We start from the raw sequence: 42,805 nt of genomic DNA, 5'->3' as shown, positions 1-42,805 counted from the left end.
AGTTTACAAAGATTACTTCTTTACAAACTCTCTTCTTTTAAAGATCGTAATTTGATTTTGAACTTCGTCTTGTCAAATTGGACGGGAATTATAATACCTTTTTCTTCTCTTGTCAAGAGTACTTTCCTAAAATGTAGCTTAAATTTCCAAATTCGCGTTTTTTACTCTATAAATGTAGTTTTGGGATAAATTTTTATCTCTTTTATTTCTTTTTTTATTGAAGTTAATTGTACGGAACAAGGCGTGTTTATCTCATATTCATAAGCTTCATCTGGTTTATGTGATAATTTTGAATAAACTTTTCCATCATTTCCAAAAGATATTTGTCCTAATGAATCTGTATTATTGCAACTAATATTTACTTTTTCAATATCAAAATTTTTACTTAAGAGTGCATATTTACTATTTTCATTATTCTCTTTACAAAAATTATTACTATGAATATATTTATTTGTTAGAGGATCTTTTAAACTTTCCTTTTGATTTGGATGTCCTGTATCATTTTTTTCACTATAAATAGAAAAGTAAATTCCTCCACCTTCATTTTCCCTACATCTAAAAAATTTCATAGTCCATCTTTTTTTATGCCATAAATCTTCATTTGAATATTTATCATCAATAAATGCTTGATATCTTGCATAAGATAAATACATAGATATTCTATTTGTTGCTTCTTCAAGTTTATTTATTTGCTTTTTAGGAATGAATAAAACATACAATAAGCCAATTAAAACTACAACTAATACCATTTCTAATAAAGAAAAAGCCTTTTTCATTTTAGATTTTTCAAATCTTTTATATAAACATCAAAAAGGTCTTTATTATAATATTTTATGCTAATTTTTTCATCATAATTAAAAAACTCTTTTGTTGACAAATAATAGTCCTCGCCTTTATTTATATTATAAAATTTTAATCGAAGTTGTAACTCTTCATCATCACAAAGAATTTCATCTATATTTTGTTCTTTTAAAGTAAAAGCTAACTCTTTTGCAAAATGGTATTGATAAACAAAATGTCTTTTTGGTTCTGAAATAATCAAATACAAAGGTTTATTTACAAATGTAAAAATAACATTTAAAGCTAACATCCCAATAATTAATATAGCAATAATATTATGCACTTTTCGAAATTGTTTTAATCTAATTCTATATGAGTGTAAAAAAGTTTTTAACATCAATGGAATAGCAATTACAACATAAGGAGCAAAATCTTCAATATAAATTTTCTGCCTAAAAGAGAACACAATAGATATAAGTAAAGCTGTAATAGATATATACCAACTTAAACTTCTCTCTTTTCTTATTGTTCCTCTATAAATTGTATATATAAAATATATAAAAAGTACAGGAGAAAATATAGCTGCATATATTGCAACTGTATCAATTAAAAATCCCTTTGGTTTTCCATCTGTAGGGAAACCATAAATGTATAAAGACAATACAAAAAGTATTGCTGAAATATATAGTAAAGTTTTATCTTTATTTCTAAAAGAAAAGAAAAAAAGTGCTAAAAAAAGAATTGCGAAAGAGTTATCAATAAATAAACAAATAAACAATAATATATAAAGATGTTTATTATATTTTTGATAATAATAAATATAAAAAAGAGTAAGAAAAGTTACAATAATTGCACTATTTACTAAAAGTGAAGCACTCAATACTCCAGGAAGAATCATAAAAATAAGGATTGATATAAATCTATCACTTTCGTATTTAAAATAATCTTCAGTTATTTTATACATTAAAATAACACTAAAAAAATAAAAAAGGATAAAAGGCAATCTTAAAGCAATATCGTTTTGTCCAAAAAGATATAAAGAAATTTTTGTGATAAAAGTTAAAATGGAATTATTTACAAAAACATTTAAGGCTTCTTTATAAGAAATACTTAAAGACAACTCTACTTTTAAAATTAAAATAGAGACAATTATCAATAAAAAAGTATAAAAAAATAGATTATATTTATTTTTAGAAGCCATCATAAATTAACTACAATTTTAAAAAATTTCCAATTATTTTGTAACCATGTTCACTCATAATTGATTCGGGGTGAAACTGTACTCCATAGATTTGTTTATTTCTTATTTCCAAAGACATAATCTCATCATCATCTGTACTATACGAAGTAACTATTATATCTTCAGGTAAATCATTTTTATCTACAATTAAAGAGTGATATCGTGTTTGAATAAACTCTTTTGGTAAACCTTCAAATATCTTAGTATTTCTTGTTACTTTTATTAAAGAAGTTTTTCCATGCATCATATTTTTTGCTCTTACAACTTTTCCTCCAAAAACTTGTCCTATTGCTTGATGTCCTAAACAAATTCCAAATATTGGTTTTTTATCAGCAAAATATTTTATAACATCTAAACAAACACCAGCTTCATTAGGAGTTGCTGGACCTGGAGAGATTATGATTTTAGAAGGATTCAACTTTTCAATTTCTTCTAAAGTTAATTCATCATTTCTAACTACTTTTAAATCAGCACCCAATTCTAAACAATATTGAACTATATTATATGTAAAACTATCATAGTTATCAATCATTAAAATCATTTATCTATATCCTTATTTGATCCCATTTTTATAGGGATTCTAGAAATATCTTTAAAGTTTATTTGAATTTTTGCTACCCTATAGCTACCCATTTTTATATTTATATATAATTTTGGTACTTTTAAAGTATAAAAAAAACTTCTTATTATACCTAATTCTAGAATATTGTTTAATTATTCAATATCCATATTATATATAAAACAAACTCTTATAACCACATTCATCTATAAATTTTTGCATCATAGATATTTTACTTCTCAGTGATCTTTCGGTAATGTAATATCCAAAATTAGCTTCTTCATTTTTATAGTTACTATAATTTTTAGAAAAATCTTCATATGTTATTATAGAAGAACAACCTTTTTTAGATATACCATGGTACTTTGTAAGGGCACATTTAATATTTTTAGTTATATATGTTTTATCTGCTATATCATCTTGATTTATCTTATAACTATGATAATCATAAATAAAAAATAAATCTGCTAATAAGATTTTATCTTTATATAATTTTTTAAAATCTTCCAAATAACCACATATAAGATCTGAATAACCATATGGGACTAGTTCTTTCTTTTCAATCAATTCATAAATATCATCACAATTACTATCACTTTTATATCCACAAGGGTATATTAAAAAGTTATTTCTTAATATATTAAAAAGATTTTTAATAATTGCACATAAATTTTCAAAATATAAATTGTTTGTTTCATTTTCATTAGTTAAAGATTCTAAATCTTTTTTAAATTCATCAAATGGTTTTAATCCAGTTGAAATATATTTTTGTTTTAATTCTCTTTGCTTTTCACTTGTTTTTTCTTCAAACTCCATATCAAGAATCATAAAAGAAAAATAATCGTATTCTAATTTTTCTTCTATGTAATTTATCTCTACATTATTTTCTTTCATATGTTTGTTATTTACTAAAACATTATCATTAGCAATATAATCAAAAATATATTTTACTTTTAAAACAATTTCTTTAACTTTTTTATTTCTAATAGCCATTAAAAAAATTATATACGAAGTCAAATTATAATTATCCATCTCTTCAAAAGTTTTATAAGCAACATCACTTCTTTTCGGTGTTTCTACAATTTCAAAAACAGTATTAAGAGTCTCATCTTCAATATCCTCATAACTTCCAAAATCTTGAAAGAATTTAAACATAACATCGAATGAAACATATTTTAGTTCTTCATCTTGATTATATCTCATAATTATATCTTTTCCTTTTTTATTAATATTTATAAAAACTCCACAATTTTATTTTAACAAAAAAAACAATAATCCAAGTAAATCAAATTTACTTAGATTATTTATGTAATTATATTTTAATTTACCATATCACTTAGACAAATATTTTCAATTTGCTTAGCAATATTATAAGCCTCTTTAATAAGAGATTGTCTATCTTGACTAAAGCTTTTAAAATCAATATCTACATCTTGTTTTAAAGTTTCAAAAATAGATATTAAACTAGAATTTAACTTATATAAAAAATCAGTTGCTTTATCTATTTTTAGTTGGTTTTGATTATCTTCATAAACTAATATTGGAGTTGATATTCCTATTGTAGAAAAATCCTCTACATTTTTAATATCAAATTTTTCTAGTTCATTTTGATGTAAACTATTGAAATATTTAGTAAAAGATATAAAGATTCCATTATAGACACTTTGTTTTAAAGAATCTAATTTAGAAAAATCCATACTATCTATCAAATTTTCAGTATCTTTTTCAATTCTTTCAAAAATATCAGATGGATTTTCATCAGAATATTTTTTTAAAGAAAAACCTACAATAACTCCTAAAGCTCCACTAACCAATAAAGGTAATACTGGCAACATTTAAACACCTCACAACTTTTTATTTACAAGAATAATTATCTTGCATAAAGTTGTAATATATGTTTATTATTATTTAATTTTAATATTCAAATTTGATAATTATTATAACTTTAGAATATATTAAATTCTCTAAGTAATAAAACTTCCCCTTGCGGTATAACACGAGTACCATATTTAGATTCGTATGAATATGAACCATTACCTTTTATAATCCCTAATTTAGTTTTATTCTCTAACCATTCTCCATTAAATTTTTCTACATAAAAGGCTCTATTTCCATTACCTTCAACAATTCCTTTTTGAGTTACTTTACCAAAAATATTTTTATCGTCTAATCTTTGAAACATTGTTCCTAAAAATACAAAACATCTATTTTTATTTTGACTCATATCGATTTCAACAAAATATTGCATATCAACTATTTCTTCACATACTCCTTTTAAAGTTTCATATGAAGAAATAAATGTTTCTTTATCTTTAAAATAAAATTCATTTTTTAAAACTTTATTTGTCTTAGACATAGATTTTATAAGCTTATTAGGTTTAATAATACCCCATTCTTTAAGTTTTATTGCATGTTCATAATTTATATTTTTATATGGTAAGTATTCCTCTGGTTCTTTAAAACCCCCTTTTTCTAAAGCAACTATCATATAAATTGGATAATTATCATACTCTCTCCATTTTCTTATCTTTTCTATAGTTAAATTTCCTTCTTTTACAAGACTTATTTCAAGATATGTAACATTATCATTCTTCCAAATTTTAACTTCTTCTGGATTATTGACACCTGCTTTTAACCAACGATTTATATTTGATATATCTTCAACTTTTTTCCACTCATTTGCTTCATGGGCAATATTTATTCCTAAATTTTTCCATTCTTTAATTTCACTTGAAGAAATTCCTAAGTCAAACCATTTTTTAAGCTCTTCTGGATTATTTATATTTAATTCTTCTATAGAATATTTTATTGTATCAGCAGAATATATTTTATTATTTGTCCAAATTTGAGCTTCGTTAGGAGTTTTTATTCCAATTGAAATAAATTTTTCTATCTCTTTTGGGTTAATTCCTAATTCAATCCAAGGACTAATAGTTTCATACGAATAACCTTTATTTGTATAGTATTTTACATTTTCAGGATAAAAATTTATACTCTTCCATTTTTTTATTTCTTCAAAATTATTTAATCCAACTTGTTGCCAATCTTTAATTTCTTTTATATTTTTAAGTGTAATACCAAGATTTATCCATTTTTCTACATCATTAGGATTATTTACATTATAATATTTCCATTTATTAATATCAGAAAGTGATAAACCTAAATTTGCCCATTTCTCCATTTCAGACAAAGAGTTTATATTATTTCTAAATAGATTTTCAAAATCTTGATCATTTTTAATGTTAAAAGTTTTCCACTTTTTTGCATCTTCTAAGTTGTTAATTCTTCTAGTATAGTAAACTATTGTTTCTTCAAATAAAATACCTTCTTTATACCACATATCTAATATTTCTGCTGTTAATTTCACTTTTAAAGCTTTTTGAATATCTTTAAAGTTAAGTTTTGTTTTTTTCCATTTAATAGCATCATCTGGATTAGTTATATTTATATTTTTCCATTGAGAAATACTCACCCTAGTTTCTCCTGCATCTAACCATTTTTTAGCATCATTAGGTGTTTTAACTCCTTGCGATCTCCAGTTTTCAATAAACATTTTATCTACACCTATTAAACCCCACTCAGAAATTTCTTTTTCTGTTAACTTACTAGCCAACAAAGATGTATTTAAAATTAATATTAGAATTAAAATTCCAAACTTTTTCATTCTATATATTCCCCTATAATCATTTGTATATATTGTATTTAAAATAAGATTAAATACATAATTTAAGGGTATAAAAAACATAAGTTTTCTATAATAATTTTAATATATTAAAATAAATTAGGGGAAATCATGAAAAAAATGTCTTTTATTGCTTTATCGCTATTATTGTGTAAATCACTTTTAGCAAATTCTTTACCAAATATTTGGACAACAGGATATGGTCAAGGTTGGCTAGAGTATAAAATATCAAATAAATCTGGCCAAGAACTATTAATTAGCTGTAATGAGGGTTATGATGACGAAACTGATCACTCAATAACATTCTATAATGGTACTGATAATACGGAATATAATTCAGAGAATATCGCTTTTATTATTGATGGTAATGCCTATTATCCTTTAGCTTTACCTACTTTTACAAGAGGTGGTGGAAATAATTGGTATGAATTTTCATCTAATATTTCAAAAGGTCAAATTATCGAGATTTATTACAATAATTCTAAAATTGGAGAATTTACTCCAACAAAAGGTAGTAGAGATAAAATACTAAAAGATGGGCTATGTGATTCAATGTTTAGTAAATAGATTATAAAACATATGCTATTTTGAGCATATGTTTTATAATTAGAAAATCTATATAAATTTTACTACAATCCTAAAATACAGTTACATAATCACTAAAAGTTTTAAGTGCTTCAAGATATTTTTCGTGTATTTTCATTATTCAGATTTATAATTCATCAATATTTTCAAAACCGTTTTCTTTATAAAATTCTTTAATTTTATTCAATGATCTTTTATTCATTTCAATATCAAAATCTTTTTTAGGTTCACATCTCTTAATAGTTCTAATACTATTTTCTATCACTAATAATATTGACATAATTGAACGAGTAAATCTAACCTTTGTCCTATTATGACCATCTATACCATGTAATATTAATGAATGAGTTTGTGATTTAATAGGTTCATCTTCAAAAGAAATTGGTTTTGATATATGCGCAAATGTATTTCTAATTCTTCTAATTTTATTACAATCAGTATATACATTTTTAGGTATTAAGCCTATTCCATAAGCAAGTTTTAATTTAGATGAAAAAGTACCCAGAGGACCTGTTGCATCAAATAATGTTTGTATAATACTTTTATCATCAACAAAATATTTTTCGAGTAATACAGATAATCTTTCATCAATGTAAGCAACAGACATTAGTACTAATCCTCTATCTGTTTCAAGTGTAATATTTTTTCTAAATTCTATAACATTTTTATATGATTCAAGATGAGTTTCATCTCCAAATTCTTTAATTATATTTTCTGTCATGCTTACTAAAAGATGTTCAAATTCTTCTAATTTTTTTATTTTATCCATTATTATAATCCTTAAAACAAACTTTTACTTGCAGATTTTTTTATTGTTGCATCAACTACAATAATTTGAGGTAATTTTTTATCTAAAGTTTCATTCTTCAATCTATAATCAAATACTTTTTTTACACTTTTCATATGCGATTCATCTAATAAAACAATAAAAAAAATACTATTATTTGTTTTCTCAGCTTTATCATAAATTGGTAGTTGATTTTCATAACCATGTAATATTTTAGGATTTTTTGATAATTTCATTTCTACATTTACTTTTGTAAGTCCTTTACTTACTTTAAAATCTACAGGACCTCTACCTGCATCACTTTCTGGACTTATATCAAGATTATTGGCTGTACAATAAGAATCTGCAATTGCAAAAAACAGCATCTGAGCAAAAGATTCAGGTCTATATGTTCCATCTGGATTATGAAACATCTTAAATAATCCATTATTCTCAACAAGATTTTTATAATGTTCACAAATATTATTTACTATTTCTATTGGTTTCTTATTTTTATCAATAGAAATAGGATATTCACTACTATATTCTTTAGCAATTGTTTGCCAAACAAAATCTCCTGATGGATCATAATCAAAATCATAACTACTATTTATCTTATTTTGATATGTTTGAATTAATTTATTTGCAATCTTTGGATTTTTTAATAATAAATTTTTTAATAAATCTTTTTTTAAACTTCCACTTTCAAAAGCTTCACTTATAATTTGATTAACATTAGCTCTTAATGTTTCATTGTGCATACAAACATCACTTATATCATGTCTATCAAAAGCTACAGGCAATTTTATTAAAACTTCACGAGGAACAAATACTATAAAAATATTGTTATAAAATGGTAACTTAAATATCGTGTCATTTAAGATATAATTTGCAGTATTTAATTCTAATTTAGAAGCTATATTTTGTGTATAGTTTAAAAAATCTTCAGTTAATATGGAAATAAATATATCTGAAATTCTATCAGCTCCTATACCTTCTTCAAGTAATCCGACTAATTCAAAAATTTCAGGGTCATCAATACCAGCTTTTACAATATCAAATGCTGATAAAGCTAATTGTTCAGCAAATACTTTACCTACTCCTGAACCTCTTTTATTAGATTTTGAATATCCTAAACCAACATGAGCTAATTCATGAAATTGAAATCTTTTTAAAGCTTCTTTAAAAAATTTATCTTTTTTATCAGCTTCTTTTGCAAATTTCAAAATTTTAACTATACTAGAAAAATAAGATTGGTATTTAGTATATGAATCTTTAAATTCTTCAATTTGAATATTTTTAAATAATTTAGGAAAAACATAAAATTTAGAATCTTTATCTATATAGCCATCATACACACCTAATTTCTTAAGTTCTGTAGCATTTATTCCAAAAGCTTCGTGGTATCTTATGTTTTTTCTCATCTATTTAACCCTAACTTGCCCATTCATAAGCATTGGAAGAAGCCAATCTCTAAGTTTTGCTAGTTCTTGATTTTGTTTCCTATTTTGTATCATTTGATCAAAAATTGGCTTTACAATTTTTTGAAATTTTAAACAAAATTCTTCTTTAAATACTATTTTTAAATGCTCAATAGAACTACTTGCATGAAGTAATATTGAACCTGTTGCATATCTATGAATTGTTTTTATTATTTCAATATCACAAAATATAAAATATATCAGACTATTATCAAATTTTCCAGATTTATCATATATTTTTCTTAGTCCTCCAGAGATTACACCTTTTAAACCAAAACCTAATTTTCCAACAGAACCATCAAAGGTAACAATAACATCTCTCTCATTTACTATTTTATAATTTTTATTTGTAGAATCTATATATACTGAACTTTCACTCTGTATGTCACCAACTCTGAAAAATTTTACACAATTTTCATTCATTTTTAAATTTAAATATTCAGAAGCCCCAGGTTCTATACCTTTTTCAAATTCTAAAAATTCTTGCAACTTTTTAACTTCCCATCTCTCAGGAATCTCTCTTTTCAAATCTTGATTATAAACCATTTTTCCACCTGATGATTTATAAGGTTTTCCATTCTCATCTGGAAAATCAAATTGTACAAACCAATAATCATAAAGAGTTTTTCCCATGGCTTCTAGTTCTTTATTGATTTTATTGTTTAATTCTATTTTTGAGTCAAGAGAAGATAAAATATTCGCTATTTTTTTTTGAATATCTAATGTTTTATTGTCAAAAGATAAATTACCCAATAAATCTAAATTTAGATTTGGTTGAGATGATTGAGAAGATAATTTATTGATATATTCATTTACTTGTTTTTGAGAAAAATAGTAATATAGATAATCAACATTAACTTTTGTTGTATCAGCACGAACTATTCCTACTGCTTGGTTTGTATTAGCTTTTAAATCAACCTTTCTTACTATTGCTATTTTACCAAGATATGCACCAGCAATAGAAAATAATAGGTCATTTTCTTTTAATTGAGATCTTTTTAATTTTGAATTTGTTTCTTCACTAATAAATGCAAATGAATTTTTATCAAGATATTTTGAACCAGTTATAGATTCTGATTTTACATAATTAATACCTTCATTAATAAAAGATTCCCCAATTGTTGATGGTGTAGTTCCTTTTGTTATTAGAATTGATACATCTTTTAATTTACTCATAAACTAACCTTGCCAACTGTTTCTTAATCCCATCTTCTAACTCTTTAGATTCACTAAACATAGAAACTAAATTATCACTAAAATTTTTCATCTTAGCATCAAACTCATCTTTTGTAATATCCACATATTCAATCTTCACATCAAAATATTGCCCTGCACTAAATGAGTAGTTTTTAGCTTTTATATCATCATAAGATACAACTACTGAGAAATCATCAACTTGAACTTTATTATTAAAAGTATCTATGATTTGTTGTTCTTCTTCTGGTTGTAAAACTGTCTTTTGATTTTTACCATCTTTTACAGTTTTTCCTAAATTTGAAGCATCTATTAAAACTACATCTTCTTTATTTGAAGCATCTATAAATAGAATTGAAACATTTGTTCCTGTTGTTGCAAAAATATTACTTGGCATTGATACTACACCACCTAACATTTTCTTTTCAATTAGATATTCTCTTATTGATTTATCTATTCCACTTTGAGCTGTAATAAATCCTGTTGGAACAACAACTGCTGCTTTTCCATTTGGTTTTAATGAGTAAATAATATGTTGTAAAAATAAACTATAAATAGCCATAGATTCGAGTTTTTTAGCTGGTATTTTTGGAATACCTGCAAAAAATCTATCTTTGTTTTCTTTTGTGTCTAAATCATCTCTAAAGTCTGAAAAATCCATTTTAAACGGTGGATTTGAAACTATATAATCAAACTTTTTTAGATTATTCCCATCTTTAAAATATGGGTGCAACATAGTGTTACCCTGAATGATATTTGAAATAGAGTGCACTAGGTTATTTAAAATTAAATTTAATCTTAAAAGATTTGATGATTTTTGAGAAATATCTTGAGAATAAATTGTACAGTTATCTTCACCTATTGCATGTGCTATATTCATTAAAAGTGTTCCAGAACCAGCACTTGGATCATAGCAAGATACGTTCTTTACATTACCTTTTACCATAATAGCAGCCATGATTTTTGCAACGGCATGAGGTGTGTAATATTCTGCATATTTTCCACCACTATCTTTGTTATAATCTTTGATTAAATATTCAAATATTGTTGCAAAAAAATCAAATTTCTCTTTAAATATTTGCTCAAAACTAAAATCAGCTAATTTATTTATAATTGCTCTACAAAAACTATCTCTTTTTGATTCATCAGATATAAAATTACTTAATCCATTTTGTTCAAATAGTGTTATCTTTGTTCCACCATCTGTTTTTACTGCAAATATATCATTGTTTTGTTTTGCTATATCTCTTAATGTGTCATCAAAAAGTTTTGCAAAATCTGATTCATGTTGTCTATTAAATAGTGTTGTTATAAGATGGTCAGAGTTTAAGAATGCTGTTTTTGCACCTAATTCAAATCTTAACATCTCTTTGTCATTATCACTTAGAGAAATATATACTTCTTCCCATTTTTTCCCAGCATTTGCTATATCTTTATTTATTTTTTTTAACTCAAATGCAAACTTATCATTTAGAAATTTATATAAAAAAACTTGAGTTATAATCTTAAATTCATTTCCATCATTTCCAAGTCCATAACTTGCACAAATACCTTTAAGACTATCTATTAACTGTTTTGTCTTTATTTCAAAATCTACCACTCATATACTCCATTAAATTCATTTATATATTCTTTTACAACAAGGCTATTTATAAATTTTGTACTATCAAAATTTAAATCGAATTTTTGTTCATTTTTAAATCTATTAATTACAAATCTAGCATTTTCTCTTTCAAAATAGCTATCATTGTTTAGCATTTCTGTATTTGATAATACCTTTTCATCAGCATCATTCTTAACACCACTTAATGCTTCAAAAATTTTTCTCTCATTTTTATTAAACTCTTCTTTTTCCATTAATCTTTTGTGAACTCTTACATATTTTGGATCATTATTGTATTTTGTTTTTAAAAGTTCATTTTCTCTATTAAGCTCTTTTATTTTCTCATAAATCTTATTTAATGTTCCTATATTTGCATTCATCTCATCTTGAGTAACTTCACTTAGATTTTTATTTTTAAATAATCTTTCAAGTTCTTCTTTTAAAGATATAAATACTGCATCTTTTTTATCAAAATTACCAGCTAATGCTTCTCTAGTTTTTCTTAATGTATCTTTTAGCTTATCTGCAAGAATAAGTTCTTCTTCACCTATTTTCTTAAACATAAATACTATATCTTCAAGTGCTAAATTTAAAATGTTTGAAGTATCAGCTCCAGTTTCCAACTTATTTTTTAAATTTAAAATATTAAGATGATTTTGAGCTTCATTGTATAGCCAAGATATATTTCCAATATCAAGTTTATCTAAAATATCATAGTGTCCAAATAGTCTAATTAGATTATATAAACTCTTTGCATCTTGAAGTGCTTTTACAATAGCTTGTACTTGTTTTACATCTTGTATTTCTGATATTTGCCTTGAAAAGATTTCAGCATTCTTAGTTTCAAATTTAAATAAAATATCTTTTATGTCTTCTATTTCAAACTCTATTTCTTCTTTAGATTTAAACATATTTGAGTAATGTTCAATCTCATCTCCTAACTCACTTTGAAGCTCATCAAAATAGGCTTTATTTGTAGCGTCAAACTCTTTGCTTATATCTGCAAAATCAACTACAAATCCATATTTAAAATCTTTATAAGTTCGATTTACCCTTGTTAATGCTTGAAGTAAATTATGTTTTTTAATAACTCTACCTAGATATAGTTTTTTAAGTCTTTTTGCATCAAATCCAGTTAAAAGCATATTGTAAACAAACAAGATATCTATTTTTCCATCTTTAAAATCATCTACCCAATCTTTTCTCTCTTGTTTTGTACCAATATCATGTAGTATTAAAGCTGCTTTTTTAATTAGTTTTTCATCATCTTCATTTCTATTTGCATATTTTTTATTAAATATTTCAAACATCATTTTTGCTTGTTCGCTACTTTCACAAATAACCATAGCTCCAATAGAGTTATCATTTAGCATCACTCTACTATTTTCAAAGTCATTAACTATATAATCAAACATAGGTTCCACAAAGCTTTTGTGTGAATAAATATCTTTTTTAACTATTGATCCCTGCTCTATTTCAATACTGCTTAAAATCTTCTCTAATTCTATTTTATAATTTGTTTCTATCTCTTCTCTAATAAGTCTAAGAGTGTATCCATCAGCAATTGATGAATTATAATAGTATTTGTGTATATAATTTCCAAATAGAGATTTTGAGTTATAGTCATCCCCTAAAAGAGGAGTTCCTGTAAGCCCTATTTTTATAGCATTTTTATCAGATTCATTTAGATTTGCTAAAAAGCTTCCTTTTGGATTATAGCTTCTGTGTACTTCATCTAAAAAATATACTCTTTGCACTTCAAGATTATAGTCATTAGCTCTTGCTACATCTGGGTCATCTTGAAACTTTTGAATATTAACAACTGTAATTTCAAGTTCACCTCTATCATTATTTATAGCTGTAGTTTTTTTAATATCTTTTTTAAAATCTTCTCTTGAACTTATTGTATGTACTTTTAAACCTCTACTTGAAAACTCTCTTTTTGATTGATCTAATAAATCAATTCTATCAACAATAAAATAGAATTTTGCAATAACACCTTTTTGTTGGAAATAATCTGTTAAATGCTTTACATTGTAAAATGTTAAAGCAGTTTTACCACTTCCTTGTGTGTGCCATATAATACCTTTTTTAACTCCATCATCTAGTTTTGCTTTAATAGCTTTTGTAGCAAAAACTTGAGGATATCTCATTATATGTTTTTCTATACCTTTGCTTTCGTGAACATAAGCTATTGAATATTTTAAAATAAATGCTAATCTATCAAAGCTTAACATTGAAGTTGATAATCTATTTGTAGGAGTATTTGGGTCTTTATTTGTTGCAAACTCTGGACTTGATTTTATTACATTTAAATTGTTATCTTTTAAAATAAAGTTTTCAACATCATCATCAAGTGGATTTAGTAATGATTCTAAATCTAAGCTCTCTTCTTCTCTAAAGTAGTTAAATATTGGTTTAGAGTAAGATGTAGTTGCATAAAATGCACCTTGTAGAGCTTGGCTTGATTCATTATCATATTCCATATTGTTAGAAAAAATCATAAGTTGTGTAAGATTTATAAACTTTTTAAAAGCTTTATTTTTAAATCTTGTTTCAATTCTTTTTCTCTCTGCCAATATACCTTCTTGATTATTTGGTTTCTTAACTTCGATAAATACTAAAGGTATACCATTTATAAGCAATGTAATATCTGGTCTAAACTCATCTTCACCATTTTTGTAAGGTAATTCAGTTACTACATTAAAAGTATTATTTGTGAAGTTTTCAAAATCAACAAGTTTAATACCTGACTTTTGAGTAAGCCTTTCGTAAAAAGCTTTTCCTAAATCATCGTTTTCTAAAGATAAAGAGATAGAGTCGTAAAGCCTTAATATATCATCATCTTGTAAATCTTTATCACTATTTATATTTTTTATGGAAGTAATGAAAATATCTTTAAATATATTTGTATTTTCATCCCAACCACAATCTCTTAAAGATAAATATTTGTAGCCTAATCTTGTAAGATGTAGTATTGCTGGGAGTTTTACTCTTGAGTCCTCATTGTGTTTCATATTACCCCTAAAAAATTACTGTGTATTCGCTCTATTTCTTTTTCTAAATGATTAATTTTATTATACATTTCTATTTCATTATTAAAGTTTAGAAATATTGTTTTTTCACTTTCTTCTGTTAATTTAGGAATACCTAAATTCTTTACTTCTACAGTAGATATTTGTGGCATCACTGTACCAGATGTGATGGAAGATAATATTGTTTGTCCAATATTTGATTTTAAAAACATATATAAGATTATAGCTTTCTCTTCTTTATCTTCTTTTAATCGAATAACTTGAATTGCTTGAGAAGCTATCATTGGTTTATCTATTTTACCAATTATAGCTACTTTACCAATAGTACCTTTTGTGCTAAGTAATAGATCATATGGTTGAAGCTTATATGTATCTAATCTATTTTTTTGTGATTCAATTTTTTTTATCTTTCCACACTCTAAAGTGAACCCTGCTTTACTAAAATCAGATGGTGATATTTCAAATATTTCAAGACCTTTTTCTTCATCTTTAAATAATTGTGATTTTCTAATATCAGCTATATCTTCAAGTCTTATAAGTTCAAATTTTTCTAACTCTTTTTGCACTTCTTTTGTTTTTTCAGTAACAACATATTTATCAATAGCAAATGAGTAATTATTCTCAGCAATCTCTTCTCTTGATATTAATGCTGAAATATTTTTTATCTCTTCCTTATTGATATAAATATCTCTAATCTTATCAACAGATTTAAATACTAATTGTCTGCCTTCTCTTTTAATAAAACTTTCATCTTTTAAATTAATAAACATTACATCATTTGGTATTGTACTAGATTCATTTCTATATTTATTTATTATAAAAAATGTAGTTTCAATAGATGTTGCACTATGCAAATTTGGTGGTAATTGTACTATTCCATCCAGATAATTTTTTTCTATTAAATACTTTCTAAATAACTCTTCATTACCACTTCTATAAGTAAATCCTACTGGCATTAAAACAACTGCTTTACATTTTGTTTGTGCTAATATATGCTCAAAATATGCGATATCTAAAACTGAACCTTTTTGAAATATAAACCTATTATATTTATCATTTGTATAATCAAAATTTTGCTTTACACTATAAGGAGGGAAAGATAATACATGTTCAAATTTTCTCAGCTTATCTTTATTGCTATTATCTAAATAATTTGGATTTTCCAATGCATTAGATAATTTAAATTCAATACCTGCAAATCCAAATACTGATATTAATTCAGCAACTAAGAGGTATTTAGCTATTTGTCCATCTGCATAAATTTGCCCTGACATAAATTTTGCATAAGCAAATCCTTGTGTGAAAGGTACATATAATTCTCGAATATAATATGGTACAAATGGTCTTTCATCATCATATTCAATTTTAGATTTTTTGTCTACTACTAGTAGCTTTAAACCCATTTCAGCTATTTGATTTGAGACTATTAGATTATCAATTTTAAATTTTGATAAAAAGAAAGCATCATTTATATCTGGAAGTTTCGGTATATGCTTAAGCTCCTCAATAATTAAATTCAAATCTCGATCTTCAAATTTATCTATATCTAGTTTATAAGTTTTAAATAATTTTATCTCTTTTGACAAGTAGTAAAAAATTTTGGCTAATTCTTCTATTTCTATTTTAGATTTTATAAATTTATAATATTTAAGATTTTCATCTTTTATTTCATATCCCTTTGAAATAAGTTCCCAAGCCTTTAATACATAAATTAATTCTAACAATTCATTTTTATACACATTTGGTATGTAATCAATCATTTTTTCTAATTCACTAAGGCTCATTTTTTGATCTTCAAATTTATCTTTGAACATTTTATTTATTCCTATTCTTTTTATATAAATTATATGTTGTAATAAGTGTTTCATCTTCAACTACAACTGTAACTCCACCCTTATCCATTACTTTTAATAAAGTATTTCGAAGATTATCTATTTGATAAATTATTCTTTGTGTCTCTTTTTTATCTAAAAATAATTTATCACCTTCATCTTTACCAAAAGCTAAAACCAAATCTATTACCTTTTTTGAGATACCTCTTTGAGACATTCTAGCTTTGAAGTGATTAGTGGAAAACATTTTAACTCCTTTAAGTTTGCTCTTTACTTAATTAACATTGAAACTTTATCAAATTTTCATTTCTTTGTCAAGTAGTAAAGACCAAACTTATAAGATAAATAATTTTAATTTCTTTTAATATTAATATACGAAGGTGGTAGATTTGCAATTTATTCCATTATAATCAATTCTAGATTGAGCTACTATAAGATTACTCTAAAGCTCTATATTAAAACATAATACTATACTTAATTTGTTCTTCTAGGTCTTCCAGCTTTACTTTTAAGCTTTGGCATAGTTCCTCTTACTATTGCTCTATCTTTCAGATTTGTTTTAATTTCATCTATAGATTGTTCATCTGTTTTACAGAGATATGCTGCTGCATATTCTTTTAAATTATTAATTTTTTCTTTATCTGTATAGTTTGTCATTCCAATACCATTGTTTTGATATTTTCTTCTATTACAATTTTCATAACATCCTTTTCCTTTTGTGATATTATCACTCCAGTAATTTCCTATTTGATCTGCTTTATAAGCTGCTTTTTGAAGCTTATTCCCATCATCAAAAAATAAAGCGTGTATATGCCCATTTTTATTTTTACTTATTTCTTTTTTCATAATATACCCAATGTTTGTACCAAATACAGTTTCATTATTTCTTCTGTTATCTAACATTCTCTTTACATCAGCACTCATATCTTCTAAAGTCATATCTTTTGAAAACTCTTGCTTGTACTTTAAATCAAGCCTAATAACACATAGTTTTGAGTTGTTCTCAAATAGAGCATCTATGTAATTATTGATACTCTCTCGTCTTCTTTTTAATTTATTATTACTCATAATTCATCCTTTATATTTTATATTTTCATATAAGTATAAAGTTTGTATACGATTATTATTTATCTACTCTTTCTATAACACTAAATCCTAGTATATATAGAAAATAGGTATTATATTAATCTCTAATATTAATTATTATTTATATATTATTAATTAATATTACTAATTAACCTATATTTTTATTCTAAAAAAATGAACAAATGTTGTATACAAAGTTAATGTTTGCTTGAAATTTCTATATATTAAAAATATACGAAGTTATGTTAAAAATAAAAAATTGATTCATAATTTTTAATGATAAAACATTTTGAAAAAAATAAAACATAACCCAAACCATTTAAGGCTTGAGTTAATCTCTTTTGTTCAAGTCGTCTAAAATCTTCTTGATTCTTTTTTTCTCTTTTTCATCTTGGAGTTTTTTATATTGTTTTCTGAAATGCTCAAGTCCTGCTTTTGTCCAACTCTTAAAGTTCTTTTTACTCTCTTTGATTATGTAGTAGTCAAATGCTAACATTTTTATTTTCCTTTAACTTTTGATAATTTTGTTGGTTTAAAGCCTAAATCTCTTTCAACTTTAAGTCCAAATAATCCTCTTACACTTTCAAGTTCATCTAATGAAAAATATCCAAGTTCTCTTTCTAAACCATCTACAAATCCATAACAAGTATTTAAATCAGCTCTATCAAGTTCAATTATGTACCATGTAAAACTTGAATCAGCTAAAAATAGTTTTATTTGACAAATTGGGTCTTTTAAATCTTGTGTATCATAAAGTTCTGGAATAGTATTTATTAAATTTTTGGGAATTAAATTACTCATTATGAAGCCCTTTGTTCAAGTTGTTTATACCAACTCTTTGATTTACTATCAAATCTAAATCCACAAGCTTTAATTGAATCTTTCTTTGAGTATATATCATCACCTGTTACAATTAAAAATCCATTTTGTTCAACAACATTTAATCCAAGATTATAAAGTGATTGATACTCATATTGGTTAAATGAAGTTGATTGATTTTGTTTTATATTTGGATGAGAGTATTGATTATTTCTTTGTTGGTTTTGATTATGGTTTGATTCTTGTTGATAAGTAGATGATGTATCACTTTGATTTAAATTTCTACTTTTATCGTACAAAGAGTTTCCAAACTGATTACCAAAGCTTCTAAAAGCTCTTTTAATTGCATCTGTTACAGCTTCTTTTGAGGCTGATTCATTTGCATCTGCTAAAGTTTTTGAAATTCCTGTACCAAACCCTACATCCTCTTTTTCTATAAAAGTTGTATGAGTTTGGTTATAAATTTTTAGATTTACTATTGCTTTATAGCACAAGACTACATTTTCATTTTGATTATACTCTTGGCTTACTTGTTCTAATTTAGTAATTGTATAACTCCAATTACCAAATCCAAATATAGAGTTTGCAGTTTCAAATATATCAAATCCTTCTAAATATGAAAGGTTGATATTTCCTTTACTTCTATTTTTAACTCTTTTACTATCAAGTTCTTTATTTAAAAACTCTATTTGTTCTTTTGTGAACATTTTATTCTCCTTTATATATTTTTTATATTGATTTTTGTTTATGTGTTTTATATGCTTATGTGTTTTTGGGAATAGTTAAGGTTTTTAGTTATTGCTTATTTGAGGGAATATTAATTAAGCAACATCTTTTAAAGAGTCATCATCTATGTCATTACTTAGAAGTTCAATAGTTATAGCTTCATTAGATGAACTCTTCTTTTTAGCATTTACTTTAACTTTTGCTTTATTTGTTGAAGTTTCTGTAATTGTTGTTACAATATCTTTTAACTCTTTTTTACCTTTTGTGGTTTCTAGTGCTACTTTTATTGCTTCAATATCTGGTTCAAACTTTACATATCCCAAAGTCATAACAGCATTTTCATCAAGAACTACAATCTCTTGTTTAGTAGTTATTGATTCACTTTGTAAGGTTATTGAAGATATTACATTTCCATCAACTCTATCAACACCATTTTGAATTAAAACATCTGCAACTAACTCTTTTGCTAGAGTTAGTGCAGTTTGAAGTCTCTTTTTATAAGCTTGTAGCTCTTTTATATCATTAGCTATATACTCTACTTTTGAGTTTATCTCTTGTAAGCACAATCCAATATAATCAGCTTTTTGAAAGTAAGGTGTATTTGGATCTTCTAAAATAGATTTTAAATACTCTTTAAAGTATTTATTATCACTATTTTCATTTAGATTTTCCATTTGTGTTTGAAGTTTATAATTTACTAATCTCATACACTATCCTTTAAGCTACTAAATAACCATCACATTTAAGTTGTGCAACTTGTTCAACTGCACTAAAAAGTTCCTTATTAAACTTAATAGTTGCATCAATTCCATTTATTGCTTTTGAGGTGAAGTTTTTATTAGTTACTAGATTTTTCATTTTAACACCACCTCTAATCATTGACTCTTGGATTCTATTATAAGCACTCCAAAGAGTATTTACTTCATCTTCTTCATAGTTTACTTTTAAAAGTTCATCAGCTTTAATATAGTGTGTATTTGTATCAAATCTAATATCTATTGCAGCATTAGCTAACATTTGCATCTCTGCATTTGTTAAATATATTGATTTAAAGATTGACACTTGCTCTTTTATTTTTGGAATATAGCTTGTTACTTCATCAATTGCATTTTTTACTTTTTCTTGAGTAAAGCCTACATGCACTATTGAAGTGTGTACAAAGCTCTTACTTGGAACAACAAGCATATTAGAGCAAACTATTCTAAAGATTGCCAAATCAACAATAAAGCTAGATGTTCTATTATGAGAGTTTGTTAAAACAATATCTTCATATTCATCTTTTGCATTTGGTCTAAGAAGATTTTCTAAACTTCTAAACTGGATTATATGTTTTTGATAACCTTGATTCTCTTCATTTCTTACTTTACTTTCACTTGCCATTATTGGATAGTATCCAGCATCTCTAAAAGTATCAAGAAGTTTATATGTTGGAACGAAAGCATATTTATCACTAACTCCTTCAATTGGATTTTCACTAAAAATTGATGGAGCAACATTAAGTAACTCTTCATTTGTTAGGGGTTTTATATTTTTTGACATGGGTTTTTCCTTATTTATTTTTTGATTTTTAAATTGTTAGGTTTATATTTTAATTACTCTTTTTAACTAAATTAACCAACTTAAATACATAACATTCTAAACTTATTTTTTATCTTCATCTTTTAAGACCTCTTTTATTGCAGTTGCAATAGCAATTACAACAGATAGTATTGTCATAGGAGACATTTTAAGCTCCTAAGATTGGAGTATAAAAACTATTATTTATGGATAGTTTTTTTATATCAATCGCCCTCTTTTCTTCTAACCATTCTTGAAACTGAACTTGCTCTTGTTCTAAAGCAGATTTCTCTCTTTGAAAACTATCTTTAATTTTTGAAAAGAGTTTAACTCTATAACCATCAATTAGTTTTTGGTTTAAATTTGAAGGAATATTTAATACCAAACTATTTTTCTCTTTACTCTTTTTTAGATTTTTTCCTATTTGCATTTCATCTCCTAAGATTTTTATTTACAAGTTAGAATTTATTTATCCTTTGCTTGTCTATAGGAATGATATGTGGTTCAAATTTTTTAGTTTTAATATCAAGGGGAATAGTTTACTTCTTATAATAATTTAAAATTAAAGTAGTATAGTCTTGAGATATTATTCTCAAGACTAATTTCAATATTTATTCAAGATGAACTTGTGTATATAATTTATCTATATCCTTAAATGGTAATTCTACGATTTTTGATATTCTTTCAACTGTTAAATTTTTAGAAGCGAACTTAATAAGTTCTTTTGCTATTTTTAATTTTATATCATATTCGATTTGATTAAAATTTAAGTCATATACCTTAATATTATTATTTTTAACATATAGTCTTAGACTTATAGAAATATTTATAATATGAATACTTTTACTTCTAACACCACAAATAAGGGATATTCTATCACCTATAGCTCTTGCTGAACTCTCAAAATCTAAATTTGTAATTTGATACAACTTATGAATAAGATTTGCAGAAATAATGTTTTTTTTCAAATAATGTTCTAAAACTAACCTATAATAATCCGTCTGTTTATCTAAAATATGAATGTCTATTTTTTCTAATATTTCAACTCTATCAAAAAAAAATTTTATCAAGTTGGTCTTATCTTGTAAAATCGTTAAAAAATCAATCTTTTCTATTGATTCATATTTAATATCCTTACACAAATCTATATTATTGCTTTCAAGAGAATAGATAAAATTATTAATACTATCATTGTCTTCAATATAGATGCATCCTCTTTTGATTTGTTCCTGGATTTCGTTTATGAAAATATAAGGATTCTTTTTAACAATCAATATTTGATTTATTAGTGAAAATTTATTTTCTTGTTGCATACAATCAATTTTATTCACAAAAAAATGTCTTTTTCTATTATTCAGTTTTTTTATAGAATTGAAAATATTTTCAATATCTTCATCATTTACTTTTAATATAAGTAATGGATAAGCCTTATTTTCATTTCCATCGTTAATCCATTTTTCAATTTTATTTTCTTTCATATTTTTCCTTTTATCACCAAATAACTGGTTATAACTAGTTATTTGGTGATTTATTTACAACAATTTTTATCTTATAAGCATTTGCTCAAGATTAAAAAAATATTTCTGTTCATTATTTACGGTGTAAATTTGAATATTATTCAATCCAAATAAAGAAATATTATACTTTTGTAATTCTCTTAATAATTCTGAGTTTGTACTAAAACTTCTATTACCATAGAGAGTTTTAAATGCAGGAAATAGATTCTCAACTCTAAAAATATTATGTTGTAAATCCGAAAATATTTCAGATTTTAGTTGGAATTTATTTTCATCTACAATAGTGTTAAAAAGATTGAAATCTCTACATCTTATTGCTTCTGCAAACTCAATTACATTTTTTTGTAATTTTGTAATTTTTATTGGCTTATAGTTTGCCATTTGATACTGCTGTATCAAATTATCTTTTTCAGTAGTATTTAAAGCTGTATTCGCCATTTGTACATCTATTTGAATACTTTTCAAATATACAGCAAACTGTTCTAAATCATTTTTTATAGCATTTGATAAAGACTCATAATTTCCAAAACCTAAAAAATTACAATGAGCTAAATTTTCACCAGTATTAAATACGGTAAATCTTCTATCGCTAGGCTCAATTTCTAAAGCATATAATTCATTTGAAGTTATTAATACTTGTCCAAAAATAGGTATCTCTTTATCCATATTTTTATACTTCTTCTCTGCTGTAATAGTTCCATTAGTTACTAAAGCTTTTAAAAAGTTTTTGATACTATTTTTTTGGCTTTTATTTGCTGATATTTCATCAAGATTAAAAAACATCGTATTTTCTACTAAAGAGCCTAGGAATCTTGTATCTAAACTCTTATCATTAATAGTTTTTACAAATCCTTCACCAAAAAGTGGCTTTATCACTTCATTAAAAAAAATACCTTTTCCAGCACCTTGTACTCCTAAAAGTACAAGGGCTACTTGAGATTTTTTAAGTTCTTGGAAAAAATATGCCAACCAATTTATTATCCACTTTATTCTTTCTAAATTATAATTTGACAAATGAGATATTAATCTAAATATAACACTATTATTAATATTATAATTTTGTAGAATTTGAGAACTATTTAGTAATATATATAAAGTTGGTCTAAACATATTTAACGTATAAGTACCATTTTCTTTTAAAATAAACTCTTCTTTAGAAAAAGGATCAAATATCTCATCTGTTACAAGTTTTAAATCTTCTAAGATAATTTTTGCTTTTTCTTCTAAATCATCTACATTTTTTAACTTCTTTTTACTATAAAAATCTGATAAATCAATATCTATTCCAGAAATATTCTTAAAAATATTTTCTAGTGTTTTATAGTCTTTTGTACTTATAAATGATTCATTTGAAGATAATCTATAATTTATGTCTCCTTTTTTACCAAGATACATAGATATACATTTTTTATCTAAAACATTTAAAACTATATTATCACTATTTTTTAACCAATTGTTATGATTAAAAGATGTATTTTCATCATAGAATGTAATCATTAAAATTCCTTAAAATATATTTTTTAAGCTATATGCTCAACATTTTTTTAATACCAATATAAAATGAAAGTATTTATTTAATTTTTACCCCCCTATATTAAGAAATTTTAAATTTATCATTTTTCAACTCCTATATAATATTTTTTATTATGAGATCACTCTCTAATAATTTTGAATTTTAACAATATATAAAATTTGGATATGGAAAAAAAATTTTCCGCTCCCCCTTTTTTTTAAATAATAAACTTCGATTAATGAAAAATTTTAAAAGGAAATATAAATGTTATTTAATAAAGAAAATCAAAATATTAATAAGAAATATTATTCAGATTATCTATTGAATAAATACGGTAAATTAGGATTAACAAGGCAAGAGACAGCAGTCGAGCTTGGAATTAGCCTATCATTTCTTGATAAGCTTTTAAGAGAAGGTGTTGGGCTTCCAACTTATAAAAAAATTGGTAGGTCTAAAAAACCAAGAATTGTTTTTCCAATAGATGCAATAGCAGAGTTTATGATATTAAATTTGTAATATATAAAATTGCGAGAGTATAAAAAATATAACAATAGAAAGAGAATTGGACAATCAAATTCTTTTTTTGGAAGTGTTAGAAATTTTGTGTCAGTCTGATAGAATTTATTCTAAAGGATTGAACAATGAATCAAACACTTGATTTAACAGATGCACTTGAACAAATTAAAGCTGGTGCAAAAATAGATGGTAAGGACGGAGTTTTAGCTCCCCTTATTAAACAACTTACAGAAGCTACATTACAAGCAGAACTTGAATCTCATCTTACTACTGAGATAAATAAAAACCGTAAGAATGGTAAATCTACTAAAATTATGAAAAGTAGTGTTGGAGAATTTGAACTTGAAATTCCAAGAGATAGGAACGGTTCTTATGAACCACAAATAGTTAAAAAACATCAAACCCATATATCAGACCATATTGAGGAAAAGATTTTATCTTTATATGCTCTTGGTAATAGCTACTCTCAAATATCTGAACATATTCAAGAGTTATATGGTATTGAGTTTTCTAAAGCAACAATAAGTGCTGTTACAGACAAAATTATACCATTACTAAAAGAGTGGCAACAAAGACCGTTAGAATCAATCTATCCATTTGTATGGCTTGATGCAATACATTATAAAATAAAAGAGAATGGCAAATATATTTCAAAAGCTGTCTACACTATTTTAGGAGTAGGACTAAACGGTAAAAAAGAGATACTTGGACTTTATCTATCTGAAAATGAAGGAGCAAATTTTTGGCTACAAGTTTTAACTGATTTAAATAATCGAGGTGTACAAGATATACTTATTGCTTCAGTTGATGGTTTAAAAGGCTTTCCTGAAGCTATAAATGCAATATTTCCAAATACTGAAGTTCAATTGTGTATCGTACATCAAATTAGAAATTCAATACGCTATGTAGCTTCTAAAAACCAAAAAGAGTTTATGAAAGATTTGAAGCTTATCTATCAAGCTATCTCCAAAGAAGCTGCTGAAATGGAACTTGACAACCTTGAGTCTAAGTGGGGTAAAAAATATCCTATTGTAATTAAGTCGTGGAGGAACAAATGGGAACATCTATCTGCATATTTTAAATATCCTGAAGAGATAAGACGCATCATCTACACTACTAATATTATTGAATCAGTTCACAGACAGTTTAGAAAACTTACTAAAACTAAAGGTGCTTTCCCAAATGAAAATAGTCTTCTCAAACTTTTGTATATGGGTATTCAGAATGCTTCTAAAAAATGGACAATGCCTATTTGGAATTGGTCTTTAACTATTTCACAGTTGGCAATATTATTTGAGGGCAGACTAGATGAATCTTTAAACTTATGACTTCAAAAGTGATTTTTGTTGTTCAAAAAGTCCTAAGGGTTTGAGAGAATCTCTAAATTCTACTTCTTGAACACTTTTTGGAACAAATTATATCTCTAAACAAAGGTTATAAAGCTAATAAGTTAGATTTTTTAATTTTGTTCCAAATATAAGAGGTTAAGGAAGAAACTGTACAGAATGTTATGTTCTATTTTTAGTGGACGGTTCAATCTTTTTCTATCTTTCAATGTTTGAAAAGTTATACCTATTTTTAAGAATATATACTTTCAAATATCTGTTAAATTTAATGTACTAACAATTACATCTTTTTTTTAATTTTAAATTATTATCATAATATTTCAAGTATTTATATCTTAATTTCGTAGGTTAGCTTGCCGTTTAGTTTATTAAGAAGACTGTCTATTTAATGTCTAATCTTTAATAGCTAACTTTATTTCTACCTTCATTTTTAGATTTATAAAGTAGCTCATCAACTTTTTTAATACCTTCTTCTAGCGTTGTAATATTCTCTAATGAAATAACTCCAAAACTACAAGTAAAATGAGGAATATTAATGTTGTTATTTGTTTCAGTATCAATCATATTTCGAAGATATTCAGTCATCACAATGGTTTTTTCCAATGATTTTTGTGAAAGTATTATAAATTCTTCTCCACCCCATCTACAAAAAATATCATTTACTCTAATATTGTTTTTTACAAGATTTGATAAAAATACCAATGATTCATCACCAATGTTATGTCCATAATTATCATTAATCAATTTAAAATGATCAATATCAAACATAATAAGAGACAATTCACTTTTTAGGGATTTATTATTAATTACTTCATTTTTAATTTTCTTTGTAAAATAATGTCTATTATATATATTAGTTAACTGATCATGCATTGCTAATTCTTTATTTAATTCTTTTTCTTCCTCTTTTTTATAAATTATATAACCAATCAAAATTGATAATAGAATTATTATTAGTATAATCATATACAAATCTAAAATATATTTAAAATAATCTGATTCTGTAAACATAATCTTATATCCAACTTTTTCTGATGTAAAATCATTGATTAATGGAACAAAATTTATTGAAAATACTTTGAAATTATGGAAATAAAGAGTATTAAATTTTTCCAAATTATTTATTCTTTTAGCATTTTTCTTATCTTTTGCAAGTTCTTTTAAAATATATTCTTTGCTTTCCTTATGTTTACAATTAATATCATAATCGGCGATTATTCTTTGAATTAAAAAGTTATCTAATAAGGGATAGTTCTTATAGTTATTTAATTGTTCTTTAAAAACTTTTTTTTCTACAATATCTTTTTTTAATATATAATCAAGATCGCTACTGTCGTTTTTTTCGAATATTATTTTAAAATTTAATAAAGAAGAAGATAATTCAACACTTCCAATATATGTATTATTTTCGTCAAATAATGGGTATACAAATCTATAACCATTAAAAATTCGTCCCTCTTCAAAACCTACAATTCGTAATTGATTTTCATTTACATACTTTACACTTGCTCTTACATCTGTTAAGTTATCTCCGAATTTTGAAGGATGATGAAATCTTAAAAAACTTTCATTGTTTGGTAAATGAAAATGAAATTGTTGTATTCCATAATTCGTAAATTTTTCATAATCTTTGATTAATAAATCATATAATTCTTTTCTAACTTTTACTTTTTCTTCTTCATTAGAAGTATTTGCTTTTTTAAATATATCAATAACTCTTTTTTTATTAATTAAAGTATCAAATAAAGAATTTGATACTAAATGTGCATTATTTACAATATTGGCTAGTTGTTCTTCTTTTTTTAAATTATTAGTGTTTTCGTAATTAGTTAAATTATTATAGACTTGAATGGAAGTTATTGTTATCAATAGAATAAATGATATAAGAGAGTAAATAATTATTTTTTTCAAGTTAACCTATTTTTTTATATTTATTATACCAGTTTGGCACTTTAATTATAAATAATTATTTACTGCTCATTATAAGAATCTTGTGAAATAACTAATTCCATATATTTTAAAGTCATATTTATTTCTTTATGATTCATTAGTTTTTGTATCTAAAAAAGAGATACCATTATTGCTATTTGTGAAGCAAAGGTATGTCTTAGAATATGATTATAAACTTTAATTCTCCTTTAATAGATTAAATTCATACTTAGAATTTAAAAGTATTTAAATTAAAAATATAAGTTCAACAACGTGTTCTTTTAGGAAAACAATCTATACTTTACATTCTTTCAAATATATGAGATAAATAGTAAGTTCAATACAAAGGATTTATTATGAATGTAGGTTATGCAAGAGTTTCAACTTCAAGCCAAAATCTTGAGAATCAAATTGATCAACTCAAGAATTCAGGTTGTGAAAAAATTTTCTCAGAAAAAAGATCAGGAAAAAATGAATCAGATCGTGAACAGTTTAATATTATGATGGACTTTGTAAGAGAAGGTGATGTACTTTATATTACAAAACTGGATAGATTAGCAAGGTCTGTAATAGACCTTCATAACATTGCAAAGTTTTTACAAAATAAAGATGTAAATTTAAAAGTATTACATCAAAACATTGATACAACATCTCCAGCAGGTAGACTATTATTCACAATGTTAGGTGCTATTGCAGAGTTTGAACGTGATTTAATAAATGAACGTGTTAGAGAAGGAATTGAAGCTGCAAAGAAAAAAGGTATTCATTTTGGTAGAAAAGCTATTCTAGGTAATAAAGATAAAAACTTTATATATAAACAGCACGAAAAAGGAAAGTCTGTTGAATGGTTATCTAAATTTTTTCATGTAGCTCGTAATACAATCTATAGAGCAATTAAAGATGTAGCTAAGAAGAAGTAGTCAATTTGACTACTTCATGTGTTCAAAAATTCAAGTTTATTTGGAACAAACTTTCCATTCGCAAAAACAGCTCCAAAAATAAGAGCTTTAGAATATTAATTTCTAATATTAAACATCATACTTTATAATTCAGATTCAAAAGTAAATTTTTATCAGGTTATTGTATAATAATTTACTAAAAAATTTATGGATTATAATGAAATCAATTAGAGCTATGCTATTAATATTATTATGCTTTTCCAAGGTGTATGCAGAAAGTATCAAAGTTGGTATTCTTCATTCCCTTTCAGGGACTATGTCAATCAGTGAACAAAGTGTAGTTGATTCTACTCTTTTTGCAATTGACGAGATCAATAACAATGGTGGAGTTCTTGGAAGAAAGATTGAACCCATTACAAAAGATGGGGCTTCAAACTGGAATACTTTTGCTAAAGAAGCTGAAAATCTAATCACAAAAGATAAAGTGAATGTGGTTTTTGGTTGCTGGACATCAGCATCAAGAAAAACGGTTAAACCACTTTTTGAAAAGTACAACCACCTTTTATTTTATCCAGTTCAATACGAAGGTCTAGAGAGTTCACCCAATATTATCTACACAGGTGCAGCTCCAAATCAACAAATTATTCCTGCAGTCAAATGGGCAATGGACACAATCGGAAAAAGATTTTATTTAGTCGGGTCTGATTATGTGTTCCCTCACTCAGCAAATGCAATTATGAAAGATCAAATAAAATCTCAAAACGGTGAAGTTTTAGCTGAAAAATATGTGTTGCTGGGAAGTAGTGATGTTGAAAGTATTGTAGAAGATATAGTAAAAAAGAGACCTGACATTATTTTGAACACAATCAATGGTGATACCAACGTTGCTTTTTTTAAGGCACTTAGAAAAAGGGGAATCACACCAAGTGTTATCCCTACAATATCTTTTAGTATCGCTGAATCTGAACTCAAAGCTATGGGAACAGAGAGTTTTGAGGGTGATTTTGTGGCTTGGAACTATTTTCAAAGTATTGAATCAAATAAAAATCAAATATTTATAAAAGCTTTTAAGAAGCGTTATGGTGAACAAAGTGTAATTACAGATCCTATGGAAGCTGCCTATATTAGTGTGCACCTTTGGGCACAAGCGGTGAAAATAGCAAATAGCATAGAACTAAAAGATGTAAAAAGTGCTCTAAAAAACCTCTCTTTTGCTGCACCAGAAGGTGCTGTAAGTGTAGATGCCAAGAGTAACCATATTTGGAAAAATGTAAGAATCGGTCAAATACAAAAAGATGGTCAATTTAAAATTATCTGGGATACTCCAAAGCCGGTTCGTCCATTACCCTATCCAAGTTATAGAACTAAAAAAGAATGGGATGAGTTTTTAAATGCACTTTATATACAATGGGATAAAAACTGGGCAAACATAAGTTTTACTCCATCTAAAGGGGAACTTTGAGATTCTTAAAATCTATTGCTTTAGAACTTGGAGTTTTATTTTTTATCATTGCTATGCTTCCAATCCTAAGTACTTATTTCATAACAAATAATATTGTTGAAAAATCTCTGAAAGAAGAATCTAAACAAAAAATGCTTGAAATCGCAGAAAGTGCACATTTAAGAATAGAATCTTATATACAAAATATAATTTCTGATGGCACTACACTTGCAAAAATACCAACATTTATAGATGTATTGCTTCAAAAAAGAGAGCTCAATAAAAATTTTATAGAATATTTAAAATTAGTGTCGAGTGAAAAAGGGTATTACGATATTTTACTCGTTAAAAGCAATGGAGATGTTATTTTTACTCTCAAAAAAGAGGAGGATTTGGGTTTAAATATTCATGGACCAATGCTCAAAGAAACAGAACTTTATAAAACTATTAAGAGCTCAAATACACTTCTTCAAAGTGAAGTGTCAAACTTTGCTTACTATCCACCATCAAAAAAAAGTGCTGCATTTTTATCTGTACCTATTTTCCATAAAGGTCACATTTTAGGCAATATAGTTTTACAAATTGATAATGATGAGTTTTATAAAATTATCAATCGTTATTCTGGACTGGGTCAGAGTGGCGAGATTATTGTAGGTTCCAATCCTGGAAAATCATTTCATATTACAGCTCCAACGAGACATAATAAAATGATTCAAACACAAAAAGTAGATAGAAATGATTTTTTTGCTATCTCAAAAGCGCTTGATGGTGAACAAGGAAGTGGTGTTTATATTGATTACAGAGGCAAGAAGGTATTGGCTGTTTGGAGATACCTTCCTTCCCTTAATTGGGGAATGAGTGTAAAAATTGACATAGAAGAACTTTATGCTCCGGTAGATAGCTTTAAAGAATTGACACTCTATTTGAGTTTAATATTAATTATTCTTGTATTTTTTGGAGTATTTTTAACTTATAGAATGATTACAAGACCAATTATTAAGCTCTCTCAGGAGGTTGCTCAAATTGATGAGATTCAACTACCCCAAAAAATAGAATCGAAGTCAAGACATGAAATCCAATTTTTAATAGATGCATTCAATAAACTCATTACAAGTGTGCGTTCTCATCAACTCAAACTTGAAGATAAGGTCAAAGAAAGAACAATTGAACTTAATTCTAGTTATGAGATGTTGGAAAAGCTAACACAAAATGTGCCTGGAACTCTTTTTCAATATAAGCTTTTCCCAGATGGACATTCTTCTTTTCCTTATGCTAGTAATGGGATAAAAGATATTTATGAAGTTGAACCTCAAGATGTAGCTCAAGATGCACAACCTGTGTTTAAAATATTGCATCCAGATGATTTAGATAAGGTAATTAATACAATTCAAAGTTCAGCTAAAACAATGAATAATTGGAATATACAATACAGAGTTAATTTACCAAAAAAAGGTACGCGTTGGGTTGAGGGTTTTTCTAAACCAGAAAACCTTGAAGATGGTAGTATTTTATGGTATGGGTATATTCATGATATAACTGATAGAAAGAATACAGAGAATAAAATAGCAGAACAAAAAAATAGTTTACATTATCAAGCACATCACGATGCTTTAACAGGTCTCCCAAATAGAATTCTATTTCAAGATAGATTGGAACAAGCCATTGAAAAAGCTAAACGTAATAACTCCAAGATAGCACTCCTTTTCATAGATCTAGACCATTTTAAAGAAATAAATGATTCATTAGGTCATGATATTGGGGATGATATTTTAAAAATAGTAACAACAAGACTAAAAGCAGCTAAAAGAGATGAAGATACCTTAGCCAGATTAGGTGGAGATGAGTTTACAATTATCCTAGAAGATTTACATCAAGGGCGAGATGCCTCTTTAATATCTAATAAAATACTAGAGAGTTTAGCTCAGTCTATAAATATAAACAATAATATTTTGTATGTATCTAGTAGTATAGGCATTAGTATATACCCCGATGATGGAGACTCTGCTCAGAGTCTTCTTAAATTTGCAGATTCTGCTATGTATAAAGCAAAAGACGAGGGAAGAAATAATTTCCAATATTATAATTCAACATTAACTGAACTTGCATTTGAAAGAGTTGTAATGGAATCTAACCTAAGAGCTGCTCTGGAAAATGAAGAGTTTGTCGTATACTATCAAGCACAAGTAAATGGTGTTACTAACACTATAATTGGTATGGAAGCACTAGTAAGATGGCAACACCCAACTATGGGCTTAGTCTCTCCATCTAAATTTATCCCTCTTGCTGAATCAACAGGGCTCATAATCGAGTTGGATAGATATGTTATGAAAACTGCAATGGCACAAACATCACAATGGTATAAAGAAGGATTGAATCCTGGAGTATTAGCAATGAACCTTGCTATGAAACAACTTCAAACAAAAGACTTTATCCTTATACTTAAACAGTTAATGAAAGAGACAAACTGTAAAGCAGGATGGTTAGAATTAGAAGTTACAGAAGGTCAGATTATGACTCATCCTGAAAAAGCTATTCTTATACTCCAAAAGATTAGTGATTTAGGTATAGAGTTAGCAGTTGATGACTTTGGTACAGGTTACTCCTCATTAGCATATCTGAAAAGATTACCAATAGATAAATTAAAAATCGATCAAGCATTTATAAGAGAATTACCCGAGGATGAAGAGGATGTAGGTATTACAAAAGCAGTGATAGCACTTGCTAAAAGTTTACATCTAAAAGTTATTGCTGAGGGTGTTGAGACTAAAGCACAAAGAGATTTCCTAGTTGAAAATGGATGTGAAAATATTCAAGGTTATTTTTACTCTAAGCCTATTCCTGCTGATGAGTTTGAAAATATACTTAGAAATGGCTTTTAAATATTTATATTTCAAATTAAGTCCCTCAACCTGTAGTTTTTGGCGCAAATTAGGATTAGTAAGATTAAATATGCTAAAATTCTAGGAACTATCAGTTACTGACACAAAACTCTGAACAGTCTCCTTTTTTTATTTATTAAAAAATTTTTCTGTGATTATTTTTTCTTGTAACTGAATATTTTTAGCCATTTGTCTAATTTTTTCATCTTCTTCATAAAGAGCCATTTTTTGTTTTACAAACTCTTCAGCACCAGCTATATTTTTAGATTTATTAATTATTTCCTGTTGTAATTCATTTATTCTATTTAGTGCATTTTCCATAAAATTATTATCTAATTTCAAAATTTTCTCCGATTTTATTTATAATAAAAGTATCATCAACATTTTTATAAAAAGAATCATTTTCCTTGTCTATAAAATGTAAATTTATACTCTCTTTAAATATTGATTTTAACTCCAAAACCGTATTATAAGAGTTAATATTACTTCTTATAAATACATCCTTTGGAACTTTCCTATGTGTTACAACTTCTCGTCTGGTTGCATATTCAAAGCAAACTTTTGGATCGTTATAAATATAATATATGTCTACATTATAGTCTCTTTTTAATAATCTTTCAATATTTTGAATAGCCAAATCAACGTTAGATAAATTTGAATCTAAAATTATTGAAAAGCCCTGCTTTAAAGAGTAATTAAAGAGTTCATTGAATCCTCGGCTTGAAGCTTTTTGGAATAAATCTGAATTTTGTCCATCATACCCAACAGATTTAAAAAAATCTCTTATATTATCTGTGTCAATATGTAAAAAATTTGGATTTGTCTCTTTAAAGAAAATACTTAATTCGGTTTTGCCAACTCCACTCATACCAGCAGTAAAAATAGCAATTTTTTCATCAATAGGATTTATATTTACTGTATACTCTTGTAAAAAAGCATTCTTATTTTTGTTTAAATAATCAATTGCAATTTTTTCAAATTTGTTCAACTTAAAATCCTCTATACTAAATGTAAATAACATTATATCTTTAAAACTCTTTTATTAAAAGACTTTTATTTTAAATAATTAACATCATGAGTACAAATTATTTAATGCATCTTGAGTACCTTTATGTAACTCAACTTTTGTGTATCTTTCAGTCATTTGTAATCTGCTATGACTCATAAGCTTTTTAACATCTAAAATATTTACATTTGAATTTTTTACTAAATGCGTCGCAAATGTATGCCTAAAAGTATAAAATGTTACTCGATGTTTTCTATCATTACTATCAAATCCTCTATTAAACAAATCATCAAGAAGTGGTTGTATTTGACCTTTCATTCCTTCATAAGTAATTGGTCTAGTTGTGTCAGTTTTTGGATTATCAGGATGAAAAATATAGTCATCTGGTTTTAAATCTTTTGTTGCTTCTATTAGTTTCTGAAATAAAGACTCTATAAGTGGAACTGGATATCTTTTCCCTTTTTTAAGTGCTGGAAATGTCAATGTTCTATTAGGAATATCCAAATCTTTTTTTTGTGTGGTGATTATTGCTTGTGGTCTAGCTCCTGTACCAAGAGCAACCGAAACATATAAATATGCTTTTGGCTTATGAATTAAGCAATCAAAGAGATGTTTGATTTCATTTGTAGATAAAACTCGTTCTCTCTCATTTTGTGGATCTTTTATAGATATTTTGCTAAGGGGATTAGCAATATTTTCTAACTCTTTAAATTCTTTAATACCAAAATTAATTATAGCCTTAAATGTTGCATGATAACTATTTATAGAAGCCTGTTTATACTCACCCTTAAAAGCATTTAACCATTTATCTATGGACTCTTTATTTATTTCATCTATTGCTTTGCTACCAAAATATGGCTCTATTTTATTTTGATATTTAAAAAGTGACTCTTTAAATATGTTTGGCTTAGAGCGTGTTTCATAATCTTTGAAATACTCAACAGCTACAGTATTTAACATAAGCTTTTTAACTGCTTTTCTTTTCTTTATAAAATCAGGCTCATCTCCATCTAATTTTATTTTACTAATAGTCTCAATTCTCTTTCTATTTGCATATGCTTCGTTAATATTATGCGAAGCTAATCCAACTTTTACCCATTTCTTAATCCCATTTATATCTTTATAGGTAAATTCAAATACTCTATCATTATTAGCTAAGTCCCGATAATAAACGCCTATATACTTTTTTGATTTGATTCTTTTTGACATAAATCGTGCTACCCTATAGCTACCCTTTCTTTATATTTTAAGCCATTTTTGTACATTTTTATAGATTTTATTATATTTGAAAAAGATTTACAAAGTACTTAAATATGGGGCTTTATAGTATTATGTAGTTTTATGTATTTAATGATTTTAATGATTATCAATCATCAGTACCATATTTATTTTCCTAATTTTTAATTTAGTTATTATAGCAATAATATGCTTTATGATAAAGTTTATCAACATTTGATAATCATTCTTAGTATTAAGAGTTATCAAAGTTTAGAAAGTGTATCATTCGACCTAAATTTTAAAATTATTTATAGAGAGTTTAAAATGATAAAAAAATTAACACTAAGCACTATTTTACTTGCATCTTCACTATTTGCTGCGAATGAAGTAAATGTATATTCTCAAAGACATTATGATTCAGATAAAATAATATATAAAAAATTTGAACAAGAAACAGGAATAAAAGTAAATGTAATAACAGCTCAAGCAGAAGAACTTGTAGCAAAACTGGCTATTGAAGGGGCAAATACTCCTGCTGATGTGCTTATAACTGCAGATATTGGAAATTTATATCAAGCAAAAAAAAGACATCTTCTTCAACCAATTGAATCAAAAATATTAACAGAAAATGTACCTGAAAAATTAAGAGATCCAGATAATAATTGGTTTGCACTTACTCAAAGAGCAAGAGTTTTTGTTTATAATCCTAAAAAAGTAAATCCAGATGATTTAAGTGATTATTTAAGTCTTGCTGACCCAAAATTTAAAAATAAAATTGTTACACGTTCATCAACAAGCGGTTATAATAAATCTTTATTAGCTTCAATAATTGCAAACTATGGAGAAGAAAAAGCTTTAGCTTTTGCAAAAGGATTAGTTGAAAACATGCCACATAATCCAAAAGGTGCAGATAAAGATCAAATTATAGCTGTTGGAGCTGGAGATGCTGATATTGCTATTGTAAACACTTATTATTTAGGTGTTATGTTAATAAGTAAAGATAAAAAAGATCAAGAAATTGCAAAAAGTTTAAAAATCTTTTTCCCTGCACAAAAAACAACTGGAACTCATATGAATATTACAGGTGCTGGTGTTACAAACTTTGCAACAAATAAACAAAATGCTATTAAATTTATAGAATATCTAAGTTCAGTTGAAGCACAAGAAGTTTTCGCTGAAGCAAACCAAGAGTTCCCTGTAAATCCAAATGCAAAAGCTTCTGAAATTGTTCAATCATGGGGAACATTTAAGCAAGATCCAATTTCACTAAATGAAGTTGGTAAATATACTAAAAGAGCAGTAGAAATAGCAACGGAAGCAGATTGGAAATAAGTAAATATAAAAACTATGTAGCTCCATTTTTTGGGCTATTCATAGCCTCACCTATACTAGCACTTCTAATATATTTTGTACTAACAAATGAATTTGACTTTGATTTTCTATTTGGAAAATTAATGAGTCAATATTTAACTAATACAACAATTTTAGTTATAGGAACTTTCTTTTTAGTTTTAATCATCGGAACAACAACTTCTTATTTAAGTGCTAAGTTTGAATACTTTGGTAGTAAATTTTTCTCTATTTGTTTTATTTTACCTCTTGCTTATCCAACATATATTTTAGGATATGCTTATGTAGGTTTTTTTGAATATAGAGGAATTTTATCTGAAATTGTTGGAAGTACAAGTGCAAGACTTGATATTTTAAATATGTATGGAGCAATATTCATTTTTGGAATTGGAATGTTTCCTTATGTTTATATTTTAGCAAGAGTATCATTTGCTTCAATATCTTCAACAGTTACAGAATTAATCTCTTTATACAAAATAAATCCAATAAAAGCTTTTTTTACTGTATATCTTCCACTTGCTTACCCAGCTATTTTTGCAGGAAGTCTTCTAGCAATTCTTGAAACTTTAAGTGACTATGGAACAGTTTTATATTTTGGTATAGACACTTTTAGTATAGGAATATTTAAAAGTTGGTTCGGATATGGAGATTTTATTCAATCTATAAATGTAGCAATAGTATTATTGATTTTTGTATTTGCTATTTTATGGACTGAAAGTTTGATTAGAAAAAAATATAGATTTGCTAGTTCAACTTTTAGTGAAAAAAAATCTAATAAAATAAAGTTAAAAGGAAAATACAATTTTATTGCATTTTTTATATCTTTTATAATCGCAACTACAACTTTATTTATTCCAACAGCTGTTTTGATATATTGGTTTATTTTAGATATTCATACTCTTGATTTTACAACTTTTAATTACTTATCAAATACATTAACTTTAAACTTAATATCATCTATTTGTATAATTTTATTATCTTTTTTTGTAGTATATATGCTTAGATTTTATCCTTCAAAAATTGGAGTTTTTACTCATAAATTATCAATTTTAGGATATTCAATTCCTGGTGCTATTGTTGGTATTGGATTATTAGTAATAAGTAATTTTGTTGATAAAGCACTAAACCATGTTGTTTTAGGTGGAACTTTTATACTTTTAGTATTTGCTTATACAACAAGATATTTCGCTTCAAGTATTGGTTCTGTTGAAAATGGTTTTAGTAAAATTGATAGTAGTATCGATGATACAAGCAAAATTTTTGGGAAAAGTGAATTTAGCAATATTTTAAAAGTATATTTGCCTTTGATGAAACCTTATTTATTAAGTGGTTTTTTGATTCTTTATATAGATATTGCAAAAGAATTACCAGCTACATTGATATTAAGACCTTTTAATTTTGATACTTTAGCTATTAGAATTAGTGAACTTGCAAGTAATGAAATGCTTTATAAAACAGGTTTTCCATCTCTTGTTCTTGTACTTACAACAGCTATTGCTGTTTTATTATTAAACTCTAAATTTGTGAGAAGAAAAAAATGAATGAAATAGTTCAAATAAAAAATTTAAGAAAAGTATTCTGTAAAGGAAATATTTGTGTCGCAAATAAAATAAACCTATCTATAAAAGAAGGTGAAATTTTTACAATTTTAGGAAGAAGTGGTAGTGGTAAAACTACACTTTTACGAATGATATCTGGACTTGAAACTCCTGATAATGGAGAGATAATCATTGATAATAAAGTAGTTTTTTCAGAAGATACAAATGTTGAACCCAAAAATAGAAAAATCGCTATTGTTTTTCAAAACTATGCTCTTTTACCTCACTTAACAATTGCTTCAAATATAACTTTTGGAAGTGATGCTTCAAAAGAAGATTTAGAAGAAATTTTAAAAAAAACGAAACTAAAAGGGCAAGAAAATAAATTTCCCCATGAATTAAGTGGTGGTCAACAACAACGAGTTGCCCTAGCAAGAGCTTTAATCAATAAAGCAAAGATTTTACTTTTAGATGAGCCTTTAAGTAATATTGACACAGAATTAAGAACTCACTTAAGAGCTGAATTAAAAGAGATGATAAAAGCTTTTAATATTACAGCTATATTTATAACTCATGATAAAGAAGATGCTTTTTATCTATCAGATAGAATTGCTATAATTTATGGAGGAGATATACTACAAGTTGGTACTTCAAAAGAGATTTATAATAATCCTATAGATTTATACTGTGCAAATTTCTTAGGTAAAATTACAAAAATTGATGAAAATTCTTATATAAGACCTGAAAGTATAAAAATTTCGCCAGATGGAAAAATAAAAGGTCTAATAAAAGATATCATTTTTTATGGAAGTTTTTATGAAATAACTGTTTTAGCAGATGAAAAACATTTTATATTGCATAGCTTTAATGATACTTTAGAGATTGGACAAAAAGTAAACTTAAGTTTTGAAAATAAAATTTTGAAATTTTAGATTTGTTTAGGATATTTTATGAGTAGTAATTTAAAAGTTGATTTTCACAATTGGGTAGAGTTGCAAAAAGAGATATTAAATCCATTTGAAAGATTGATTCATATAAGAACTATAAATAAAAGTTTAGGCAAAGGAACTTATTTTTGGTACGATATGGGAAATGGAATAGGTGTTTTAATTAGAAATTTTATACCAAATCAAAATATCACTCTAATAGAAGAAAGTGGTGGAGTTGCTGGAGCTACTTTTATTTTTAATCTTGGAGAAGAACTAAATTACTCATTTGAAGATAAAAACTTCACCCTTAAAAATAAAGACTTTTTCTTAGAACTTATTTCTGATAAATTTTATGCCCAAAATCATCTAAAAAAAGGCAAAAAATACATAACTTTGATGATAGCAATAAAAGAAGAACTTTTTTTAAAACTTGGTTCTCCTATAAAAAATATAAAAGATTATATGACTAAAGCTTATGAAAAAAATCGATATCACATTTATAATGGAAATGTAGATTTAGAACAATTTGAAATTTTAAATACACTTAATAGCAGTTGTTTTGATGAAGATATATTAAAAAATTTATATTTAGAATCAAAAGGGATGAATTTACTTCACTACACAATTGAAAAAATAGCAAAAAACCTAAATGCTTTATCAACAAACTATGATAAAAATAGAGTTTCAAATTTGGAAAGAGCAAAAGAGATAATAATGAGTGAATATAGTTCAAATCTCTCTATAAAAGATATAGCTTATAAATCTGCCATAAATGAGTGTTATTTAAAAAAAGATTTTAAAAAATATTATGGAATGACTATATTAGAGATGCTTCAAAAAAGACGGCTAGAAGTTGCAAAAGAGTTACTAAAAGATGATTTTAGTATAAATGAAGTTGCTACGAAAGTTGGATATAAACACACTGGTCATTTTAGTAAACTTTTTTTTGAGTATTTTAATATTATTCCAAGTTCATACAAAAAACAGTTTACTAACTGTTAACTTTTCCCTTTTTTAGTTAATTTTTTCCTTTTTATGATTTTTAAATATTGATAACTACAATCATTTTTTGTAATATCTCACCTTTAAAACAAGGAGTAAATATGAAAAATGATTTTATTAAAAAAAATCTATCAATTAAACTTTGTGCTATTTTATTGACAAGTTCAACTCTATTTGCACAAGAGCAACAAACTACAACAAGTAAAACAAACTCTGTTGGAAATACAACTTTACTGGAGGAAATTTCAGTAAATGAAAATCAATCTTCAGCGTCAACTTCATATACAGTGAAAGAGACAACATCAGCTACAAAACTAGATTTATCTTTAAAAGAGACTCCTCAATCTATAACAGTAATCACTCAAAAACAAATTGAAGATCAAAATCTTCAAGATATTAATGATGTGCTTATGCAAACTCCAGGAGTGAGTATAACTCAAATGGGACAAAAAACATCTGGTTTTAATACTTACTATGCTAGAGGAATGCAAATTACAAATGTTCAAAGAGATGGTGTTCCTACATCAATAAAATCTTTTGGGACGCCAGAATCAATGGGATTAGAAAGTTCAGCTTTATATGAAAAAGTTGAAATTACAAGAGGTTCTACAGGACTTACAAATGGTAGTGGAAATCCAAGTGCAAGTATAAATTATGTAAGAAAAAAACCAACAAAAGAATTTGAAGGTAATGCAAAAGTTTCTTATGGAAGTTGGGATAACTATAAAGGAACTATGGATATCTCTGGTGGATTAAATGAAGATAAAAGTATAAGAGGAAAACTTGTAGCTTCTTATGGAGAAGGTGATAATCAACAAGATAGATATCACCAAGATAATAGTTTATTATACAGTGCTTTAGATTTTGATTTATCTGATAATACACTTCTAACAACTTCTTTATCTCACCAAAAAGTTAATGCTGATAATGTTGCTGTACATCACTTTAATCCTCTTGACACAAATGGAAATTCTCAAAATATTTTTGGAAGACATGATAATCCAGCAGCAAATTGGACATATACAGAAACAGAAAAAACTAATTTATCTTTAGGATTAGAACACTATTTTAATAATGATTGGAAAGCAGTTGCAAACTACTCTTTTTCAAAATCAAAAACAGATAGACTAGTAGGACTTTCGAGAACTGTATTAAATACTAACACTGGGAATATACAAGGAATGGCACTAAGAGCTGAGAATACTCCTGAAGTACATTCTATTGATTTATATACAAGTGGAAATATAAAAGCATTAGATAGAGAACACAAATTATCTTTTGGAGTAAATGGTTATAGTTTAAAATCTGATGATCCAAATTTTGTTGTAAAATTCCCATCAACAGGAAATGCAAATATAACAGTACCATATAAAGGATGGAATGGAAATGTAGAAAAACCAAATATTACAGAAAATGGAAGAAATAAAGTAGATGAAAAAGAAATAGGTGCCTTTGCAGCCTTGAATATAGAATTATCTGACCCTTTACATCTTATTATTGGAAGTAGAATAACTAAATTCGAGAGAATAAATAATAAAGGAAAAACAAGTCAACAAGAACAAAAATATGATGGAGAAGTAATACCTTATCTTGGTTTAGTTTATGATATAGATGAAAACTTCTCTACATATGCAAGTTACACATCTATATTTAATCCAACTTCTACAAATAAAGATTCAAGTGGAAATTATCTTGATCCAGAAGAAGGAAGTACAGTAGAATTCGGTTTAAAATCAGAGTTTTATGATGGAAACTTAAATACTAGTATTGCTTACTTTATAACAAAACAAGATAATTTAGCTGTTAAAACAAATCCTTTAGAATTAACTCCAGATGGTGAAGATGCCTTTACAACAACAGATGGTGCAAAAATTAAAGGTTGGGATTTAACTGTTGGTGGTGAAATTTTAGAAAACTGGAATATGTCTGGTGGATATACATATACAGATGCAAAAGATAAGGATGGAATAAGATTAAATTCTGGCTTTGTTCCAAAACAAACATTTAAACTATTTACAAGTTATAAATATAATAAATTCACTCTTGGTGGAGGAGTTAATTGGCAAAGTGAAATTAATGCATTAAATAGGAATGCAAATAAAAATATACAACAAAAGGGTTATGCTGTAGTAAATGCTATGGCAAAATATGAAGTTAAAAAAGATTTTGATGTAATTTTAAATGTAAATAACTTATTTGATGAAGAATATCGATACTATCCTGGTGAAGGTGGTTATGGTGACGAAAGAAATTACACTTTATCTTTAAACTACAAGTTTTAAAAGAATAAATTATGTTAAAAAGATTTTTTAATTATTTAGCTATTCCAGAAGTTTCAGGAAAAACAATAGGATTATTTAGAACATTAGCCGCCATTTTTGGCGGTTTAATTGTTGCTTATTTAGGTATGACTCTCGTAGCTTTTTTACTACCAATGAAAGTTTCACAATCTGGAATTATCTCAATTATGTTTAATACTTTTGCTTGGGCCTGTACTGCTACTTGGATTGCTTTATCTTACACAAAACTTAGTGCTTTGTTAAAAGTTCTAATACCAACTGTGATTTTTTCTATATCACTTTATATTTTATATTAAGGATTATAAATGAAAGAATCAAAATTAAAACTATTTAAACAAAGACTTTTTTCTCTGCATATAGCAGCTGGTATTACTTTTTCTATTATTATGTATTTAGCAATATTTTTTGGAGTATTTGCTATATTTTTACCATATATTCAAAACTGGGAAAAACCATCTCGTTATATAGAAAAAAGTG

At 26.0% G+C, this 42,805-nt stretch carries 39 protein-coding genes (1 of these 39 running past the window's edge); 13 read left to right on the top strand and 26 right to left on the bottom strand.

The features are described 5' to 3' along the window. Positions 1–161: 161 nt before the first annotated feature. The 6 genes from B0175_RS08670 to B0175_RS08645 all read right to left on the bottom strand — a co-directional run bounded on the left by B0175_RS08670 (position 162) and on the right by B0175_RS08645 (position 6,243). A complete protein-coding gene (locus tag B0175_RS08670) occupies positions 162–776 on the bottom strand; it encodes a hypothetical protein (RefSeq protein WP_108528200.1) in 615 nt (204 codons plus the stop codon). Further along, positions 773–1,984, bottom strand: coding sequence for a hypothetical protein (locus tag B0175_RS08665; protein ID WP_228156089.1), 1,212 nt, complete (start codon positions 1,982–1,984; stop codon positions 773–775). The genes B0175_RS08670 and B0175_RS08665 overlap by 4 nt, the downstream gene beginning before the upstream one ends. A 7-nt stretch (positions 1,985–1,991) precedes the next feature. Further along, complete coding sequence (locus B0175_RS08660; RefSeq protein ID WP_108528198.1) at positions 1,992–2,561, bottom strand: anthranilate synthase component II; 570 nt, start codon at positions 2,559–2,561, stop codon at positions 1,992–1,994. A 189-nt stretch (positions 2,562–2,750) separates the two neighbouring features. After that, a complete protein-coding gene (locus tag B0175_RS08655; RefSeq protein ID WP_108528197.1) occupies positions 2,751–3,782 on the bottom strand; it encodes a hypothetical protein in 1,032 nt (343 codons plus the stop codon). A gap of 116 nt (positions 3,783–3,898) precedes the next feature. Continuing rightward, on the bottom strand, positions 3,899–4,414 hold the full coding sequence (locus B0175_RS08650) for a hypothetical protein (protein ID WP_108528196.1): 516 nt from the start codon (positions 4,412–4,414) through the stop codon (positions 3,899–3,901). A 110-nt stretch (positions 4,415–4,524) separates the two neighbouring features. Beyond that, positions 4,525–6,243 carry a hypothetical protein gene (locus tag B0175_RS08645; protein WP_108528195.1) on the bottom strand — a complete coding sequence of 573 codons (1,719 nt, stop codon included), beginning with the start codon at positions 6,241–6,243 and terminating at the stop codon, positions 4,525–4,527. 129 nt (positions 6,244–6,372) lie between these two features. On the opposite strand from B0175_RS08645, the gene B0175_RS08640 reads away from it, so the two are divergent. Beyond that, the gene (locus tag B0175_RS08640; protein WP_108528194.1) at positions 6,373–6,828 is read left to right on the top strand and encodes a hypothetical protein; all 456 of its coding nucleotides are present in this window, start codon (positions 6,373–6,375) and stop codon (positions 6,826–6,828) included. A gap of 145 nt (positions 6,829–6,973) precedes the next feature. Here the strand turns inward: B0175_RS08640 and B0175_RS08635 are convergent, their stop codons facing one another. The 16 genes from B0175_RS08635 to B0175_RS08565 all read right to left on the bottom strand — a co-directional run bounded on the left by B0175_RS08635 (position 6,974) and on the right by B0175_RS08565 (position 23,959). Further along, positions 6,974–7,615 (bottom strand): MltR family transcriptional regulator, encoded by a 642-nt coding sequence (locus B0175_RS08635; RefSeq protein WP_108528193.1) that lies wholly within the window; start codon positions 7,613–7,615, stop codon positions 6,974–6,976. An 11-nt stretch (positions 7,616–7,626) separates the two neighbouring features. Continuing rightward, the gene (locus tag B0175_RS08630) at positions 7,627–9,036 is read right to left on the bottom strand and encodes a hypothetical protein (protein ID WP_108528192.1); all 1,410 of its coding nucleotides are present in this window, start codon (positions 9,034–9,036) and stop codon (positions 7,627–7,629) included. Continuing rightward, positions 9,037–10,269, bottom strand: coding sequence for a restriction endonuclease subunit S (locus B0175_RS08625; protein WP_108528191.1), 1,233 nt, complete (start codon positions 10,267–10,269; stop codon positions 9,037–9,039). It lies immediately after the preceding gene. Next, positions 10,262–11,887 carry an HsdM family class I SAM-dependent methyltransferase gene (locus B0175_RS08620; RefSeq protein WP_108528190.1) on the bottom strand — a complete coding sequence of 542 codons (1,626 nt, stop codon included), beginning with the start codon at positions 11,885–11,887 and terminating at the stop codon, positions 10,262–10,264. The genes B0175_RS08625 and B0175_RS08620 overlap by 8 nt, the downstream gene beginning before the upstream one ends. After that, positions 11,881–14,907, bottom strand: coding sequence for a type I restriction endonuclease subunit R (locus tag B0175_RS08615; RefSeq protein WP_108528189.1), 3,027 nt, complete (start codon positions 14,905–14,907; stop codon positions 11,881–11,883). Before B0175_RS08615 ends, B0175_RS08620 begins: the two co-directional genes overlap by 7 nt. Then, the gene (locus B0175_RS08610; protein ID WP_175531518.1) at positions 14,904–16,739 is read right to left on the bottom strand and encodes an N-6 DNA methylase; all 1,836 of its coding nucleotides are present in this window, start codon (positions 16,737–16,739) and stop codon (positions 14,904–14,906) included. The genes B0175_RS08615 and B0175_RS08610 overlap by 4 nt, the downstream gene beginning before the upstream one ends. A gap of 1 nt (position 16,740) precedes the next feature. Continuing rightward, positions 16,741–17,004, bottom strand: a complete 264-nt coding sequence (locus B0175_RS08605) for a DUF4258 domain-containing protein (RefSeq protein ID WP_108528187.1) — start codon at positions 17,002–17,004, stop codon at positions 16,741–16,743. A 227-nt stretch (positions 17,005–17,231) separates the two neighbouring features. After that, on the bottom strand, positions 17,232–17,825 hold the full coding sequence (locus B0175_RS08600; protein ID WP_108528186.1) for a YagK/YfjJ domain-containing protein: 594 nt from the start codon (positions 17,823–17,825) through the stop codon (positions 17,232–17,234). 349 nt (positions 17,826–18,174) lie between these two features. Next, positions 18,175–18,339 carry a hypothetical protein gene (locus tag B0175_RS11270; protein ID WP_175531519.1) on the bottom strand — a complete coding sequence of 55 codons (165 nt, stop codon included), beginning with the start codon at positions 18,337–18,339 and terminating at the stop codon, positions 18,175–18,177. Between the two features lie 2 nt (positions 18,340–18,341). Continuing rightward, a complete protein-coding gene (locus B0175_RS08595; protein ID WP_108528185.1) occupies positions 18,342–18,644 on the bottom strand; it encodes a DUF2958 domain-containing protein in 303 nt (100 codons plus the stop codon). Continuing rightward, positions 18,644–19,369 carry a Rad52/Rad22 family DNA repair protein gene (locus B0175_RS08590; RefSeq protein ID WP_108528184.1) on the bottom strand — a complete coding sequence of 242 codons (726 nt, stop codon included), beginning with the start codon at positions 19,367–19,369 and terminating at the stop codon, positions 18,644–18,646. The genes B0175_RS08595 and B0175_RS08590 overlap by 1 nt, the downstream gene beginning before the upstream one ends. 114 nt (positions 19,370–19,483) lie before the next feature. After that, complete coding sequence (locus tag B0175_RS08585) at positions 19,484–20,095, bottom strand: siphovirus Gp157 family protein (RefSeq protein ID WP_046998772.1); 612 nt, start codon at positions 20,093–20,095, stop codon at positions 19,484–19,486. Positions 20,096–20,105: 10 nt separating this feature from the next. Then, positions 20,106–20,927, bottom strand: coding sequence for a DUF932 domain-containing protein (locus tag B0175_RS08580; RefSeq protein ID WP_108528183.1), 822 nt, complete (start codon positions 20,925–20,927; stop codon positions 20,106–20,108). A 187-nt stretch (positions 20,928–21,114) separates the two neighbouring features. Then, complete coding sequence (locus B0175_RS08575; protein WP_108528182.1) at positions 21,115–21,375, bottom strand: hypothetical protein; 261 nt, start codon at positions 21,373–21,375, stop codon at positions 21,115–21,117. 181 nt (positions 21,376–21,556) lie between these two features. After that, a complete protein-coding gene (locus tag B0175_RS08570) occupies positions 21,557–22,423 on the bottom strand; it encodes a hypothetical protein (RefSeq protein ID WP_108528181.1) in 867 nt (288 codons plus the stop codon). A 66-nt stretch (positions 22,424–22,489) separates the two neighbouring features. Next, positions 22,490–23,959, bottom strand: a complete 1,470-nt coding sequence (locus tag B0175_RS08565; protein WP_108528180.1) for a primase-helicase family protein — start codon at positions 23,957–23,959, stop codon at positions 22,490–22,492. A gap of 280 nt (positions 23,960–24,239) precedes the next feature. On the opposite strand from B0175_RS08565, the gene B0175_RS08560 reads away from it, so the two are divergent. Both B0175_RS08560 and B0175_RS08555 read left to right on the top strand, forming a co-directional pair. After that, complete coding sequence (locus tag B0175_RS08560) at positions 24,240–24,491, top strand: hypothetical protein (RefSeq protein ID WP_108528179.1); 252 nt, start codon at positions 24,240–24,242, stop codon at positions 24,489–24,491. A 125-nt stretch (positions 24,492–24,616) separates the two neighbouring features. Then, the gene (locus tag B0175_RS08555; RefSeq protein ID WP_108528178.1) at positions 24,617–25,819 is read left to right on the top strand and encodes an IS256 family transposase; all 1,203 of its coding nucleotides are present in this window, start codon (positions 24,617–24,619) and stop codon (positions 25,817–25,819) included. A 417-nt stretch (positions 25,820–26,236) separates the two neighbouring features. On the opposite strand, the gene B0175_RS08550 is transcribed toward B0175_RS08555, so the two are convergent. Further along, a complete protein-coding gene (locus tag B0175_RS08550; RefSeq protein WP_108528177.1) occupies positions 26,237–27,748 on the bottom strand; it encodes a diguanylate cyclase in 1,512 nt (503 codons plus the stop codon). Positions 27,749–28,122: 374 nt separating this feature from the next. On the opposite strand from B0175_RS08550, the gene B0175_RS08545 reads away from it, so the two are divergent. From B0175_RS08545 to B0175_RS08535, 3 genes are all read left to right on the top strand, one after another. Next, positions 28,123–28,686 carry a recombinase family protein gene (locus B0175_RS08545; RefSeq protein WP_108528176.1) on the top strand — a complete coding sequence of 188 codons (564 nt, stop codon included), beginning with the start codon at positions 28,123–28,125 and terminating at the stop codon, positions 28,684–28,686. A gap of 196 nt (positions 28,687–28,882) precedes the next feature. Beyond that, positions 28,883–30,127: an urea ABC transporter substrate-binding protein gene (gene urtA, locus B0175_RS08540; protein WP_108528175.1), complete on the top strand. Its 1,245-nt coding sequence runs from the start codon at positions 28,883–28,885 to the stop codon at positions 30,125–30,127. Further along, positions 30,124–32,985, top strand: coding sequence for a bifunctional diguanylate cyclase/phosphodiesterase (locus B0175_RS08535; RefSeq protein ID WP_108528174.1), 2,862 nt, complete (start codon positions 30,124–30,126; stop codon positions 32,983–32,985). The genes urtA and B0175_RS08535 overlap by 4 nt, the downstream gene beginning before the upstream one ends. A 129-nt stretch (positions 32,986–33,114) precedes the next feature. Here B0175_RS08535 and B0175_RS08530 read toward each other — a convergent pair whose 3' ends face one another. From B0175_RS08530 to B0175_RS08520, 3 genes are all read right to left on the bottom strand, one after another. Continuing rightward, positions 33,115–33,327 carry a hypothetical protein gene (locus tag B0175_RS08530; RefSeq protein ID WP_046997128.1) on the bottom strand — a complete coding sequence of 71 codons (213 nt, stop codon included), beginning with the start codon at positions 33,325–33,327 and terminating at the stop codon, positions 33,115–33,117. Next, on the bottom strand, positions 33,314–33,973 hold the full coding sequence (locus B0175_RS08525) for a zeta toxin family protein (RefSeq protein WP_193210379.1): 660 nt from the start codon (positions 33,971–33,973) through the stop codon (positions 33,314–33,316). Before B0175_RS08525 ends, B0175_RS08530 begins: the two co-directional genes overlap by 14 nt. A gap of 84 nt (positions 33,974–34,057) precedes the next feature. Further along, positions 34,058–35,200 (bottom strand): site-specific integrase, encoded by a 1,143-nt coding sequence (locus B0175_RS08520; protein WP_108528172.1) that lies wholly within the window; start codon positions 35,198–35,200, stop codon positions 34,058–34,060. Positions 35,201–35,533: 333 nt separating this feature from the next. On the opposite strand from B0175_RS08520, the gene B0175_RS08515 reads away from it, so the two are divergent. The 7 genes from B0175_RS08515 to B0175_RS08485 all read left to right on the top strand — a co-directional run. Continuing rightward, the gene (locus B0175_RS08515) at positions 35,534–36,541 is read left to right on the top strand and encodes a Fe(3+) ABC transporter substrate-binding protein (RefSeq protein ID WP_108528171.1); all 1,008 of its coding nucleotides are present in this window, start codon (positions 35,534–35,536) and stop codon (positions 36,539–36,541) included. Beyond that, the gene (locus B0175_RS08510) at positions 36,532–38,100 is read left to right on the top strand and encodes an ABC transporter permease (RefSeq protein WP_108528170.1); all 1,569 of its coding nucleotides are present in this window, start codon (positions 36,532–36,534) and stop codon (positions 38,098–38,100) included. Before B0175_RS08515 ends, B0175_RS08510 begins: the two co-directional genes overlap by 10 nt. After that, positions 38,097–39,029, top strand: coding sequence for an ABC transporter ATP-binding protein (locus B0175_RS08505; RefSeq protein WP_108528169.1), 933 nt, complete (start codon positions 38,097–38,099; stop codon positions 39,027–39,029). The genes B0175_RS08510 and B0175_RS08505 overlap by 4 nt, the downstream gene beginning before the upstream one ends. 18 nt (positions 39,030–39,047) lie before the next feature. Then, positions 39,048–40,028 (top strand): helix-turn-helix domain-containing protein, encoded by a 981-nt coding sequence (locus B0175_RS08500; RefSeq protein ID WP_108528168.1) that lies wholly within the window; start codon positions 39,048–39,050, stop codon positions 40,026–40,028. Positions 40,029–40,129: 101 nt separating this feature from the next. Then, entirely contained in the window at positions 40,130–42,310 is a 2,181-nt protein-coding gene (locus B0175_RS08495) for a TonB-dependent siderophore receptor (RefSeq protein ID WP_108528167.1), read from the top strand. An 11-nt stretch (positions 42,311–42,321) separates the two neighbouring features. Continuing rightward, a complete protein-coding gene (locus B0175_RS08490) occupies positions 42,322–42,624 on the top strand; it encodes a hypothetical protein (protein ID WP_108528166.1) in 303 nt (100 codons plus the stop codon). Between the two features lie 9 nt (positions 42,625–42,633). Further along, positions 42,634–42,805 carry the start of a PepSY-associated TM helix domain-containing protein gene (locus tag B0175_RS08485; RefSeq protein ID WP_108528165.1) on the top strand. Its footprint extends 1,403 nt past the window's final position, so only the first 172 of its 1,575 coding nucleotides appear in the window; the start codon lies at positions 42,634–42,636; its stop codon lies off the right edge, out of view.

The organism is Arcobacter lacus, assembly GCF_003063295.1.
GTDB lineage: Bacteria > Campylobacterota > Campylobacteria > Campylobacterales > Arcobacteraceae > Aliarcobacter > Aliarcobacter lacus.
Note: the sequence above shows the minus strand (reverse complement) of the source record. Positions and strands in the feature narration are given on the sequence as shown.

What these genes read in the sequence shown, in the direction of transcription:
- B0175_RS08630 (WP_108528192.1), bottom strand. Translation starts at nt 9,036, where the DNA reads ATGAGAAAAAACATAAGATACCACGAAGCTTTTGGAATAAATGCTACA.
- B0175_RS11270 (WP_175531519.1), bottom strand. Translation starts at nt 18,339, where the DNA reads ATGTTAGCATTTGACTACTACATAATCAAAGAGAGTAAAAAGAACTTT.
- B0175_RS08520 (WP_108528172.1), bottom strand. Translation starts at nt 35,200, where the DNA reads ATGTCAAAAAGAATCAAATCAAAAAAGTATATAGGCGTTTATTATCGG.
- B0175_RS08495 (WP_108528167.1), top strand. Translation starts at nt 40,130, where the DNA reads ATGAAAAATGATTTTATTAAAAAAAATCTATCAATTAAACTTTGTGCT.
- B0175_RS08665 (WP_228156089.1), bottom strand. Translation starts at nt 1,984, where the DNA reads ATGATGGCTTCTAAAAATAAATATAATCTATTTTTTTATACTTTTTTA.
- B0175_RS08555 (WP_108528178.1), top strand. Translation starts at nt 24,617, where the DNA reads ATGAATCAAACACTTGATTTAACAGATGCACTTGAACAAATTAAAGCT.
- B0175_RS08580 (WP_108528183.1), bottom strand. Translation starts at nt 20,927, where the DNA reads ATGTCAAAAAATATAAAACCCCTAACAAATGAAGAGTTACTTAATGTT.
- B0175_RS08490 (WP_108528166.1), top strand. Translation starts at nt 42,322, where the DNA reads ATGTTAAAAAGATTTTTTAATTATTTAGCTATTCCAGAAGTTTCAGGA.
- B0175_RS08505 (WP_108528169.1), top strand. Translation starts at nt 38,097, where the DNA reads ATGAATGAAATAGTTCAAATAAAAAATTTAAGAAAAGTATTCTGTAAA.
- B0175_RS08545 (WP_108528176.1), top strand. Translation starts at nt 28,123, where the DNA reads ATGAATGTAGGTTATGCAAGAGTTTCAACTTCAAGCCAAAATCTTGAG.
- B0175_RS08575 (WP_108528182.1), bottom strand. Translation starts at nt 21,375, where the DNA reads ATGCAAATAGGAAAAAATCTAAAAAAGAGTAAAGAGAAAAATAGTTTG.
- B0175_RS08640 (WP_108528194.1), top strand. Translation starts at nt 6,373, where the DNA reads ATGAAAAAAATGTCTTTTATTGCTTTATCGCTATTATTGTGTAAATCA.
- B0175_RS08660 (WP_108528198.1), bottom strand. Translation starts at nt 2,561, where the DNA reads ATGATTTTAATGATTGATAACTATGATAGTTTTACATATAATATAGTT.
- B0175_RS08515 (WP_108528171.1), top strand. Translation starts at nt 35,534, where the DNA reads ATGATAAAAAAATTAACACTAAGCACTATTTTACTTGCATCTTCACTA.
- B0175_RS08600 (WP_108528186.1), bottom strand. Translation starts at nt 17,825, where the DNA reads ATGAGTAATAATAAATTAAAAAGAAGACGAGAGAGTATCAATAATTAC.
- B0175_RS08590 (WP_108528184.1), bottom strand. Translation starts at nt 19,369, where the DNA reads ATGTTCACAAAAGAACAAATAGAGTTTTTAAATAAAGAACTTGATAGT.
- B0175_RS08610 (WP_175531518.1), bottom strand. Translation starts at nt 16,739, where the DNA reads ATGTTCAAAGATAAATTTGAAGATCAAAAAATGAGCCTTAGTGAATTA.
- B0175_RS08560 (WP_108528179.1), top strand. Translation starts at nt 24,240, where the DNA reads ATGTTATTTAATAAAGAAAATCAAAATATTAATAAGAAATATTATTCA.
- B0175_RS08655 (WP_108528197.1), bottom strand. Translation starts at nt 3,782, where the DNA reads ATGAGATATAATCAAGATGAAGAACTAAAATATGTTTCATTCGATGTT.
- B0175_RS08585 (WP_046998772.1), bottom strand. Translation starts at nt 20,095, where the DNA reads ATGAGATTAGTAAATTATAAACTTCAAACACAAATGGAAAATCTAAAT.
- B0175_RS08650 (WP_108528196.1), bottom strand. Translation starts at nt 4,414, where the DNA reads ATGTTGCCAGTATTACCTTTATTGGTTAGTGGAGCTTTAGGAGTTATT.
- B0175_RS08615 (WP_108528189.1), bottom strand. Translation starts at nt 14,907, where the DNA reads ATGAAACACAATGAGGACTCAAGAGTAAAACTCCCAGCAATACTACAT.
- B0175_RS08605 (WP_108528187.1), bottom strand. Translation starts at nt 17,004, where the DNA reads ATGTTTTCCACTAATCACTTCAAAGCTAGAATGTCTCAAAGAGGTATC.
- B0175_RS08595 (WP_108528185.1), bottom strand. Translation starts at nt 18,644, where the DNA reads ATGAGTAATTTAATTCCCAAAAATTTAATAAATACTATTCCAGAACTT.
- B0175_RS08625 (WP_108528191.1), bottom strand. Translation starts at nt 10,269, where the DNA reads ATGAGTAAATTAAAAGATGTATCAATTCTAATAACAAAAGGAACTACA.
- B0175_RS08500 (WP_108528168.1), top strand. Translation starts at nt 39,048, where the DNA reads ATGAGTAGTAATTTAAAAGTTGATTTTCACAATTGGGTAGAGTTGCAA.
- B0175_RS08635 (WP_108528193.1), bottom strand. Translation starts at nt 7,615, where the DNA reads ATGGATAAAATAAAAAAATTAGAAGAATTTGAACATCTTTTAGTAAGC.
- B0175_RS08670 (WP_108528200.1), bottom strand. Translation starts at nt 776, where the DNA reads ATGAAAAAGGCTTTTTCTTTATTAGAAATGGTATTAGTTGTAGTTTTA.
- B0175_RS08645 (WP_108528195.1), bottom strand. Translation starts at nt 6,243, where the DNA reads ATGAAAAAGTTTGGAATTTTAATTCTAATATTAATTTTAAATACATCT.
- B0175_RS08565 (WP_108528180.1), bottom strand. Translation starts at nt 23,959, where the DNA reads ATGATTACATTCTATGATGAAAATACATCTTTTAATCATAACAATTGG.
- B0175_RS08570 (WP_108528181.1), bottom strand. Translation starts at nt 22,423, where the DNA reads ATGAAAGAAAATAAAATTGAAAAATGGATTAACGATGGAAATGAAAAT.
- urtA (WP_108528175.1), top strand. Translation starts at nt 28,883, where the DNA reads ATGAAATCAATTAGAGCTATGCTATTAATATTATTATGCTTTTCCAAG.